The organism is Paracoccus alcaliphilus (genome assembly GCF_028553725.1).
Taxonomy (GTDB): domain Bacteria; phylum Pseudomonadota; class Alphaproteobacteria; order Rhodobacterales; family Rhodobacteraceae; genus Paracoccus; species Paracoccus alcaliphilus.
The window spans coordinates 115,344-173,014 of the sequence record NZ_CP067127.1; the positions used below are offsets into that span (position 1 = coordinate 115,344).

Annotated in this window: 37 protein-coding genes and 1 pseudogene (2 of these 38 cut by a window edge); 19 read left to right on the forward strand and 19 right to left on the reverse strand. The window is 65.8% G+C overall.

The window, feature by feature from the left end; all coding sequences use genetic code 11:
• Positions 1–23,239, reverse strand: the 5' portion of a protein-coding gene (locus tag JHW40_RS22730; RefSeq protein WP_272849155.1) for a non-ribosomal peptide synthase/polyketide synthase. It extends 1,625 nt beyond the left edge of the window; the window shows 23,239 of its 24,864 coding nt (coding positions 1–23,239); its start codon is at positions 23,237–23,239; the stop codon falls past the left edge of the window.
• A 27-nt stretch (positions 23,240–23,266) separates the two neighbouring features.
• A complete protein-coding gene (locus JHW40_RS22735) occupies positions 23,267–25,042 on the reverse strand; it encodes an ABC transporter ATP-binding protein (protein WP_170851721.1) in 1,776 nt (591 codons plus the stop codon).
• A gap of 236 nt (positions 25,043–25,278) precedes the next feature.
• Between JHW40_RS22735 and JHW40_RS22740 the strand changes: the two genes are divergently transcribed.
• From JHW40_RS22740 to JHW40_RS22750, 3 genes are all read left to right on the forward strand, one after another.
• Positions 25,279–25,947: a hypothetical protein gene (locus tag JHW40_RS22740; protein ID WP_090610394.1), complete on the forward strand. Its 669-nt coding sequence runs from the start codon at positions 25,279–25,281 to the stop codon at positions 25,945–25,947.
• A 116-nt stretch (positions 25,948–26,063) separates the two neighbouring features.
• A complete protein-coding gene (locus JHW40_RS22745) occupies positions 26,064–26,756 on the forward strand; it encodes an acyl-homoserine-lactone synthase (RefSeq protein ID WP_090610393.1) in 693 nt (230 codons plus the stop codon).
• A gap of 22 nt (positions 26,757–26,778) precedes the next feature.
• Positions 26,779–27,306 (forward strand): hypothetical protein, encoded by a 528-nt coding sequence (locus JHW40_RS22750; RefSeq protein WP_090610392.1) that lies wholly within the window; start codon positions 26,779–26,781, stop codon positions 27,304–27,306.
• Here JHW40_RS22750 and JHW40_RS22755 read toward each other — a convergent pair.
• From JHW40_RS22755 to JHW40_RS22765, 3 genes are all read right to left on the reverse strand, one after another.
• Positions 27,291–27,977 (reverse strand): helix-turn-helix transcriptional regulator, encoded by a 687-nt coding sequence (locus JHW40_RS22755; protein ID WP_090610391.1) that lies wholly within the window; start codon positions 27,975–27,977, stop codon positions 27,291–27,293. The two genes, JHW40_RS22750 and JHW40_RS22755, sit on opposite strands and share 16 nt — an antisense overlap.
• Before the next feature lie 185 nt (positions 27,978–28,162).
• Complete coding sequence (locus JHW40_RS22760) at positions 28,163–31,408, reverse strand: efflux RND transporter permease subunit (RefSeq protein WP_090610390.1); 3,246 nt, start codon at positions 31,406–31,408, stop codon at positions 28,163–28,165.
• Positions 31,408–32,637 carry an efflux RND transporter periplasmic adaptor subunit gene (locus JHW40_RS22765; RefSeq protein WP_090610389.1) on the reverse strand — a complete coding sequence of 410 codons (1,230 nt, stop codon included), beginning with the start codon at positions 32,635–32,637 and terminating at the stop codon, positions 31,408–31,410. Before JHW40_RS22765 ends, JHW40_RS22760 begins: the two co-directional genes overlap by 1 nt.
• A 581-nt stretch (positions 32,638–33,218) precedes the next feature.
• On the opposite strand from JHW40_RS22765, the gene JHW40_RS22770 reads away from it, so the two are divergent.
• On the forward strand, positions 33,219–33,755 hold the full coding sequence (locus JHW40_RS22770; RefSeq protein WP_244519099.1) for a hypothetical protein: 537 nt from the start codon (positions 33,219–33,221) through the stop codon (positions 33,753–33,755).
• Between the two features lie 14 nt (positions 33,756–33,769).
• Here the strand turns inward: JHW40_RS22770 and JHW40_RS22775 are convergent, their stop codons facing one another.
• Together JHW40_RS22775 and JHW40_RS22780 are read right to left on the reverse strand one after the other, a co-directional pair.
• A complete protein-coding gene (locus JHW40_RS22775; protein ID WP_090610387.1) occupies positions 33,770–34,870 on the reverse strand; it encodes a transporter substrate-binding domain-containing protein in 1,101 nt (366 codons plus the stop codon).
• A 30-nt stretch (positions 34,871–34,900) separates the two neighbouring features.
• Positions 34,901–35,155, reverse strand: a complete 255-nt coding sequence (locus JHW40_RS22780; RefSeq protein ID WP_139208099.1) for a hypothetical protein — start codon at positions 35,153–35,155, stop codon at positions 34,901–34,903.
• Here JHW40_RS22780 and JHW40_RS22785 point away from each other — a divergent pair.
• Positions 35,154–35,699, forward strand: coding sequence for a hypothetical protein (locus tag JHW40_RS22785; protein ID WP_139208098.1), 546 nt, complete (start codon positions 35,154–35,156; stop codon positions 35,697–35,699). The two genes, JHW40_RS22780 and JHW40_RS22785, sit on opposite strands and share 2 nt — an antisense overlap.
• A gap of 7 nt (positions 35,700–35,706) precedes the next feature.
• Here JHW40_RS22785 and JHW40_RS22790 read toward each other — a convergent pair whose 3' ends face one another.
• Entirely contained in the window at positions 35,707–36,099 is a 393-nt protein-coding gene (locus JHW40_RS22790) for a hypothetical protein (RefSeq protein ID WP_090610386.1), read from the reverse strand.
• Between the two features lie 75 nt (positions 36,100–36,174).
• Positions 36,175–36,885 carry a hypothetical protein gene (locus JHW40_RS22795; protein WP_170851720.1) on the reverse strand — a complete coding sequence of 237 codons (711 nt, stop codon included), beginning with the start codon at positions 36,883–36,885 and terminating at the stop codon, positions 36,175–36,177.
• A 408-nt stretch (positions 36,886–37,293) separates the two neighbouring features.
• On the opposite strand from JHW40_RS22795, the gene JHW40_RS22800 reads away from it, so the two are divergent.
• From JHW40_RS22800 to JHW40_RS22810, 3 genes are all read left to right on the forward strand, one after another.
• On the forward strand, positions 37,294–37,527 hold the full coding sequence (locus JHW40_RS22800; RefSeq protein ID WP_090610384.1) for a hypothetical protein: 234 nt from the start codon (positions 37,294–37,296) through the stop codon (positions 37,525–37,527).
• A 488-nt stretch (positions 37,528–38,015) separates the two neighbouring features.
• Complete coding sequence (locus JHW40_RS22805) at positions 38,016–38,495, forward strand: peptidase associated/transthyretin-like domain-containing protein (protein ID WP_090610415.1); 480 nt, start codon at positions 38,016–38,018, stop codon at positions 38,493–38,495.
• A 5-nt stretch (positions 38,496–38,500) separates the two neighbouring features.
• A complete protein-coding gene (locus JHW40_RS22810; RefSeq protein WP_090610383.1) occupies positions 38,501–39,121 on the forward strand; it encodes a ferric reductase-like transmembrane domain-containing protein in 621 nt (206 codons plus the stop codon).
• Between the two features lie 51 nt (positions 39,122–39,172).
• On the opposite strand, the gene JHW40_RS22815 is transcribed toward JHW40_RS22810, so the two are convergent.
• The 3 genes from JHW40_RS22815 to JHW40_RS22825 form a co-directional block, all read right to left on the reverse strand.
• Positions 39,173–39,565 carry a GFA family protein gene (locus tag JHW40_RS22815; RefSeq protein WP_090610382.1) on the reverse strand — a complete coding sequence of 131 codons (393 nt, stop codon included), beginning with the start codon at positions 39,563–39,565 and terminating at the stop codon, positions 39,173–39,175.
• 143 nt (positions 39,566–39,708) lie between these two features.
• Positions 39,709–40,374: a MarR family winged helix-turn-helix transcriptional regulator gene (locus JHW40_RS22820; protein WP_272849140.1), complete on the reverse strand. Its 666-nt coding sequence runs from the start codon at positions 40,372–40,374 to the stop codon at positions 39,709–39,711.
• Positions 40,375–40,503: 129 nt separating this feature from the next.
• The gene (locus tag JHW40_RS22825; protein WP_170851719.1) at positions 40,504–41,019 is read right to left on the reverse strand and encodes a nitrilase-related carbon-nitrogen hydrolase; all 516 of its coding nucleotides are present in this window, start codon (positions 41,017–41,019) and stop codon (positions 40,504–40,506) included.
• Here JHW40_RS22825 and JHW40_RS22830 point away from each other — a divergent pair.
• The gene (locus JHW40_RS22830; RefSeq protein WP_272849159.1) at positions 41,018–41,218 is read left to right on the forward strand and encodes a hypothetical protein; all 201 of its coding nucleotides are present in this window, start codon (positions 41,018–41,020) and stop codon (positions 41,216–41,218) included. The genes JHW40_RS22825 and JHW40_RS22830 overlap by 2 nt on opposite strands.
• A gap of 91 nt (positions 41,219–41,309) precedes the next feature.
• On the opposite strand, the pseudogene JHW40_RS22835 reads toward JHW40_RS22830, so the two are convergent.
• Both JHW40_RS22835 and JHW40_RS22840 read right to left on the reverse strand, forming a co-directional pair.
• Positions 41,310–41,411 (reverse strand): annotated as a pseudogene (locus tag JHW40_RS22835) (ATPase); the annotation flags it as partial.
• Between the two features lie 183 nt (positions 41,412–41,594).
• Positions 41,595–41,960: an ArsR/SmtB family transcription factor gene (locus JHW40_RS22840; RefSeq protein ID WP_090610380.1), complete on the reverse strand. Its 366-nt coding sequence runs from the start codon at positions 41,958–41,960 to the stop codon at positions 41,595–41,597.
• 47 nt (positions 41,961–42,007) lie between these two features.
• Between JHW40_RS22840 and JHW40_RS22845 the strand changes: the two genes are divergently transcribed.
• Positions 42,008–42,454, forward strand: coding sequence for an SRPBCC family protein (locus JHW40_RS22845; protein ID WP_090610379.1), 447 nt, complete (start codon positions 42,008–42,010; stop codon positions 42,452–42,454).
• A gap of 56 nt (positions 42,455–42,510) precedes the next feature.
• Here the strand turns inward: JHW40_RS22845 and JHW40_RS22850 are convergent, their stop codons facing one another.
• Both JHW40_RS22850 and JHW40_RS22855 read right to left on the reverse strand, forming a co-directional pair.
• Positions 42,511–43,404 carry an NAD(P)/FAD-dependent oxidoreductase gene (locus JHW40_RS22850; protein WP_090610378.1) on the reverse strand — a complete coding sequence of 298 codons (894 nt, stop codon included), beginning with the start codon at positions 43,402–43,404 and terminating at the stop codon, positions 42,511–42,513.
• Between the two features lie 3 nt (positions 43,405–43,407).
• On the reverse strand, positions 43,408–43,851 hold the full coding sequence (locus JHW40_RS22855) for an RrF2 family transcriptional regulator (RefSeq protein WP_090610377.1): 444 nt from the start codon (positions 43,849–43,851) through the stop codon (positions 43,408–43,410).
• Between the two features lie 213 nt (positions 43,852–44,064).
• Here JHW40_RS22855 and JHW40_RS22860 point away from each other — a divergent pair, with 213 nt between their 5' ends.
• Both JHW40_RS22860 and JHW40_RS22865 read left to right on the forward strand, forming a co-directional pair.
• Positions 44,065–44,733 carry a hypothetical protein gene (locus tag JHW40_RS22860; protein ID WP_090610376.1) on the forward strand — a complete coding sequence of 223 codons (669 nt, stop codon included), beginning with the start codon at positions 44,065–44,067 and terminating at the stop codon, positions 44,731–44,733.
• A gap of 150 nt (positions 44,734–44,883) precedes the next feature.
• Entirely contained in the window at positions 44,884–45,720 is an 837-nt protein-coding gene (locus JHW40_RS22865) for a hypothetical protein (protein WP_272849141.1), read from the forward strand.
• Positions 45,721–45,810: 90 nt separating this feature from the next.
• Here the strand turns inward: JHW40_RS22865 and JHW40_RS22870 are convergent, their stop codons facing one another.
• Positions 45,811–46,683, reverse strand: coding sequence for a GntR family transcriptional regulator (locus JHW40_RS22870; RefSeq protein ID WP_170851718.1), 873 nt, complete (start codon positions 46,681–46,683; stop codon positions 45,811–45,813).
• Between the two features lie 144 nt (positions 46,684–46,827).
• Here JHW40_RS22870 and JHW40_RS22875 point away from each other — a divergent pair, with 144 nt between their 5' ends.
• From JHW40_RS22875 to JHW40_RS22905, 7 genes are all read left to right on the forward strand, one after another.
• A complete protein-coding gene (locus JHW40_RS22875; protein ID WP_090610373.1) occupies positions 46,828–47,880 on the forward strand; it encodes an Ldh family oxidoreductase in 1,053 nt (350 codons plus the stop codon).
• A gap of 38 nt (positions 47,881–47,918) precedes the next feature.
• The gene (locus JHW40_RS22880) at positions 47,919–49,046 is read left to right on the forward strand and encodes an isocitrate/isopropylmalate dehydrogenase family protein (protein ID WP_090610372.1); all 1,128 of its coding nucleotides are present in this window, start codon (positions 47,919–47,921) and stop codon (positions 49,044–49,046) included.
• Between the two features lies 1 nt (position 49,047).
• On the forward strand, positions 49,048–49,761 hold the full coding sequence (locus tag JHW40_RS22885) for a transporter substrate-binding domain-containing protein (RefSeq protein ID WP_090610371.1): 714 nt from the start codon (positions 49,048–49,050) through the stop codon (positions 49,759–49,761).
• Between the two features lie 118 nt (positions 49,762–49,879).
• Positions 49,880–50,980 (forward strand): Bug family tripartite tricarboxylate transporter substrate binding protein, encoded by a 1,101-nt coding sequence (locus JHW40_RS22890; protein ID WP_090610370.1) that lies wholly within the window; start codon positions 49,880–49,882, stop codon positions 50,978–50,980.
• A 215-nt stretch (positions 50,981–51,195) separates the two neighbouring features.
• A complete protein-coding gene (locus tag JHW40_RS22895) occupies positions 51,196–53,193 on the forward strand; it encodes a tripartite tricarboxylate transporter permease (RefSeq protein WP_090610369.1) in 1,998 nt (665 codons plus the stop codon).
• Positions 53,194–53,269: 76 nt separating this feature from the next.
• Positions 53,270–54,355: a 4-oxalomesaconate tautomerase gene (locus JHW40_RS22900; protein ID WP_090610368.1), complete on the forward strand. Its 1,086-nt coding sequence runs from the start codon at positions 53,270–53,272 to the stop codon at positions 54,353–54,355.
• Positions 54,356–54,591: 236 nt separating this feature from the next.
• Entirely contained in the window at positions 54,592–55,707 is a 1,116-nt protein-coding gene (locus JHW40_RS22905) for an ATP-binding protein (protein WP_139208096.1), read from the forward strand.
• Positions 55,708–55,844: 137 nt separating this feature from the next.
• On the opposite strand, the gene tcuB is transcribed toward JHW40_RS22905, so the two are convergent.
• Complete coding sequence (tcuB, locus tag JHW40_RS22910; RefSeq protein WP_090610366.1) at positions 55,845–56,933, reverse strand: tricarballylate utilization 4Fe-4S protein TcuB; 1,089 nt, start codon at positions 56,931–56,933, stop codon at positions 55,845–55,847.
• Positions 56,923–57,671: the 3' portion of an FAD-dependent tricarballylate dehydrogenase TcuA gene (gene tcuA / locus JHW40_RS22915; protein WP_090610365.1), read on the reverse strand. The gene runs 649 nt beyond the window's last position; only the last 749 of its 1,398 coding nucleotides appear in the window; its start codon lies off the right edge, out of view; the stop codon is at positions 56,923–56,925. The genes tcuB and tcuA overlap by 11 nt, the downstream gene beginning before the upstream one ends.

Genomic DNA, 57,671 nt, shown 5'->3' on the forward strand with positions numbered 1-57,671 from the left:
TGAAGAAACCCTGATCCGCGCCGACATGCGGCAGCGACAGGACCGCGGCGAACAGGTCGCAGAACACCTGCTCGGTCCCGTTCGTGGCCTCGCGCAGCGGCGCGTCGCCGGTGACTTGCGGGGCGGGCAGGGCGCGGCGGTCCAGCTTGCCATTGGCACTCAGCGGCAGCGCGTCCAGCCGGACGATGGCGGCAGGCACCATATAGTCGGGCAGCTCAGTGGCCAGATGGCTGCGCAATCCGGCCTCGTCCAGACCGGGGCTGGTGACATAGGCCACCAGCTGCCGGTGCCCGGGCCGATCCTCGCGGGCGATCACGGCGACGCCCGAATGTCCGGCGCGGCGGATGGCGGTCTCGATCTCTCCGGGTTCGACGCGGAAACCGCGGATCTTCAGCTGATCGTCGGCGCGGCTGACGAATTCAAGCTGCCCATCGACCCGCCAGCGCACCCGGTCGCCGGTGCGATACATCCTTTGTCCGGGCACGGTCGGGCTGGCGATAAAGCGTTCCGCCGTCTGCGCCGCACGGCCCAGATAGCCAAGCGCGACCTGCGCCCCGGTCACATACAGCTCTCCGGGGACGCCGGACGGGACGGGTTGCAGCCACGGGTCCAGCACCAGCAGTTCCGCGCCCCCGACCGAATGGCCGATCGGCATGGTGGCGCGTTCGCTGCCATTGGTGACCGGCGTGTCGGACAGGTTGGCGGCGGTGATCTGGATCGTGGTTTCGGTGGGTCCGTAAAGGTTGACGACCTCGGCCCCCCAGACCGATGCCGCGCGCCGGGCCAGCGCCTCGGACAGCGGCTCGCCGCCCGAGAACAGCCAGCGCAGGCGTGGCCGTTCGGGCGCATCCAGCATCGGCGGCAGCATCGAGGGCACCACCTGCATCACCGTCACCCCCTTGCGGGCGGCGAAATCGGGGATGCGGTCCAGTTCCAGCCGCAGTGCGTCGGGCAGGATCACCATCGCGGCGCCGCAGATCAGTGGCAGCCAGATTTCCCATTCGGCAGCGTCGAAGTTCAGCGAGGTGCGGAACAGCACACGGTCCTGCGGGGTCAGCGGGAAGCTGTCGCGCATCCAGCCCATATGGCCGGCGACGGCGCGCTGCGGCACCACCACCCCTTTGGGCCGGCCGGTCGAGCCCGAGGTGAAGATCACATAGGCCGGGTCGTCCCCATGCACCGGGCGCAGGCGTTCGGCGGGATGCAGCGGCTCGGCGGACATGGCCTGACGCCGCATCAGCACCGGGCCGCGGTCGATCACCAGCTTCAGATGCGCGGCCTGTTCGGGCAGGCGGTCCTCGACCTCCATCGCGGTCAGCACCAGTCGCGGCGCGCCGTCCTCGATGATCGCGGCCAGCCGTTCGGCCGGGTAATCCGGGTCCAGCGGCAGATAGGCCGCGCCGGTCTTGACCACGGCCAGCAGCGCGACGATCAGTTCGGTCCCGCGCGGCAGCGCCAGCCCGACAAGATCGCCCGGCCCGATCCCCCGCCCGATCAGCAGGCGCGCAAGACGGTCGGAATGCTGCGCCAGCGCGCCAAAGCTCATTTCCGCGTCTTCGGTGACCAGAGCGGTCCGGGTCGCGTGATACGGCGCATCGGCCAGCAGATCCGGCAGCGTGCCCGGCAGCCCCTGGGGGGCGGGCAGCGGCAGGGGGGTTGCGGCATCCTGCAAGGACACGCGCATCACCTGCTGCTGCGCATCCCCGGCCACGGCATGCAGCATCCGGACAAGGCAATCCGCGATCATCCGCGCGGTTTCGGGCAAAAACAGGTCGCAGGCATATTCCAGCGTGCCGGTGATCCCGCCGGGCTGGCCCTTGTCGTCGTTTATCTCGGCCAGGTTGAAGTTCAGGTCGAATTTCGCGACATCAAGCTCCAGATCCAGCATTTCCGCCCCGACACCGCCCAGATCCAGCGCGGCCTCGCGGTTGTTCTGCAAGGACAGCATCACCTGGAACAGCGGATGATGCGACAACGAGCGTTCGGGGTTCAGCAGGGTCACCAGTTGCTCGAAGGGCAGGTCCTGATGCTCGTATGCTTCCAGTGCGCGGCTGCGGACCTGCGCCAGCAGATCGGCAAAGCGCGGATTGCCCGACAGGTCGTTGCGCAGCACCAACGTATTGACGAACAGGCCGATCTGATCGTCCAGCGCAGCCTCGGTCCGGCCCGCGACGGGGGTGCCGATGGCGATGTCGTCGCCCGCACCCAGCCGGGCCAGCGTGGCGGCCAGCGCCGCCTCCAGCACCATGAACAGCGTCGCGCCATGGGCCGAGGCAAGCTGCGCAAGCTGCCGGTGCAGGTCGGCGGGCAGGTCCAGCGGGCAATGCGCGCCGCGATGGCTGGCGATGGCGGGGCGTGGCAGATCGGCAGGCAGGTCCAGCCGCTGCGGCAGGTCCGCCAGCCGGTCGCGCCAATAGCCGATCTGGGCCGACATGGCGCTGGCCGGGTCCTCTTCGCTGCCCAGCCGGTCGCGCTGCCACAGCGTGAAGTCGGCATATTGGACCGGCAGCGGTGTCCAATCCGGCGCGTGTCCCGCAAGACGGGCGGCATAGGCGGTGGACAGATCCGCCGCCAGAGGCGCGACAGAGCCGCCATCCGCCGCGATGTGATGCAGCAGGAGCAGCAGGATATGCCGGTCGCCGGCCTCGGTGATCAGGGTCGCGCGCAGGGGCAGTTCGCGGCTCAGATCGAAGGGACGCGCGGATTCCAACCGCAGCGCGGCCAGTGACTGGTCCGCATCGTCCGTGCTGATCCGTGCCAGTTCCAGCCTTGCGGCGTCGGGCGGCAGGATCGACTGGCGGCCGGTATCCTCGGCCGGGAACAGCGTGCGCAGGCTTTCATGCCGTGTCACCAGATCGTTCAGCGCGGCCTCCAGCGCATCCTGATCCAATGCCCCGGTCAGGCGCAGGGCCAGCGGGATGTTATAGGTCGCGGAAGGACCCTCGAACTGTTGCAGAAACCACAGCCGCGCCTGAGCATAGGACAGCGGCAGGACCTCGGGCCGCGCTTGCGGCACCAGCGCCAGCGCATCCGCAGTGGCGGGCGCGACATCGCGGATGCGGCAGGCCAGCGCCTCGACGCTGGGGGTCTCAAACACCGCGCGGATCGGCAGAGAGACACCCATCCGGTCGCGGATCGCCGCCACCAGCCGCGTGGCCAGCAGCGAATGGCCGCCACGGTCGAAGAAGCTGTCGTCGATGCCGATGGACGGCAGGCCCAGCATTTCGGCAAACAACGCGGCCAGCGTTTCCTCGGTCGCATCGCGGGGCAAGCGTGTCGGCGTGGCGTCATGGTCCGGTGCGGGCAGCGCCTTGCGGTCCAGTTTCGCGCCATTGGCCGACATCGGCAGCGCATCCAGCCGGGTGAAGGATGCAGGCAGCATCCAGTCGGGCAGGGTTGCGGCCAGTTCCGCCCTCAGCGCCGCTGTGTCCAGTTCCGGTGTGGCGACATAGGCGGCCAGCTGGCGCAGGCCCGGCTGATCCTCGCGCAGGATCACCGCATTGGCGGGGTAGCCCGCGCGGGCGATGGCGGCCTCGATCTCGCCCGGTTCGATCCGGAAGCCACGGATCTTCACCTGAGTATCGGCGCGACCCAGATAGTCGATCTGCCCATCCTCGCGCCACTGCGCCAGATCGCCGGAACGATACATGCGCTGTCCGGGCCGGAACGGATCGGCGACAAAGCGTTCCGCCGTCAGATCGGGACGGTCCAGATAGCCACGCGCAACCCCGTCCCCGGCGATATACAGCTCTCCGGGGATACCCGCTGGTACGGGTTGCAGCGCATCGTCAAGGATATAGATCCGCGCATTCACATTGGGGCTGCCAAGCGGGGGCGCGACGGGGGCGCCGCCGGTCAGGACCGGGCTCATGGCGCAGCAGATGGTGATCTCGGTCGGGCCATAGGCATTGACCAGCCGGTGATTCTGCGACCAGGCGGCGGCGATATGGGGCGGGCAGGCCTCGCCGCCGACGATCACCGTTTCGGGCCAGCGCAACGCCGGGTCCAGCGTTGCCAGCACGCTTGGCGGGATCAGCGCATGGGTGATGCGGCCAGCGGTCAGCGCATGGGTCAGGTCGTCGCCCAGCACCCGGCCCGGCGGCGGCAGGACCAGCGTGGCACCGGCGGCAAAGGCCATCATCACCTCCATCACCGAGGCGTCGAAACTGATCGAGGCGAATTGCAGCACCCGGCTGTCGGCGGTGAGGCCAAAGCGTTCCACCTGTGCCACGGTCAGCGCGGGCAGCCCGGCATGGGGCACGACGACGCCCTTGGGCCGCCCGGTCGAGCCGGAGGTATAGATCACATATGCCGGGTGGCGCGGATCAAGCCCGATATCGGTGATGCGCGACGCGGGTGCGGCGGCGACGTCGCCACCGAAGCCCGCCGGATCGTCCAGAGCCAGCAGCCCGGCGCCCTGCGGCAGACGGTCCTGCAATCCGGTCAGGGTCAGCACCGCGCGCGGTTTCGCATCGGCTGCGATGAAGGCCAGCCGTTCGGCGGGCAGGTCGGGATCCAGCGGCAGGAACGCCGCGCCCGCCTTCATCACCCCCAGTATGGCCGCGATCATCCGGTCCGAGCGTGGCAGCATCAGCCCGACGCGATCCTCGGTCCCGATGCCGCGCGCGATCAGCGCATGGGCGATGCGGTTGGCCTGCTGGTCAAGCTGGCGATAGCTGACCGGCGCGCCATCCACGATCAGCGCGGCGGCGTCGCCACGTTCATCGGCGATCCGCTCGAACCAGTCGGGCACCGGGCGCACCGTCAGATCGCGCAGGTCCAGCCCGGCATCCGAGGTCAGCGCCGCAGCTTCGGCCGGATCGATCACCGGCAGGTCGGTCAGCCGCGCCTGCGGATCGCCGATCGCGGCCCGCAGCAACCGGTGGAAGCTGTCCAGCACCCGCCCGGCGCTGTCGGGGGTATAAAGATCCGCCGAATATTCCAGCGTGATCTCCATCCCGGCGGGGCGACCATCGGCGTCGTGTTCCTCGGCCACATGGAAGGCCAGATCGAATTTCGACGTTCCGGTATCGGCATCCATCGCCTGCAATGACAGACCCGGCAGCGTCAGGTCGGCGCGGGCGGTGTTCTGGACCTGCAACAGCACCTGAAACAGCGGATGGCGGGCCAGCGAACGGCTTGGGCTGAGATGTTCGACCAGTTCCTCGAAGGGCAGGTCCTGATGTTCCCAGGCGGCCAGATCGGTGCGGCGCGCGCGCTCCAGCAGGTCGGCAAAGCGGGGGTTGCCGCTGGCGTCCATCCTCAGGACCAGCGTGTTGACGAAGAAGCCGACCAGATCCTCCAGTGCCGGGTCAATGCGTCCCGCGACCGGGCTTCCCAGCGGGATGTCGTCGCCCGCCCCCAGACGCCGCAGCATCGCCGCCAGCGCGGTCTGCAAGACCATGAAGGGCGTGGCGCCGTGCTGTCGGGCAAGGTCCAGCAATGCCGCATGGGTGTCGGCTGGCAGCCGCAGAAGCAACTGCCCGCCGCCGCCGCTGGCCACGGCGGGACGTGGCGCGGCAAAGGGCAGGGCCAGCTCGTCGGGCAGGTCGGCCAGCGTTTCGCGCCAGAAGCCCAGCTGCCGGGACAGCTCGCTGTCGGGATCGTCGGATGTGCCGCACAGATCGGCCTGCCAGGTTGCATAATCGGCATATTGCACCGCCAGCGGTTGCCAGTCGGGCATCTGCCCGGCGCAGCGCGCGGCATAGGCCGCCGACAGGTCGCGCGCCAGCGGCGCCATCGAGGCCCCGTCACCCGCGATGTGATGCAGCACGATGACCAATGCGCCGCTGTCGGGGGCGGTGCGGATCAGGGTGACACGCAGCGGGCCTTCGGCCTGAAGGTCGAAGGCATGGGTGGCGGCCTCTGTCACGGCGCGATCCAGATGACCCGCGCCGGTTTCGATCAAATCCAGCACCGGCTGCATCTGCGCAGCGATATGCTGGCGGGGTTCGGCACCTGCGGGATATGTGGTGCGCAGGATCTCGTGCCGGGCGATGACATCGCCGATGGCAAGGCGCAGGGCGTCCTGATCCAGATACCCGCTGAACCGCAGCGCCACCGGGATGTTATAGGTCGAGCCGTGGCCGTCCAGCTGTTGCAGGAACCACAGTCGGCGCTGTGCGAAGGACATTGGCGGCATGCTGTCGCCACGCGGCAGGGCTTGCAACGGCGCGCGCGCGCTGGCGTTGCCCGGGGCCAGCCTGCGGGCCAGTTGCTCGACCGTGGGGGCTTCGAACAGCGCCCGGATCGGCAGGTCGGTCTGCAACTGGTTGCGGATGCGGCTGAACAGCCGGGTTGCCAGCAGCGAATGGCCGCCCAGATCGAAGAAATTGTCGTCGATCCCGACCGAGGGCAGGTCCAGCACCTCGGCGAACAGGCGGCAAAGAGTGGCTTCGTTCCGGGTGCGTGGCGGGCGGCCCTGGCCGCGCGACAGGTCGGGCGCCGGCAGGGCGCGGCGATCCAGCTTGCCATTGGGCGTCAACGGCAGCGCCTCCATCGCGATCACCGCCACCGGCACCATGTAATCCGGCAGCGTCTGGCCAAGCGTGTCGCGGAGCGCCTGCGGCTGGATCTCCGTGCCGGGCTCCGCCACGGCATAGGCGATCAGTTGCTTGCCCCGCGCCGGGTCGTCATGGGCGATCACCGCGACATCGTCGATGCCGGGCAGGCGGGCAATGGCGGTCTCGATCTCGCCGGGTTCGATGCGGAAGCCGCGGATCTTCACCTGGGTGTCGATCCGGCCCAGATAATCCAGCGAGCCATCGGCCAGCCAGCGCACCAGATCGCCGGTGCGATACATCATTTCCCCATCAGCGGCGGGCAGGAACCGCTCCTGCGTCATTTCGGGCAGGTCAAGATAGCCCTGCGCCACGCAGGCACCGGCCACATAAAGCTCTCCGGGGACACCGGCAGGCACGGGACGGCGCTGCGCATCCAGCACGAGGCAGCGGCAATTATCCACGGGCCGACCGATCGGCGGCAGATCGGGCCATTCGGCGGGATCGCCGCAGCCGGTCCAGCCGGTGCAGACATGGGTCTCGGTTGGGCCATAGTGATTGTGCAGGCGGCAATCGGGGTTGGCCGCGAACATCGCCCGCAGCGCAGGGGTCAGCCGCAACTGTTCGCCTGCGGTAATCACATCGCGCAGGTCGGGCAGGTCGGCGCCGCGCTGCTCCAGCGCCTCGGCCAGATGGCTGAGGGCCATGAAGGGCAGGAACACCCGTTCCAGCCGCAATTCGGCAATCCGGCGCGACAGCAGGTCGATATCGCGCACCTGATCCTGCGGCAGCAGGCACAGGCAGCCGCCCGAGGCCAGCGTGCTGAAGATTTCCTGAAACGCCACGTCAAAGCCAAGCGCCGCGAATTGCAGCACCCGCGCGCCCGGCCGCAAAGGCAGCGTGCGGCGTTGCCATTCCAGCAGGTTCACCAATGCGCGCTGATGCATCACCACGCCCTTGGGTCGCCCGGTAGATCCCGAGGTGAAGATCATGTAGCCCAGCCGATCGGGATCGTGCCGGTCCCGCCGGGGCCGGGTCGCAGATGCGCCGGACCATGCGGGGGCCGGATCGTCGGCCAGCAGCAGGCCGGTGCCCGTGGCCGGGTTCAACCTGCCTGCCTGCGGGGCATCCGCGATCAGGACCTTCGGGCGGGCATCTTCAAGCGCCTGATCCAGCCGGGTGGCGGGATAGGCCGGGTCCAGTGGAATATAGCCCGCCCCGGCCTTGAGGATGCCAAGGATCGCCGCGACCATGCGGATGCCGCGATGCGTGCAGATCGCCACCGCGTCGCCGGTGCCGACGCCCATGGATTGCAAGTGACGGGCGATGCGGTTGCCCTCGGCCTCCAGCCCGGCATAGCTGAGCGTGCCGTCCGGTCCTTCCAGCGCCGGGGCGTCCGGGGTGCGCTGTGCCTGATCCTCGAACAATGCGGCGATATCGGTGTCGTGCGATCCGGTTCGCGGACCGCGGCCAAGGTGCTGAAGCCGCGCGACCTCGTCGTCGGCCAGCAGCGGGATGTCCCCGATGGGACGCGCCGGATCGGCGATCACCGCCTGCAACAGCCGCTGAAAGCGCCCGACCAGCGCCTGCGCGGTGGCCTTGCTGAACAGGTCGGCGGCATATTCCAGCTCGCCCTCGATACCATCGCCGGGCATGTCCCACAGATGCAGGCTGAGGTCGAACCGTGCCACCGCAGCCGAGGCATCGCGCGCCGTCACCGTCAGGCCCGGCAGATCGACCGGCTGCGGGCGGCCCTGCTGCACGGCCAGCATGATCTGGAACAGCGGATGATGCGACAGCGAGCGTGCGGGATGCAGGTTTTCCACCAGTTGCTCGAACGGCAGTTGCTGATGCTCCCACGCGGCAAGGTCGCGGTCGCGCAACTGCGCCAGCAGATCGCGAAAGGCGGGATCGCCCGACGTATCCGCGCGCAGGACCAGAGTGTTGACGAACATCCCGACCAGCGGCTCAAGCGCGGCATCGTTGCGGCCCTCGACAGGGGTGCCGATCACGATATCCTCGCCCGCGCCAAGCCGCGTCAGCAACGCCGCCAGCGCGGCGTGAATGACCATGAACGGCGTCGCGCCCGAGCTTTGCGCCAGCTTCGACAGTCCGGCCTGCACCTGCGCGGGGATGTGGAACGGCACGGTTGCGCCGCGATGGCTGGCGACGGGCGGCCGCGGCATGTCGGTGGGCAGGCCATGAAGTTGCGGCAGATCCCGCAACGCCTCGCCCCACCATGCCATCTGCTGCGCCTGGCGGCTGTCGGGATCGGCGCCATCGCCCATCACCCGGTCCAGCCATTGCGCATAATCGGCATATTGCACGGTCAGCGGCGCCAGTTCCGGCGCATGACCATCCACGCGGGCGATATAGGCAGCGGACAGATCGCGCGCCAGCACAGCCATCGAGGCACCGTCGCCCGCGATATGATGCAACACCAGCAGCAGGCTGTGCCGGTCCTTGCCGCTGGTGAACAGCGTCACACGCAGCGGATGTTCAGCCGAAAGATCGAAATGGTGCAGCGCGGCGCTGGCCAGTTCGGCCTCCAGCGCGTCAGGCGTGGTGGCGACCATGGCGAATGCGGGGTCTGCATGTTCGTCGATCTGCTGGAACGGCTGGCCGTCCTCTTCGACAAAGCGGGTGCGCAGGGTCTCGTGCCGCGCGATCAGGTCGCCAAGCGCAAGGCGCAATGCGTCCCGGTCCAGCCTGCCCTGCAGGTCAAGCCGCATCGGGATGTTATAGCTGGCCGCCGCCTCGGCGCTGCCGTTGCGTTCCAGCCGTTGCAGGAACCACAGCCGGTTCTGCGCCGCCGACAGCGGGATGCGGGCGGGGCGGTCCTGCCGCACAAGCGCCGGCAGGGCGGGCCGCGACTGCCCCAATACCTGCGCCAGGGCGGCGGGCGTGGGATGCTGGAACAGCAGGCGCAGCGGCATCTCGGTCCGCAGCGCGGCGCGGATGCGGCTGGCAAGGCGGGTCGCCAGCAGCGAATGGCCGCCAAGCGCGAAGAAATCGTCATCCAGTCCGATCCGCTCGCGGTCCAGAACTTCGGCGAAGCTGGCGCAGATCGCGATTTCAGCCTGAGTCCGCGGCGCGCGATACGCGGCCAGAGCCGCCGTCAGATCGGGGCGCGGCAGCGCCTTGCGGTCGATCTTGCCATTCGGGGTCAGCGGGAAATCCGCCAGCGTGACGAATATGGCGGGGATCATATAGTCCGGCAACAGCGGGGCCAGCGCGGCGCGGATGGTGCCGCTGTCGTGATCCGTGCCGCAAAGCCATGCGACCAGAATGGGCGTGCCGCCTGCCCCCTCGGGCGCCATCACGACATTGCGGGAATAGCCTGCGGCGGAAAGGGCCGCCTCGATCTCGCCCAGCTCGACGCGGAACCCGCGGATCTTTACCTGATGATCCAGACGACCCAGATATTCCAGCATGTCGCCGCGACGGCGCACCAGATCGCCGGTGCGATACATACGCGCACCCGCCGCGAAGGGATCGGGCACGAACCGCTCGGCAGTCAGGTCGGGCCGATGCAGATAGCCCTGCGCCAGACCCTCGCCCGCGATGCACAGTTCCCCCGCCACGTTATCGGGAACAGGGCGCAGCCGGTCGTCCACGATGCGCAGTTGCGTGTTGTCGATGGCGCTGCCGATGCGGATCGGCTGGCCGGGCCGGACGCGGTCCATCAGCGACCAGATCGTGGTCTCGGTCGGGCCATACATGTTCCAGACCGCGCGGGCGGTCGTGGCCATCCAGTCGCCCAGATCCTGCGGCATGGCCTCGCCCCCGCACAGCAGGGTCAGCCCGCGGTCCGGCTGCCAGCCCGCATCGCGCAGCATCTGCCATGTCGCGGGGGTGGCCTGCATGATCGTGGGCCGCTGTTGATCCAGCGCCGCCGCCAGCGCCGCGCCGTCCGAGGTGACCCCGCGCGGCAGGATCGTCAGGCTGGCCCCGGCGATCAGCGGCAGGAACATTTCCAGCCCGGCGATGTCGAAGGTGATCGGCGTCACCGCCGCCAGCCGGTCCGAGGGCAGGATGCCGATCCGGTCTGCCATCGCATGCAGGAAGTTTTCCAGCGCGCCATGCGGGATCATCACGCCCTTGGGCCGCCCGGTCGAACCCGAGGTGAAGATCACATAGGCCGTATCCGTCGCCATCAGCGGGCGGCGGCGCTCTCTATCGGTGACGGGGCCGCCGTCATGTGCCGCCAGAGCCGTGGCAAGATCGGCCTGCGCCAATTGCCCGCAGCCCTTCGGCAGCGCGTCCTGTGCGGTCAGGTCACGCAGCAGCGCTTGCGTGCCCAACAGCAGCGAGGGCTGCGCCATGTCCAGCATATAGGCCAGCCGGTCGGCGGGGTGGTCGGGGTCCAGCGGCAGATAGGCCGCCCCCGCCGTCAACGTGCCCAGCAACGCCACCAGCATGTCGTTCGTCCGATCGGTGCCGATGGCGACGATATCGCCTGCGCCGATGCCCTGCGCCAGAAGCATGCGGGCAAAGCGGTTGGCGCGGGTCATCAGTCCGGCACGGTCGAGGCTGTGCTGCCGGTCCCTGACGGCCGGCGCGTCGGGCTGGCCTGCTGCCGCGATCAGCTCGGGCAGGCGCAGGTCGGGGTGACGGCGCGTGGCGGCCTTGTCGGCGCGGGTCAGGGCCTGCCGTTCGGTCTCGCTCAGCAAGACGATATCCGCCAGCGGCTGCGAAGGATCATCGCAGGCGGCGTGGAACAGGCGCTCCAGCCGCTCGGCCAGGGTGGCGATGCTGTGCCGGTCGAACAGATCGGTTGCGTATTCGATATCCAGTTCCAGCCCGCCTTCGCCCCCGGCACCGACCGGCGCGAAATCGAAGCTGAGGTCGAATCTTGCGTGGCTGCCCTGCAACCGCTGTTCGCGGATCGTGCAGCCGTGCAGGGTGCAATGCGGCTCGGCGGTGTTCTGCAACGCGACCAGCACCTGAAACAGCGGATGATGCGCCAATGAGCGGGTCGGATTCAGCGCCTCGACCAGTTCCTCGAAGGGCAGGTCCTGATGGTCGCTGGCGGCAAGACTGTTCTTGCGCAGCCGCTCGATCAGCATGTCCAGCGAGGGCGTGCCCGACAGATCGACACGGGTGACGACAGTATTGGTGAACAGCCCGACCAGGTTATCCAGCCCCGGTTCGGTCCGTCCGGCGACGGGCGCGCCAAGGACGATGTCCTGCCCCGCGCCCAGACGCGACAGCAGCGTGGCGACACCGGCCTGCAACAGCATGAACAGGGAGGCGTCCCTTGCCCCGGCCAGCGCCTGCATCTGCGCGGTCAAAGCGGCGGGCAGGGTGACCCGCAGCGTCTCGCCGCGATAGCTGGCGACGGGCGGGCGCGTCCGATCGGTTGGCAGTTCGATCTTTTCGGGGATATTTTCGAGGGTCTGCTTCCAGAACTGCAACTGCCTTGCATGGCGGGATTCGGGGTCGTTGCGGTCGCCCAGCAATGCGCGATGCCACAGCGTATAATCGCCATATTGCACCGGCAGCGCGGGCCAGTCGGGGGCGCGATCCGCCAGCCGCGCGGCATAGGCGGCGGACAGATCCGTGGCCAGCGGCGCCATCGAGGCCCCGTCACCCGCGATGTGATGGATCACCAGCAGCAGCACATGGTCCTGATCGCCCAGCCGGAACAGGGTCGCGGCCAGCGGCAGACCGTCGGCCAGATCCAGCACCTGCGCGGCGCCCTCGGCCAGCGCCGCATCCAGTTCGCCCTCGGTGACATCGCGCCGCCGCAATGTCAGCGCGGCATGGTCCAGCACCTCCTGCCGGGGGGTGTCAGCGGCGGGAAAGCGGGTGCGCAGGGCCTCGTGCCGGGCGATCACGTCGTTCAGCGCGGCCTGCAGGGCGTCGGCGTCCAGATCGCCCTCGATCCGCAGCGCCATCGGGATATTGTAGGTGGCCGAGGGCCCTTCCAGCTGGCTCAGGAACCACAGCCGCTGCTGCGCGAAGGACAGCGGCAGCTGGTCGGGGCGTGGTTGCGGGGTCAGCGCCGGGCGGGCGGGTTCCAACGCATCGTCGGCGGCGATGCGGGCGGCGAGGGTGGCGATGGCGGGGCAGTCGAAGATGGCGCGGATCGGCAGGTCGATGCCGAAGGCGGGACGGATGCGGCCGATCAGCCGCGTGGCCAGCAGGGAATCCCCGCCAAGCGCGAAGAAGCTGTCGTCGATGCCGACCTCGGTGGTGCCCAGCACCTCGGCGAAAAGGGCTGCCAGCGTGGCCTCGGTCCGGTTGCGCGGCGCGCGGCGGGGACCGGTGTGGGCTTCGGGTTCGGGCAGGGCGCGGCGGTCCAGCTTGCCGTTGGGGGTCAGCGGCAGGGCCTCCATCGCGACGAAGGCGGCGGGGACCATATAGTCGGGCAGCTCAGCGGCCAGCGTGCCGCGCAGCGCGTCGCGGTCGAGGTTTTCGGCCACGACATAGGCCACCAACTGCTTTTGTCCGGGGCGATCCTCACGCGCGATCACTGCCGATTGCGGATGGCCTGCGCGGGCGATGGCGGCCTCGATCTCGCCGGGCTCGATGCGGAAGCCGCGGATTTTCAGCTGCTGGTCGGCGCGGCCGATGAATTCGACCTGCCCATCCTCGCGCCACCGCGCCAGATCGCCCGAGCGATACATCCGCTGGCCGGGGCCGAAGGGATTGGCGACGAAGCGTTCCGCCGTCAGATCGGGCCGGTTCAGATAACCCTGCGCCAGACCGGAACCCGCGATATACAACTCGCCCACAACGCCAACAGGAACTGGGTGAAGGGAAGAGTCGAGGATGGCGATCTGGCCGTTGCGCAGCGGGTGGCCGATCACGACATCCTCACCCGTCACCTCGGCGAAGGTCGAGTCGATGGTGCCCTCGGTCGGGCCATAGGCGTTGAAGGCGGTGACGCCGGGCATCTGGACCGAACGCCATTGCGCGGGACTGACCGCCTCGCCGCCGAAGGCCACGATGCTGGGATATTTCTGGTCGCCCTCCAGCAGCCCGATCTCGCGCAGCTGCTCGAAATGGGTCGGGCCGACATCGATGGCGTCGATCTGCCGGTCGCGGCAATAGCTGACCATGCGGAAACCGTCGCGGCGGTCGTCGTCGGACAGCACATGCAATTCGTGCCCCGACACCATCCACAACAGACCGGCAAGCGAGGTGTCAAAGCTGAAGGGAGCGCTGACGGCCATGCGCAGACGGCGCCCCTTCGCCGCGCGCATAGGGTCATAGAAGGCGCCGCGATGCTGGGCCAGCAGGTTCGCGATATTGCCCTGGGCGATACGGACGCCCTTGGGCTGGCCGGTCGATCCCGAGGTGAAGATGATATAGGCCAGATCGTCCCTGGCCGCGACGGGCAGACCCTTGGCATGATCGGGCAGGGCGGCCAGTTGCGCCCGGGTGACATCCTTGTCCAGCAGGATCCAGCGGGCATCCAGCCCGTCCAGCCGGCGCGATGCCGCGGTGGTGCCAAGGATCAGCGTGCAATCGGCGCGTTGCGCCATGTCGCGCAGGCGTTCATCGGGCTGGTCCAGATCCAGCGTCACCCACGCCGCGCCGCTGCGGGCGATGGCCAGCATGGCGATCACGCCCTCGGCCCCGCGCGGCAGGGCGATGGCAACGGTTCGCCCCGGCGCGGCACCAAGCGCCACAAGATGCCGGGCAAGGCGGTTCACGCGACCCGACAGGGCGGTCCAATCCAGACACGCATCCTCGCAGACCAGCGCGATCTGATCGGGGGTTGCGGCGGCCTGTGCCGCGAAGGCCTCGATCAGCGAGGGCGCGGGGCGGTCGTCGCGCGGGCCGGGGATCAGCGATGCCTCGCCGTCTGCCAGCAGGCTCAGCCGGGCAAGACGCTGGTCGCTGTGCCGGGCCAGCAGTTCCAGCGCCGTGATGAAGCGGCGGCGCAACCGGTCGGCGCGGTCCTGCGCGATCACATCGGGGCGGGTGCTGAACTTGATCTCGAAGCACTCGCCCGGTGTCACGCCGATGCTGACCGGATAATGCGAGGTGTCACCGCCGCGATTGTCGTGAAACCGCGCCTCCAGCCCGGCCTGAGGGGCGTCACCCATGGGATAGTTCTCGAACACCACCAGCGTGTCGAACAGGCTGCCCTGACCCACCGCCTTCTGGATCTGCGCCAGCCCCAGATGGTCGTGATCCATCAGCGCGGCATGTTCGCGCTGGATGCGCCGCAGGGTTTCGGCCAGCGTCTCGGCCGGGCGCAGGGTCAGGCGCAGCGGAATGGTGTTGATAAACAATCCCACCATATGCTCGATCCCCGGCAGATCGGCGGAACGCCCCGAGGTGGTCGAGCCCAGAACCAGATCGTCGCGGCCCAGTTCGGTCCGCAGCACCATCGCCCATGCGGTCTGGATCAGCGTGTTCAACGTCAGGCCAAGATCGCGCGACAGGGCCTGCAATTCGTGGCTGAGGGTTTTCGACAGGTGATCCACATGCAATCGGGCGGGTGCCGAGGCTATCGCGCCACCGGCCAGCAGGGCGGGTTGCTCCAGCCCGTCGAAGGCGCCTTGCCACGCCTGTACGGCCATTCGTTCGTCGCGCGCATCAAGCCAGCGCAGATAGTCGCGCCATGCCGGTATCGCAGGCAGGGCCGCGTCATCGCCATCCGCGTGATAGAGCGCCAGAAGATCATGCAGAAACAGCGGGGTGGACCAGCCGTCCATGATGATATGGTGGTTGGTCAGGATCAGATGGTGGCGCTGTGCGGTCTCCTGCGCCAATGTGAAGCGCAGCAGCGGACCCTGATGCAGCGGCATGGGCTGCGCCATGTCCTGATCCTGCAAGGCTGCAAGGGCGGTTTCAGCAGGGCCGTCCAGCGCCACCTGCCGCCATGGCAGTTCGGGCGATGCCGGGATCGCCTGCACCGGCTGATCCAGCCCTTCATGCAGGAAGCTGGCGGTCTGGGCCGGGTGGCGGGCCAGCAATGCCGCGGTCGCGCGACGCAGCCGGTCGGGGTCCAGATCGCCTTTCAGCGTGAAGGTGATCTGCATCAGATAGATATCCTCGGCATCGCGGTCATAAAGCGCGTGGAACAGGAACCCCTGCTGCAAGGGCGACAGCGGCAGGATCTCGGCCAGCGGGGCACGGCTGGCTTCGATGGCGTCGATCTGGTGCTGGCGCAGCGCGCAGCCCGGCAGTTCCGAGGGGGTCAGCAGCCGCCCCGACGAGGCCGAGCAGACCTCTGCGATGCGGCGCAGGGCGGCCAGCCACAGTTCCGCCAGTTCGGCGATGTCATGCGAGCCGAACAATTCGCCCGCCCATGTCCAGTCGGCTTGCAGCCGGGGGGCCTCGCCCATGATCAGCGCGTTCAGTTCCAGCGCATGGGCCAGCGGCTGGCCAGGGGCGCCGCCCGACAGGGCCAGCCCTTCCGCTGCGATACGCCAGCCCGGCAGATCGCTGCGGGTATCGAACCGGCCAAGGAAGTTGAAGCCGATTTCGGGCGCGGCATGATCGGCCAGCGCCGCGCCCTCCGCCGTCAGATGACGCAGCAAGCCATAGCCGATGCCGTTGTCGGGGATCGCCGCCAGCGTTTCCTTGACCGATTTCAGCGCGGCCTCGACGGCGGGGGCGGGCAGCCGGGTCGGATCGCCGGGCAGACCGATATCCAGATGCAGCGGAAACAAGCTGGTGAACCAGCCAAGACTGCGCGACAGGTCGGCACCGGGCAGGATATCCTCTCGCCCGTGACCTTCGACGTTCAAGGTCAGGCCGGCATGGCCGTGCCAATGGGCGACGGCCAGCGCAAGGCCGGTCAGCAGCACATCGTTCATGCCCCCGCCGATGCGGCGGGTGGCATGGGTCATCAGCGCCTCGGTGGTGGCGGCATCCAGCGACACGTGCAGCAACGATTGCGTCCCGAAGCAGTCTATGGCCGGGTCAAGCGGGCGTTCTGTCAGCGGCTGTTGCCGTTGCCCGGCGATGTCGTGCCAAAGCGGCAACTGGTCCAGCCGGTCGCGCGCGGCGGCGGGCATGGCCAGCGCCCATTCGCGGAACGGTGTCGTCACAACGCCCAGTGCCGGGGTTCTGCCGTTCATGCGCGCGGCAAGCGCCTCGGCCAGATCAGGCAACAGGATGCGCCACGAGACACCATCGACGGCAAGGTGGTGGATGGTCAGCAGCAGACGCGCCTGATCCCCGGCCTTGAACAGCACCGCCTGCATCAGCCGGCCCTGTTCCGGGTCCAGCCGGGCGGCGGCTTCTGCGGCGGCGGTCTTCAGGCCGATATCCCATTCGCTGCCGGTCAGCGCGGCCACCCCGATCACCGTCAGGATATCTCCCTGCCGCGGGGTTTCGGGGATATGCAGGACGTTCTTGCCAGTGACGCGGGCGCCAAGGATCGGATGATGGGCCAGCAGGTCGTTCAACGCAGCGGACAGGGCGTCGGGATCGGTGCCCGGGATCTCCAGCAGCGCCGATTGCTGGAACCGCGACCAGTCGCCCCCCTGTGCGATCATGTCCAGCATGATCGGCGTCATCGGCAGATCGCCGGTCGCCGCAATGGCGGCGCGTGCGGTGGTTTCGGTCAGCGGCTGCGCGACCAGCGCCAGCGCCGCCACGGTCTGCTTTTGCACCACGTCGCGGGCGCTGAGGGTGATGCCTTCCTTTCTGGCGCGGGCGACCAGCTGGATCGACGAGATGGAATCGCCGCCAAGCGCGAAGAAGCTGTCGTCGATGCCGATCTCGGTGGTGCCCAGCACCTCGGCGAAAAGGGCGGCCAGCGTGGCCTCGGTCCGGTTGCGCGGCGCGCGGCGGGGTCCGGTGTGGGCTTCGGGTTCGGGCAGGGCGCGGCGGTCCAGCTTGCCGTTTGGCGTCAGCGGCAAGGCCTCCATCGCGACGAAGGCGGCGGGGACCATGTAATCGGGCAGCTCGGCGGCCAGCGCGCCGCGCAGCGCGTCGCGGTCGAGGTTTTCGGCCACGACATAGGCCACCAGCTGCTTCTGCCCGGGGCGGTCCTCACGCGCGATCACGGCGGATTGCGGATGGCCTGCGCGGGCGATGGCGGCCTCGATTTCGCCGGGCTCGATGCGGAAGCCGCGGATTTTCAGCTGCTGGTCGGCGCGGCCGATGAATTCGACCTGCCCATCCTCGCGCCACCGTGCCAGATCGCCCGAGCGATACATCCGCTGACCGGGGCTAAAGGGGTTGGCGACGAAGCGTTCCGCCGTCAGATCGGGCCGGTTCAGATAACCCTGCGCCAGACCAGAACCCGCGATATACAACTCGCCCACAACGCCAACCGGAACTGGGTGAAGGGAAGAGTCGAGGATCAGGAACTGGGCCCCTTTCAGCGGCCGCCCCAGCGTCACCTCTGCGCTGTCGGCCAGATGGGCCAGACTGGCATCGACGGTGAATTCGGTCGGTCCATAGACATTGCAGGCGCTGATGCCGGGCGTGTCGCGCAGGCGTTGCCACAGCGCCGGGGACATGCCTTCACCACCCAGCAGGATGACACGCGGGGCGGCGTCGCCTTCCAGCAGGCCGCAATTGCACAGAGCCTCGAAAAAGCCGGGGGTGCTGTCGATGAACTGGATTTTGCGGCGGTGCAGATGCGCCACCAGCGCCGGGCCGTCCTGACGGGTGTCGTCGTCGATCAGATCGACCTCGTGCCCGGCAACAAGGACCAGCAATTCCTCGAAGGCGGCATCGAATTGCAGCGGCGCGGTCAGGGCGGCGCGCATCGGGCCTTCGATCCCGGCATCGCGGGCCAGCATGTGGTAAAGCGGTTCCTGCCCCTGTGCCAGCATGGCGATCGAGGACTGCGGCACCACGACGCCCTTGGGCCGTCCGGTCGAACCCGAGGTGAAAATCACATAGGCCGCATCGTCGGGGCGGATCGGTCGGGGCAGTTCGGTCTGCGCCAGCGGGCAGGCGGCGATGTCCGGCTCGGCCTCCAGCGCGATGACGGGACAGGTGAAATCCAGCCCCTGGGCGGCCGCGCCGTGGGTCAGCGCCAGATCGGGGGCGAATTCCGCGACCATATCGGCCGCGCGGGTGGCAGAGGATGCCGCGTCGATGGTGACGAAGGCGGTGCCGGTGCGCAACGCCGCAAGGATCGCGACAATCGCCCGGTCCGAGCGGGTGACGGCCAGCGCGACCCTGCGGCCCGGCCCGGCACCCTGCGCCAGCATTGCGCGCGCCAGTCGGTTGACGCGCGCATCAAGCTGCGCCGCCGTCCATGCCTGATCGCGGAACCGCAGGGCGGGGGCGTCGGGTGCCTGTGCCGCGCGATCGGCGAAACGCTGTCCAAGCAGCCGGTGGTCGAAGTCCAGCGGACCGCCCTGGGCCAGCGCCAGAAGCTTATCCCGCCGGGATTGCGGCAGCAGCGCGGGACGCGTCACCGGCTGGGCGGGATCGTCCAGCATCGCCGCGATCATGCCGATAAAGGCATCGCGGATGCGGATCGCGGTCGTCTCGTCAAAGATGTCGTTGGCATATTCCAGCACGGCCTCCAGCCCGGCGGGCGTGCCGTCCGGGGCGGTGGCGTCGAACAGGTCGAGGCTCAGGTCGAATTTCGCCACCTCGGGCAGCAGGAACAGGTTCTTGCTGCATGCGCTGCCAAGCCGGGGCGTGATCCGGCCCAGAGGGGTCAGGGACAGCATCACCTGAAACAGCGGATGGGTGTGCGGTCGCCGGTGCAGATCAAGCCCGTCGATCACCAGATCGAAGGGCAGGTCGGCATGTTCGAAGGCCGCCAGATCGGTATCGCGCAGCCGGGTCAGCAGGGTGGTGAAATCGGGATGGCCTGAACAATCGGTCGGCAGGGCCAATGTGTTCACGAACATTCCGACGATATCGGTCAGCGCCGGGTCGTCGCGCCCGGCGACGGGCGTGCCGATGGCAAAGCGCGTCGATCCGCCAAGGCGGTGCAGGACAGCCGCCAGGGCGGTATGCAGCACCATGAACAGCGATGCGTCATGCGCCCGCGCCAGTTGCTCCAACCCCGCATGGGTGTCACCGTCCAGCCGGAAGGTCAGGCTGCGCCCGCGATAATCCGGTGCGCCGATGCGCGTCCGATCGGTTGGCAGCTCGATCTTTTCGGGGATGTTTTCGAGGGCCTGTTTCCAGAACTGCACCTGCCTTGCATGGCGGGATTCGGGGTCGTCGCGGTCGCCCAGCAATGCGCGATGCCACAGCGTATAATCGCCATATTGCACCGGCAGCGCGGGCCAGTCGGGGGCGCGATCCGCCAGCCGCGCGGCATAGGCGGCGGACAGATCCGTGGCCAGCGGCGCCATCGAGGCCCCGTCACCCGCGATGTGATGGATCACCAGCAGCAGCACATGGTCCTGATCGCCCAGCCGGAACAGGGTCGCGGCCAGCGGCAGACCGTCGGCCAGATCCAGCACCTGCGCGGCGCCCTCGGCCAGCGCCGCATCCAGTTCGCCCTCGGTGACATCGCGCCGCCGCAATGTCAGCGCGGCATGGTCCAGCACCTCCTGCCGGGGGGTGTCAGCGGCGGGAAAGCGGGTGCGCAGGGCCTCGTGCCGGGCGATCACGTCGTTCAGCGCGGCCTGCAGGGCGTCGGCGTCCAGATCGCCCTCGATCCGCAGCGCCATCGGGATGTTGTAGGTGGCCGAGGGCCCTTCCAGCTGGCTCAGGAACCACAGCCGCTGCTGCGCGAAGGACAGCGGCAGCTGGTCGGGGCGTGGTTGCGGGGTCAGCGCCGGGCGGGCGGGTTCCAACGCATCGTCGGCGGCGATGCGGGCGGCGAGGGTGGCGATGGCGGGGCAGTCGAAGATGGCGCGGATCGGCAGGTCGATGCCGAAGGCGGGACGGATGCGGCCGATCAGCCGCGTGGCCAGCAGGGAATCCCCGCCAAGCGCGAAGAAGCTGTCGTCGATGCCGACCTCGGTGGTGCCCAGCACCTCGGCGAAAAGGGCTGCCAGCGTGGCCTCGGTCCGGTTGCGCGGCGCGCGGCGGGGACCGGTGTGGGCTTCGGGTTCGGGCAGGGCGCGGCGGTCCAGCTTGCCGTTGGGGGTCAGCGGCAGGGCCTCCATCGCGACGAAGGCGGCGGGGACCATATAGTCGGGCAGTTCAGCGGCCAGAGCGCTGCGCAGCGCGTCGCGGTCGAGGTTTTCGGTCACGACATAGGCCACCAGCTGCTTCTGTCCGGGGCGGTCCTCTCGGGCGATGACGGCGGATTGCGGATGGCCTGCGCGGGCGATGGCGGCCTCGATCTCGCCGGGTTCGATGCGGAAGCCGCGAATTTTCAGCTGCTGGTCGGCGCGGCCGATGAACTCGACCTGCCCATCCTCGCGCCACCGCGCCAGATCGCCCGAGCGATACATTCGCTGGCCGGGGCTGAAGGGATTGGCGACGAAGCGTTCGGCGGTCAGATCGGGCCGGTTCAGGTAACCCTGCGCCAGACCCGAGCCCGCGATATACAACTCGCCCACAACACCAACGGGAACAGGCTGAAGGGACGCGTCGAGGATGTGGGCCTGCATATTGTCCAGCGGTCGCCCGATGGGCACGGCCCCTTCGGGCGAGGGGTCGATCTCGCAGGTCAGTGCGAAGGTGGTGGTTTCGGTCGGGCCATAGCCATTGACGATCCGCAGGTCGGGAAAGGATCGTTGCAGACGGCTGATCGCGGCAGGCGACAACACGTCCCCGCCCGCCCAAACCTGTTTCAGCCCGGCAAAGAAATCCGGCGTGGTACGGGTGAATTCGTTGAAGAGACCCGCCGTCAGCCAGGCGGAATCCACCCGATGTTGCTGGACGATACGGGTCATCTGCGCCGGATCCGTGGCTTCGCGCGGGCCGATGACGATGGTGCGCCCGGTCAGCAGCGGCATCCACAACTCGAAATTCGATGCGTCGAAGGCATGGGGCGAATGCAGCAGCACCCGCTGATGACCGCTGGCAAAACGGCGGTCGCGCGTGAAATCGGCAATGTCGCGGTGGCGGATCGCGACCCCCTTGGGCGTCCCGGTCGAGCCGGAGGTGAACATCACATAGGCCAGCGCATCCGGGTCGGGTCGTTGTGGATCAGGTGTCGCCGCAGGCAGGGTGTCGAGATCCAGCCGCAGCAGGTGGCGGGCGGCGATGTCGCGCCCGTTCATCGCAGCGTCGGCGATCAGATGCTTGGCCCCGGCGGTTTCGATGACTTCGGTCAGGCGCTGGTCGGGATGCAGTTCATGCAGCGGCACATAGTGCCCGCCGCATTTCAGCACCGCCAGCGAGGCCGCGATCACATCGGCCGAGCGGTGCAGCAGCAAGGCGACCGGCTGCCCCGCGGTCAGATCCTGCCTCTGCAAGGCCGCCGCGATGGCGTCCGAACGCGCGTCGATATCGGCAAAGCTGTGGCAGGTATCGCCGTCGATCACCGCGACCGCATCGGGTGTCCGTTCGGTGACGTCGGAGAAGAGTCCTGTGATCGTCGCGGGCGGCAGGTTGGTGAAGGTGTCGTTGAAACCCTCGATCCGTTGCGTCTCGGCGGCGGTCAGCAGGTTGATCGCGGCCAGCGGGCGTTCGGGCGCGGCCAGCGCGGCAGCGGCGAAGCCAAGGAAGCGGTCGAGATGGGCCTGCATCTGCGACGGCGTCGTGATCTCGGTATTGCCGTCGAAATTGACCGTAAAGACCGGGCTGCCGGGGATGCCGACGATGGTGATCGAGACATCCTGCACCGCCCCGTTCGACAGTGCCGTCAGCCGGGCCGGAATCCCGGCGAAATCGAAGTGATAGTCGAAGGGAACGATATTGATCCGCGGACCGAAGCCGCGCGCATCGCTTCCGGTCAGCTTCAGGATCTCGGCGCTGCGACAGCTCTGATGCTTGATGGCGTGGCGGATTCCGCTGCCGGTGGCGCGGGTCAGATCGGTCAGTGCGGTGTGGCTGTCCATATCCAGACGCAGCGGCACGACATTGGCCAGCATTCCCGGCGCATCGCGGGTGGCGCGGGCGCGGGCCGCCACCGGAAAGTCGAACAGCATCGAAGAACGCCCCGCGATGCGTTGCAGATAGGCGCCGGCCAGCGCCGTCAGGATCTGCGGCCAGCGGGCGCCGGCCGTCGTCTCGGCATCCAGCAATGCGCGGGCCAGATCGGCGGGCACGGGGGCGCTGGCGCGGTGATAGGCAGACGAGGTCCGATGCGGCGATCCGTCCAGCCCGGCAGGCTCTGGCGCATCGGCCAGGAATGCGCGCCATGCCTCCATGTCCCGCGCATGGCGGTCCGATGCGCGATAGCGTTCATCCTCGGACAGGATTGTCTGGACGCTGTCGGGCAGATCGTCGGCAAGGGCCGGCCCGCCGGTCAGTGCGGCATAATGCGCGGCCAGCCGGGTGTTCATCAACGAGCCGCTGAAGCCGTCCATGACCGCATGGTGATAGCGCTGGAACAGCACCGCGCCACCAGCCGCCAGCCGATACAGCACAAAGCTGTAGGGCGGTTCGGACACCAGATCATAGACATGGCGGCAGCGCCGCTGCATGTCGGTCTCGGCCTCTGCCATATCCGCGCAGTCGATGATGTCCAGCGCGCTGCCATGATCCTCGGTAAAGAACTGGCGCGGGCCATCGGGCGTGTCGATGATCCGCAGGCGCAGCGTGTCGAACTCGGCGACGCTGGCATCCAGCGCCCGGCGAAGCGCCCCGGTGTCGATGCTGCCCTGCAAATGCAGGTGGCCGCGCAGGTCCAGAAGGTCGTTGGTCGGATCAAGCTGCTGGGCGAACCAGATCTCTGCCTGAGGGGCCGAAAGCGGGCGCAGATGGCGGGTATTCATGGTCATCGGAAAAACTCCCGTATTCGGTCGGCGTCAGGCGGACAGCGGTGTCGGCAGGGCAGCGGCGGGCAGCGAGGCGGCGTGGCTCTGGCGTTCGACCAGCCGCGCATAGAATTCATGCGTCGCCACCAGATCGGCATGCGTGCCCGAGCCCGAGATCCGGCCGCTTTCGAGGAAATAGATCAGATCGGCATCGAAGACGGTGGACAGGCGATGCGCCACGACGATGTTGGTGCGGCCTGCGCGCAGACGGTCCAGCGAAGCCTTCACCTGCCGTTCGGTTTCTCCGTCCAGCGCCGAGGTGGCCTCGTCCAGGATCAGGATCTGCGGATCGCGCAGGAACATGCGGGCAATGGCGATGCGCTGGCGCTGGCCCCCCGACAGGTTGTTGCCCTGCTCGATCAGGTTCGTATCCAACCCGCGCGGCAGCGATTCGATAAAGCTCAGCGCATCGGCGCGGGCGGCGGCATCGCGGATCTGGTCGTCGGTGAATGTGCCGGTCAGCCCATAGGTGATGTTGTCGCGCACCGATCCTGGCATGACCGGCGCATTCTGCGGCACATAGCCGATCATGCGGCGCCAGTCCTGCAAGGGGATGCGCGTGACATCGGTGCCGTTCAGGGTGATCTGTCCCGAAACCGGCAGATAAAAGCGTTCGATCAGCGACAGGATGGTGCTTTTGCCGCTGCCGCTTGGCCCGACCAGCGCCGTGGTGGTGCCGGTGGCGAAAACCAGCGACAGATCCTTCAGAACCGGATGCTGCCGGGCGTCATCCGCCTGATAGGCGAAAGAGACATTCTCGAAGCGCAGTTCACCGGCGCGCGCGGGGGCGGGGTCGGCGGCGTCATATGCTTCCTCGGTCTCGTCCAGCAGGACGGCGATACGGGCGGACGCGCCCTTGGCACGCTGCAATTCGGCGATGAACATCGTCAGCTGCATCAGCGGCGAAATGACGTTCAGGATCGACAGGATGAAGGCGGTCAGGGTGCCCACGCTCATGGTGCCGACGGATACGCGGCTGGCGCCATAGATCAGGATGGTGACGATCGCCGCCGTCATCGCCAGCTGGATCACCGGCTCCAGCGTGGTGTTGATGGTCGAGCTGCGCATCCCCAGACGGCGCAGGTTTTCCAGCGCCTTGCCGATGCGGCGGCTTTCGCGCTGCTCGGCGGTGAAGGCCTTGACCAGTCGGATTTCGCTGAACACCTGGGTCAGCAGCCCGCTGAGCCGCGCGGCCTCGTCCTGGGTGCGGCGGCTGAGACCGTCCAGCAGCATCGACAGCGGCACCAGCACCGCGAAGGCCGCCAGCATCGCCCCCAGCAGGGTCATCGTCAGCGCGCTGTCCAGCGTATACAGAACCGCCGCCACGCCCAGCAGCATCATCGTGCCGGTGATCAGGTTGACCGCCTGTGTCGTGGTCAGCGCCGAGATGCTTTCACAGTCGCGCATGATCCGGCTGACCCTTTCGCCGCTGCCTTCGCGGTCGAAGGCGGGGATGGTCAGGCGCAGCATCTTGTCCGACAGGCGCTGGCGCAGATTGGCGACGATGTTGTGGCCGATCCGGGCCAGCAGCAGCGACGACAGCGCATTGAACAGCGTGGCCCCCAAAAGCGCGGCGATCAGGAAGGACATGGTTTCGCTGATCAGCCCGCCGCTGCCTGCCGTATCGACCACATTGCGCGTCAGCAGCGGAAAGATCAGCGAACAGGCGACGCCCGCCGCCGCGGCCAGGGTGGCGGCGATCAGGGCCGGGACCGAGGGTCGGCCTGCGCGGATCAGCCTCAACAGCGGCGAGAAACCGGATGCCATGTCATGTCCTCCATTCGGTCGGCGGGGTGCCGTTTTCCGAAGGTCAGCATGACGGCGATTCGGCGATCCGGCTAAACGCCCATTCCGCCTTGCATGTTCTGTCCCATACAGATGAGGGGGTTCGTTTCGGGGCGCCCGTCCGGCATTCAGGAAAACCTGCTTGTGATGCGCCAGAGATTGTTCTGATCGGGCAGATATGTCGCCATTCACCATCCCGGACGCCGGATACCCACGCCATGGATCACGCCCGAATTCTTGACAGGGAGGCCGAGGGCCTGCTGCTGATCGCGCCTTTGGCGTCTGCGTCACGGGCCCGCCCGCGACTGCGGGCACTCTATCGCGATCACCCGGCCATGATGCCCGAAGCGGGGCGGGATGCGTTCCTGACGGGGCGGGCGATGGTGACGCGCGGGATGCGCCTGCTGGGGATGACGCCGCAGGTGGTGGACGACGAAGGCGCGGTCTGGCCAAAGGGGCTGGCGGGCGCGGTCAGTCATGGCGGCGGGCAGGTCGGCGTCTGGTTGCGCCGCGGCGGTGCCGGATCGCTGGGGCTGGATCTGCGGGCGATCGGGGACGGGGCGCAGGGGCTGTCGCAGCACGAATTGCACCTGTTGTCGCAGCAACCCGGACTGGCGCGGATGCGACCCGAGGAACGCCAGGCGGGCGCGATTTCGGCCAAGCATGCGCTGGCCCGGGCGCTTGCGCCGCAGCTTGGGGCCGCCGTCAGCCCGGCGGCCTTGACGGTGCGGGCCTCGGCGCGGTCGGGCATCAGCCTGGGCCTTGCGGATGCGGCCTTGTCCGGGCCGGGAGTGGAGGGCGGTTTCCGGGTCGAGTTGCGGGTCATGCCGGGGCTGGTGCTGACCCGTGTCGCCGTCGGAAGGCCGGCGCGGTTGCGGCTGTGCTGACGGGTCCGGCCCGCGCAGATGTGGGGGACGATATGGGCGCGTGCAGGCGAGGCGCTGTCGGTCTGCGACGCATTGCCCGAGGCTTCCGGCAATCAGGAAGCAAGGAGCGCCTGCCCATGTTCACGATGATCCGGCCGCATGAAACCGCCGCCAATCCGCAACTGATGCGGGCCATCTTCCGGCTGCGCAAACGGGTCTTTCACGACCGGCTGAACTGGCGGGTCGAGGTTCGCGGCAACGAGGAACGCGACGTCTATGACGATCTGGAGGCCAGCTATCTGGTCTGGTGTTCCGAGGATCGCAGCAGGCTTTATGGCGTGGTGCGGCTGATGCCGACCGATGGGCCGACGCTGCTGCATGACGTGTTCTGGGCCACGCATGGCCGCAATGCCGACCTGATCGCGGATGACATCTGGGAAGGCACGCGGATGTGTCTGGACGATGAATTGCTGGCCCGCGACTTCCCCGACATGGATGCCGGACGGGGGTTCAGCCTGCTGCTGCTGGCCCTGTGCGAGGCGGCGCTGGCCTTCGGCATCCGTCGGCTGGTGTCGAATTTCGAGCCGATGATGAGCCGTGTCTATCGCCGCGCGGGCGTCAGGATGCAGATGCACGGCTCGGCCGATGGCTATGGCCGCCGCCCGGTCTGCTGCGCCTCTTTCGCGGTGTCGGATCAGGTGCGGCGCGACATGCGGCAGGCGCTTGGCGTCACCGCGCCGCTGCTTCGCCCGATGGCCCGTCTGGCGCCCTGTCCGATGCCGAACCCATTGCCGATCCCGGTGACGCGCGTTCCCGCGATGATGCATTGACCCCCTGATACGGGAACCGGAATTGGACAGCTTCGCCCTCTATTGCCTTGCCACAGAGATCCGCCCGGCCGAGACCCTGCGGGTTCTGGGGCTGATCGAGCGCAGGCTGATCGCCGACCCCGCCGATCCCGAGGCCCGGCTGTACAAGGGCGCGCTGCTGGCGCGTCTGGGGCTGGCGATGGACGATCCGGGTCAGGCGCGGCGGTTTCTGAATGCGGGGATCGGGATCATGCGCGCCATGCCGCCCGCCAAGGCGACGCGGGCACTGGCACATCTGCGGATGCTCTATGCCCGTGGCACGACGCAGGTGCTGCTGCCGGTGCCGCCGATGACGGCACCCGAGATGGATCGGGGTATTGCCCAGATCCTGAACCATCCCGGTTTTGGCCAGCTGCATGGATCGCGACGCGCGGTCGTGCTGGGGATGCAGGCGCATCTGCTGAAGCAGCGGGGGCAGGACCAGAGCGCGGCGCGGATCTGGAGCGCGGCGACCCTTATCGAGGGTCGGCTGCGGGGTTTTCCCGAGACGCCGCCTCAGATCATCCTGTAGCGCACGGCCTTGGCGACGGCCTGCGCCAGCGAAACACAGTTCAGCTTGACCCGCGCCAGCTTCAGATAGCTGCGCACGGTATGTTCCGACAGGTTCAGGATGATCGCGATCTCGCTGTAGGTCTTGCCCTGTGCAGTAAAGCGCAGACATTCATATTCGCGTGGCGCCAGCTGCGGCACGCCCATGGCATCCGCCGCCGCCTCGGCCAGCGCCTTCACATGCAGGTCCATATGCGCCTGCGTCAGCCCGTCCACATGCCGGGCGACATGATCCGCCCAGCCCTCGGACCGGACGCGGCTGATCGACAGCACGCTCTTGCGTCCATGCGAATCGACATGGACGAGGCTGTAGCCGACCGTGCCCAGTCCCGCCTGCACGAATTCCTCCATCGTCTTCTGCTGATCGCCGTCCAGCACCAGATCAGACCAGAAGAAGGCGTCGTCGCCTTTCTGCGCGCGTTGCAGGACCGGGTCGGCAACGGCCATGTTGTTCAGCAGATAGCGGCTGACCCAGCCCTCGGGATAGGTGGTGCGCACGAAGGGATTGTCCAGCCCGGTGGTGGGATTGGTCAGGATATGCAGGGTGACGTGATCCAGCTTGAGGATCTCGCGGATGGTATCGATGGCTTCTGCGGTGGAATCGGCAGTCAGCATGGAGCGGGTCAGCGTCATTTGCGTCCGGTGGTTGCGTCTTGGGCCGTGTCGGTTCGACTCGCGGCGAGGCTTACCTTAGGCAAGCTGTGTGACGCTTTCCTGTTCCAAATTCGGTTCAGCCGAAATTTGCCTGTTTTGTCCGCGAACTGCCCCCGCCCCTCGGCAGCAAACCGCCAAAAGTCAGGAAAGACCCCGCCCGGCCCCTATCTGGCCGAGCTTTTCTGAACCGACCTGTCAGGTAAAGGCAGATGGGCGGCGGGCCGGTCGCGGGTTGGCAGCAGCGACAGCCGCGCCGTCGCCACGGCGGCGGGCGGATCGGCGGGCTGCGGCTGCGCGGCGGCCGTGTGATCGGGCGGCGGGTCGGGCAGCAGGCGCGCCGCGTGCCGTCCCAGCGCATCCAGATAGGTCAGCATGACCGGCACCACCACCAGCGTCAGCAGCGTCGATGAGATCAGCCCGCCGATCACCGCATGGGCCATGGGTGCGTTCTGGCTGGTGCCCTGATGCAGGCTCAGCGCCATCGGCAGCATCCCCAGGATCATCGCCAGCGTGGTCATCACGATCGGGCGGAACCGGGTGCGGGCCGCGCCGACCAGCGCGTCGTAAAGGTTCGTGCCCTCACGCACCTGCTGATTGGCGTTGTCCACCAGCAGGATGGCGTTCTTGACCACCAGCCCCATGAGCATGATGAACCCAATCACCGACATCACGTTCAGGCTGGAGCCGCCCAGCCACAGCCCGACCATGACCCCGATCAGCGACAGCGGCAGCGACATCATGATTGCCAGCGGTTGCAGGATGCTGCCGAATTGCGAGGCCAGCACCAGATAGATGAACACCACCGCCAGCAACAGCGCGGACGCCGCCGAGGCCCCGGATTCCGCCATCTGCTCGGCATCGCCGCCAAGCGAGAAGCGATAGCCCTCGGGCAGCGGCATCTGCCCCGTCAGCTGCGCGATCTGCGCATAGACATCGCCGGGGGCGTCGGGCGACAGGTTGGCCTCGATGGTGACGCGGCGCGACAGTTGCTCGCGCAGGATCTCGACCGGGCCGCTGCGCTGCTCGATCCGGGCGACCTGATCCAGCCGGATGATCTGGCCGCTGTCGGCATCGACACCCACTGGCAGGTTACCCAGTGCGGCAACGCTGCTGCGCGCCGCCTGATCCAGCCGGATCACGACATCATGGCTTTGGCTGTCGGGGGCGGTCCATGTCGCGATGGTCTCGCCGGTCATCATCGGGGCCAGAACCGCGCCCAGATCGCGGGCCGAGATCCCCAGCTCGCTGGCGTGTTCGCGGTCCAGCTCGATGCCGATTTCCGGCTGTGCCTGCCGCATCGACGAGGTGATGTCCTCGACCCCCGCGATATCCGTCAGCCGCCCGGCGACCTGATCGCCGATCCGCCGCAGCACCTGACTGTCCTGCCCCAGAACGACGATCTGCACCGGCTTGCCCGCGCCGCCGCCCAGATCGCCCTCGGCGCTGACTTCGGTTTGCAGGCCCGGAAACCGCTGAAGCATGGGCCGCAGGCTGGCCGTGAATTCCATCGCCGAGGCATCGCGCTGCGCGTGCGGCACCAGCGTCACGCCGATATTGGCGGTGTTCTTCTGCCCCGCCCCGACCGCAGCCGCGCCGATACTGGCATAGGTCGAGGCGACCTCGGGCATCTGGCGCAGGCGCGTCTCGATCTGGTTCACCCGCGCGGCGGTATAGTCCAGCGAAGATCCCGGTGGGGTCTCGATGCTGACCGAGACACGACCGTTATCCTCGGCCGGCAGAAATTCGGCCCCGACCATCGGGATCAGGGCAAAGCTGGCGATGAACAGGCCGAAGGCGATCCCCAGCGTGGCCAGCCGGTGACGCAGCGACCAGCGCAGCACCGACAGATAACGCCCGGTCAGCCGGTCGAAGCCGTCATTCAGCCGCGCGACCATGCGCCCCACCGGTCCGCGCCGCGTATCGGAATGCGAGGCCGGAGCGTTCCACACGCTGGACAGCATCGGATCCAGCGTGAAGGCCACGAACAACGAGATCAGCACCGCGACCGAGACCGTCACCCCGAATTGCAAGAAGAAGCGGCCCAGAATGCCCTCCATGAAGGCCACGGGCAGAAAGACCGCGATAATCGCCAGCGTGGTCGCGGTAACGGCAAGGCCGATTTCGGCCGTGCCCTCCAGCGCGGCGCGGCGATGGCTTTTGCCGCTTTGCAGATGTCGGGTGATGTTCTCGCGCACGACGATGGCGTCGTCGATCAGGATGCCGACCGACAGCGACAGTGCCATCAGCGTCATGATATTCAGCGTAAAGCCCAGAAAATACAGCGCGATCATGGTGCCGATCATCGAGATCGGCAAGGCCAGCCCGGTGATCACGGTCGAGCGCCACGAGTTCAGGAACAAAAACACGATCACCACCGACAGGATCGCGCCCTCGACCAGCATGTTCTGCACGGCGGACACCGAATCCTCGACCGCGCTGGCCTCGCTGGCGATGACCTCGATGCGCACATCGTCGGGCAGGGTGTCCGTGCCAAGGGCCGCAGCCGCGCGGGTGATGCCACGGGCGACGGCGATGGTATTGGCGCCCTGCACCTTCATCACCTCGACCGCCAGCGCGGGTTTGCCGTCGCGGAAGGCAAGGCTTTCGGCCTCGGCCGGACCGATGCGGATATCGGCGATTTCGGACAGATGCACCGGCTGGCCACCCTGACGCCCGACGATCAGATCGCGGAAATCCCCGACTCGCGCCAGGGCGCTGCGGATCTGGATCGATTGCGACGTGGCGCCTTCGGTGATCGTGCCCGAGGGCAGGTCCGCCGCATTGGCCGCGATTGCCGCCCGGACCTCGGACAGCGGGATGCCTTGCGCGGACAGCCGTTCGGGGTCGATGGTCACATCGACCTGCGCCGGAACCCCGCCCACCAGCGAGACGCTGCCCACGCCGCCGACATTGCGCAGCCGGTCAAGGACGTGATCCTCGGCCAGCCGGGTCAGCTCTGACAACGACCGCCGATCCGAACTGACCGTCAGCGAGATGACGGGCGTGGCCGAAGGGTCGAATTTCAGGATCGTGGGCGTGTCGGCGGCATCGGGCAGGCTGGACTGGACCCCGGCCATCTTGTCGCGCACGTCGTTCATCGCCTCGGCCGAGGGCACGCCCAGATCGAACTGCATCAGCACCATCGCCTGTCCGACCTGCGCGGTGGACTGGATCACGTCGATGCCGCTGATCGTGGCCATCGTGTCCTCGATGGGTTTGATGACGTCGTTCTCGACCGCCTCGGGCGAGGCGCCGTCATAGGCCACGACGATGGCGACGGCGGGCACATCGATATCGGGCATCTGCTCGACCGGCAGGCGTTGCCACGAGAACAGGCCGAAAACCGTGATCGCCAGCATGACCATCACAGTCAGAACGGGATTGTTGACGCTGACGCGGGTCAGAAACATCAGTCCGGCTCCTCGATGCGGACTTCCATGCCGTCGCGCAGCTCTGCCAGTCGCCCGGATACGATGCGGTCTGACGCCTTGAGTCCCGCGACGACGGCAATCAGATCCCCGCCCGCCATGTCCGGGCCGGTTTCAACTGGTTGACGGATCAGGCGGCCATCGCTGATTTTCAGCACATGAGGGCCGCTGGCGTCTTCGCGCAGGGTGTCGCGCGGGATGGCAATGGCGCCGGGGATGCGGGCCATCTCGATTTCGCCGCTGGCAAACATGCCACCGCGCAGGACGCCGTCGGGGTTGCTTACCCTTACCGTCACCGTGCTGTTGCGGCTGCCTTCGCTGGCGATGGGGGCGATGCCCTCGATCCGGCCGGTGAATTCTTGATCCGGCAGGCCCTGCACGGTCAGGTGGACGTTCTGGCCGGGTTCCAACGACACGGTTCTGGCGACCGGCACATTCACCGTGGCCAGCATGCTGGACAGATCGACCAACTCGAACAGGACGGTGCCATTCGCGACGGTCTGACCCGGCTCGGCCTTGCGGGCGGCGATGATACCGTCGAAGGGAGCAAGGACGCGGGTATCGCGCAGGGCAATCTCGGCGGCGACTACGGCGGCCTGTTGCATCTGCAGATTGGCCGCCTGAACGTCGAGATTGCTGCGTGAGGTTTCAAGGTTGGCGGCGGCCGAGATGCCGCGATCGGCCAGCTGTTCGGACCTTTGCGCCTGTGTCTCGGCCAGAAGCGATTGGGCGCGGACAGCCGCCAGGGATGCCCGCTGCTGATGCAGCCCGGCCTCCAGACTATCGCTTTCGATCCGCAGCAGCAGATCGCCGCGCGACACCCGGTCACCCAGTCGCGCGGCGACGTCTTCCACCGTGCCTGCGGTACGGCCGGCGATCTCGACCTGAAGATGCGGGCGCAGGGTGCCGCTGATCGGCAGGGTCTGGCTGAGCGCCTGCGGTTCAACCGTGGTCACGTCCAGCGGGTGCAGCAGGATCCTCGTATCCGGGGCGCCAGCGATGGTTGCGGCGGGCGGCGCAGAAACCGGCGCAAAAACAACACCCGTAAGGGCCAGCGCCAGAACGGCAACGATTCCCCACGGCCAGATCCGCCGTTGCGGGCGGGCAGCCCCGGTCTCGCGCAGTAATTCGCGGGGGGTCTTGGCCCAGTCGGGTTTGCCATTCCGGCTTGCATGAAAGGCGTGTTGTTCGGCTGAAGGCTCGGGCGACATGCGGCGTGGTTCCGTTTCTGCGCAAAGGGCGATGCCCCGGCAGAATGCCCGCGATGGGTCCAAAACGGAAAACGCCAGATCTGTCCCGTACAGATGTGGGGGCAATTATTCCGGAATCTGCCGCCGCGTGAAAAGTGTAAAGGCAATCATCCAGTGGCCGCAGCGTATGGCACCGGGATGCCATCACCATTGCCTTTTCGGCCTCGGTCAGAAGCGGCAACGCGGCGCCTTCGGTTGGGTTCTGGGGTCTGCGACGGTCCCGCGCTTGCGCCAGCTGGCGACTGTCCCCGGTGATCCCATACTCCCGTCACAACCGCGCGAGCGAAGCTGGCGGGCGGTTCCTATTGCCTGGGCGGTCGTGGCCTCCCCGTGACAAACTTGTCCCATAATGCTTCCCTCCATTCCACCGAAAAGGAGCACACCGTCAAACCAGAGGATCGAGCAGCTGAACAGATTTCCGAGGTGGCTTGAATATTGCACGTCGGATTGGTCAGCCGGGAATATTGCGAGGTGACATGAACGAACTGCCACACGTCCCAACCAGTGGAGAAATTTTTACACATATTCGAATTATCGTGGGCATGGTCCTGGGGCTCAGCGTCAGTCGGTTGATAATCGGGCTGACCCGCTTCATTCAGCACCCCGGCAAGGAGAAGATCTACCCACCGCATTTCGGCTGGGTGCTGTTCCTGCTGCTGTTCATCATTCATTTCTGGTGGTTCGAATTCGCCCTTGCCCATCGTCCAAGCTGGTCATTCGCAATCTATTTTTTCCTCGTCTTTTATGCGGGGGTGTTCGCGGCCCTGTCGGCGGTCCTGTTCCCGGATCGCATGGACGAATATCAGGGGTTTGGCGATTACTTCCGCAAGCGCCGCCGGGGTTTTTATATTCTGCTGCTGGTGCTGCTGATCGTTGATGTCGTGGACACGCTGATCAAGGGCGGCGACTATTATGCAGCACATTACGGCTGGTATTATCCGGTCCGTCAGGCGGTGCTGATCGGCGGGACCATGTTGGCGCTGAGATGGCAGTCGGAACGCTATCAGGCGGGCTTTGCCGTCTTCGCATTGCTGTTTCAACTGATCTGGATCGTCAGTCTGTTCGAGGTGATCGGCTGATCATCGATCGCAGTTCAGATGCCGCTGCCGAAATATTCCAGCCTCAGGCTTTCCAGCGTGCCATCCTCCTGAAGGTCCAGGATTTCCAGGGTGACGGGCAAGGCCAGACTGCTTTCATGCGGAAAGGCAAAGCCGTATTTGTCCGGGTGGAACAGGTTGCCGACCACTGCCATACCCTCTTCGGAATGGGTATGCGCATAATGTTCAAGGATCGGCGCATCGCCGACCACCGCGTCCAGCCGCCCCTCGCCAAGCGCCGCAGCCGAAGCGCCGATATTGGGGAAGGAGCGCGTGGCGATGCCCATTTCCTGCATATACCTCTCGGCCACGCTGCCTGTGAAGACACCGACGGTTTTGCCGGGCAGGTCCGACAATTCGGAAACGCCCCGCGTCAGGGACACGGCAGTCATCACGCTGGTCACCGACGAGGTGATATAGGCAATGACCGCGACGCCGACGGCAAGCCAGATCGCCTGCCAGATGCGCCCGACCCAGCCGAACAGGTTCTTGCGCGCGATCCGGCCCGAGGTGACGATGGACATCACATGGTAGAAACTTTCCGCAACGCCGTCGCGCCAACGTCTGGGGTGATCCGGGTCAAAGCGGCGATCGAACAGTGTCAGGCCAATGGTGGCCAGCACGATGATCGACAGCAGCCAGGCATAGGCACGCAGGTGACCGGCATCCTGAAGCCCGTTCAGCACGCCCCGAAACCCGCCACCGCCCTGATCGGGGACCATGATCCTCAACCCGGCATCGTACCAGGGCTGGGTGAAAGCGATGGTCTCGGCGCGGTCGCGGGTGATGGTCAGGTTGGTAATGGCTGCATCGACCTCGCCGCTGGCGGTGGCCCGGACCAAGGCGCCGAAAGTCGGATATTCGGTATAGTGAAACGTCAGACCCAGCTGTTCGGCGACGGTTTCCCACAATTCGATAGCCATGCCGGAATGGGCACCGTTGCCGCGGTCCTCGACGAAGGGCGGGCTGACATAGACGCCGACCGTCAACTCTGTCTGCGGCGCATCCTGAGCGGCGACGCGTGTCGCGCCCAAGGCCACAAACAGCACCAGAATCAGCGTGGCGGCCACTGAAAGTCGTTCGGTTGCGCGTTTCATCCTGTTCCCCCGCCGATCTTCCGGCGGTCGTTACGCGTCCGGATCATCCACATCGCATCCGATGCCGTGACAGCCGATGTAATTGCCGTGGGTGTCGAAATTCGGCTCGCCCTGGCTGTCGAATTGCGGACGGGGATCAATCTGGTCGCCACTGTCGGGATTGTCGACCAGACAGCCCTCGCCATGACATCCGTCATAACCGCTTGAATCGTCGCAAGCGGCGGTTCCCAGCATCAGAAGCCCTGCAAACAGTGCCGCCGGCAGCCTTAACCTCGATTGGTTCATGGTCTTTCCTTTTTGCCATGTCGTCGGTGCAACTGCGATCAGCCGCCGCACGGATCCGCAAGCAAAGCAGCCCGAAAAAGGACGTGGCTCACGGTTTCAATTCGGTTTCGATCTCCTCTTCAATCAGCGCGCAGTGCAGCGCGACGGGCATGGCCTGAATGACATCGTCCAGTGGGCCGTCGATAAAATCGCAACTGATGAGATTGAGATCGCCGCTGAGTCGAGCGGTGAAAACATTGACATTGACCCCAATGTCGCCATCGGACCATTACAACCGCTTCTCGTCAACCCCTCCGCCCGTCATCTGGACGGTGCCCGGCTTTGCCGGCACCTGCACATCCTCGCTGCCAAGGTTGATGCGACTGAACGGCGCCCTGCATCACGAAACGCAATCCAGATGCGTTCGGATCCCTGCGGATCGCCATGCTGCAATGCCTGCGTGTCAGCTTCCTTGCAGCATCAGCGCTCGTATCCATCGTCATCGCATGGACAAGGACGTCAGGCCCCGGCAACGCCACAAACCGGTCGAAAATCGCCAGCCTGATGTCCCGTTACACCTTGAGTGCGGTGGCGCAGTCGGTCGCAACTGTGCGGTCCGTGGTGGTTTGGCCGGGCATCATCGCCCATCCGCCCGCTTCCACGAATGTCCGCATCTGGGTGTTGCCGGTGATCGCGCCCAGTTCGGCGCGTCTGGCCTCGGCGTCAGGGGCAAGGTTGAACCGATCCACGCATATGGCGGTCGCCAGTTCCGAATAGGACGTCTTGCCCGAAGCTTCGGCCGCACTGCGCGAGGACGCGCCCGTCACCCAGCCTCCCCAGCCGAATCCGACAACCATCGTCGCGATGATCGAGACGATACAGGCCCAGAACAGCGCGGTTTTGGTGGGGCGATAGGCTTCCCATCGCTGGCCGATCGAGGGTTTTGTGCTGTGTTGAATGGTCATGGTATTCTCCCTGAGAGTTTGTTGTTGATTGTATCTTCCGGCCGAAGGGCCGGCCTGCATCAGTCCATCGGAAAGCTAGGCACCGGGCAGAACATCTGTCGCAACCCGGGTCTGACCCCGTGCGGCGATGCGGGTTGCGGCGGTTGCTGCCGCCTTGAGGGCATCCGCTTCCCGCGGGTAATTTCCGTGGACATATCCGTCCACCTGCAGCTCCCACGTTTCGCCCTGTTGGTGGATCTGGAACAGGGTCGGGTTGAAGAACACGACCGGCGCTGTTTCGGTGGGCTGTCCGGGCGGCTCTCTGGACGCAGGATTGGCCATTGCCCCGGCCCGTGCGGCGTCGAACCGGTTCTGGCTGCCGATCAGGACGATCGCCCGGATGAACTCGGCGGCGAAATCGGCTGTATCGGCAAATTCCCGTTCGTGACGAACCAGTTTCAGAGGTTCGATGAAAACGTCTTGCAGACGCTCCATGAAGCGCGGCTCGGTTTCGGCCATATGCGCGATCAGCGTCTGCAGGATCCGCTCATGCGCCAGTACGCGGCGTTCAAGGCTGGATTCGTCGGAGTTTCGCGAAACTGGTGGCATGTCTGGCGGTGGGCTGACGTTCTGCACCGGCATGCCTTCGTTTTCGGCTCTTTCGATCTCGGCACCGTTCGTCGCAGGTGACGGCACCGCCGGTGCAGCGCCGAACGCAGTTCTGTGTCGCGATGTCATCGGAAACCCTTTCCGGGCTGCAGCCGTAATGGCTGGTGACCACGGTATTTTACAGCGGTCCCCTGTCATATGGGGTTGAGGCAGGCTGTTTATAATGGGCGATAATTATTATTGTGCCGAAAATACGGCCCGAAACAACATGACCTAAGGTAATTTACCCTTGTATCCGGGAATACAGGCCTTATCTTATATATCGTTCGCCCTTGGAGCATTTGTTCCCTCGGCCTTTTACTTTTCCACTGATGATTCTTCGCCGGGCTGCATGATCTGCGGCGATGTTGTCTGGAAAATGGCAAATATGATGTGCTTGCGCATATCTCGCCGTCGATCACATGGGTTCAAGGCAGTCGAACGACAGTCCGGCAATCACCAGCGATATCAAGGTGGTCGCGCTTTCGTGCCCGATCTTGCGTTGGCATGTGCCTGTTATTCATCTTCCGGCCCTTCATGGCTGGATGTCATCCCGGAGGGTTGAAAATGATCGCCAATAATGTCCGGCAAGGATTCTTCAAAGTCCCTGCCGCTGTGCCGCAGACGCCGCTTGATCGTACCACGCTGGCTGCGCGGCAGCTTATTTCCGACGCCCTGAAGCTGCGCGATGCAAATATTTCGCGCCTGCGGGCAATGCGACTGGCCAAAATGGCGGATGACGAGGCCGCGATTTCGACGTCCGTGCCAGAAAAAAAGAAACGCCGCGCCTCGAAAAAATGACGAAGGCGCCCGCAAAGCCTTGAAATACATTCTGCGAGGCGGCGCATGCCCTCGTCAGAGGATTTTCCGACGACACATGATAATGCCCGTCCCGCGTTTCCTGATCTTGCCGCAACATCTGCTCTGCTTCCGCCCGCAATGCCGGACTCGAGGCCCTTCGCGGGCGTCGGCGGTCCGGATCTGCGCGGCTCCTGCCTTCGATAACGGAACCGTCGCGGTCAAGTGTTTTCGCGCATGTCGAATGTCCCGCTTAACCGCGGCCTTGTCCTTTGAACCGTTGATCCGCCTACCGTCATCGGGCGGATGGGGACCCGGGCCTGTCGATGGCCGGTTCATACCGTCACGGGGTCGTGAGTAGAGTTTATCGCGTCCTCAATACTCGGCGGGGCAGAGCCGGCGGAAACGTGGTATGATTCAGCCACAGCCCTGTCGGTGAGTTGTCTTCGGCAGCGCAGCCGCGCCCCCGGATGGCGACGGGAGAAAACCATATGACTGACATCCTGACCAACCGCCGTACTCTTCTGATTGCTGCCAGTGCCGCCGTGGTGTCCGGCCTGTCCGTTCCCGCCCGCGCGCAAGGGCTTGCCCCGACGCCCTCGATGCGCGGCGGGGCCAACAACTACCTTCCGGGGGCGCCGATCGTGGACCGGATCGGCGGTGGTGGCTTCTGGATGACGGGATCGGTGCGGCGTGCGGGCGACGGTGCCCCGCTGGCCGGACAACGCATCCAGATCTGGGCGCACACGACCGAGGGGCATGAACGCGACCCGCACAGCCACGGTGCCACGCTGACGGACGCGAATGGAATGTTCCGGCTGGAAATGCCGCAGATCGTCCCTGCTTTCGGACAGCCACACGGCCACCTCGCCTATGATGGCGGCGATTTCGAAACCGTCTTTCTTCGTCCGGTCATGCCGAGTGCACGCGAGACCGGCCTCCGCGCGGATTTCGTGCTTGTGCCGGTCTGATCGGGATGAGCAGCGGATGGGCCGATCGGGCCCGCGGGATCCTTGTCTGGGCTGGCCTGACGACAGCGGTTGCCGTGCCGGTCACCGCCGCGGCGGTGAGTCCGCTGCTGGCATGGCGCGAGCCGATCTATATCCTGGCCGGGTTCGCCGGGGTGATCGCGCTGGCGCTTCTGCTCATTCAACCCTTGTTGGCGGGCGGGTACCTGCCGGGAATGCCCGCCCTGAAAGGCCGGCAGGTTCACCGGCTTGTCGGGGGCGTTCTGGTCGCGGCAGTGATCCTGCATGTCGCGGGCCTTTGGGTCACCAGTCCGCCTGACGTGATCGACGCCCTTCTGTTCAGATCGCCGACGCCGTTCTCGTTCTGGGGTGTGGTTGCCATGTGGGCTGTCTTTGCCTCGGCGCTTGTGGCGGCGTTCCGTCGGCGCTTTCATCTGCATGCCTGGCGTATCACCCACACGGTTCTGGCGGTGGTTATCGTCGTCGGAAGCATCGTTCATGCGCTGCTGATCGAAGGGACGATGGAAACGGTATCGAAGGCGGTCCTTTGCGGGCTGGTCTTCGCCGCGACCGTGAGGGCGATTGCCGGCCTGCGGGGCTGGACGATCCGGGCGCGCCGGGATTCGTAAGGGTTTCACCGGATGCCGAACCTCGATGATCGCATTGGGCTGACGCGCAACCTATTCCTCAAAGCGATCCGCATTGTCGCGATCACGCTCGTATCGTCTTGCCAGCGGAAATGACGGCAACCACGACTCGCGCCGGATGGTCCAAAGTTCATAGGTCGGCAGCAGCAGGTCCGGAGAATCCAGAGAACCGAGGTTCACTTCGATTTCATCGCCGCTGCGCCCGAAAACCGTTGATCCGCAATCGGGGCAGAAGAACCGTCCGGCGTAGTCACGTGCTTCGCCCTCGATCGTCACCGCATCCCGGGGGAATATTGCCGAGGCATGGAACAGGGCGCCATGATGCTTGCGGCAGTCGAGACAGTGACAGATGCCGACCCGGTAGGGACGCCCCGACACCTTGATGCGGATGTTGCCGCACAGACAACCGCCGGTGATCCGGTCCATGATCCCCCTCCGCCAGTAAAAAGCCTACTCTGCCGATTTTGTCAGTGACCACGCGCTGCGGCAAGACCGCCCTCGTTATCGGTGCCGGGCGGCGGCGATGGAATATGCCAAAACGGCATTCTCTGACAGGCAGGGGCCCGCCGTCAGCGGTGGGCCTTGTGCCGGATATCCAGCATGATCGAAATTCCGCGTGCCGCGTCCGCCTCGGTTACATCGGCGAAAAGCTCATCGATCCATTCAAGGTGATGCGTCGCCATCTCGCGCATCAGTTGCGCGCCGGTCCGGGTGATGCGAACCCGAAAGGCGCGCCGGTCGGTCTTCATCGTCTCACGCTCGACCAGCCCGTCGGCGACGAGGCGGTCCACGATTCCGGTGACATTGCCGTTCGACACCATCAGTTGCTGCGACAACTCCGTCATGCGCAGCCCATCCGGTGCGGCCAGCAGGACGGCCAGCACGTCGAAGCGCGGCAGGGTCATGTCATAACCCGTACGCAGTCGCTCGCGCAGGTCGCTTTCTACATAACGCACCGCCTTCAGCATTTGCTGCCATAGCCGCAATCTGGTGCGCGCTGTCTCGAAGCCATGCGCCGCGTCGGAAAAGGCAATATGCTCTGCGTCCATGTCGATGCCTTCCACTCGTCCTTCACATACTTCATGCCTGAAACTTCGCGAGAATACAAAGCTGCTGTGAAGAGTTTTGCCGCACGGAAAGCAGGCAGCAAACAGCCGGCCGACATCCTCGTCCGAGACGACCTGACGGGCACATATTGTTTTCAGGTTGAACGAAGATCGCGTGCCGTCACCCAACCCTCACCGTCGGGTCAACAAAAGCCAACCCGTGCCTTGACCCCGGGCGAATCTGGTCCACCTGAAATCTCGGGAAAACCAAGCTGGTCGAGGCCATTCGCTGCGCCCTCGGGCGTAAGAATTATCTTCTCATGGGCTCGGAAGCGCGATCTTCAAGCGATCCGCCAGATACGGAAGCCGCGCCTGTGCTGCCCTTACGAGCGTGACATCAATTTCGGCGGTCAGGACTGCCGGAGCGGCGCCTGCCCGGATCAGTTCGCGGCCGTCCGGGCTTGACACAAAGCTTTCACCCAGAAAGCTCATGCCACTCTCCGTGCCGGAATGGTTGGCATAGGCGAGGAAGATGCCGTTCTCGAAGCCCCGTGTTGGAACCATGGTGCGGCCAACCCAGCCCCATTGGCTTCCAAGGGCTGTGGGAACAAGCAGAAGTTCCGCGCCAAGCTCGGCGGCATGGCGAGCGGTTTCGGGGAATTCGATGTCGAAGCAGATCAATGTGGCGATCCTCAGGCCACGATAAGTGAACACTGTGCAGCCCGCCCCGGGGTGGAAGTGATCGGCCTCGAAACCCGGCGGCAGGATCAGCTTGCGATGGGTGCCGAGGCATTCGCCATCCGGACCGATACATTGTGCGGCATTATAGATCATGCCGTCGCAACGTTCGGGGCCCGCTTCGGGCACGTCACTGGCAGCGATTGCCGTGCTGAACATGGACGACGCAGGAGACGTGGCCCCGGCAGCCGCCATGGGCATGATGATCTTCTATACCAACATTGCCGCGCGCTTGTTGCATATGCTGCTGTCCCGCAGGTTGACGCGCAAAACCCAGGCTTGGCGGCAACGCTGATCCGCGCCGCCCCATGCCTTCTCCCGGTAATGATCGCCATTCTGAGAGAAGAACGCATGCGATCACCAACCATGACTGCCATGGCGGCGGCGCGACCACCGGTCTGGGCAAACGGCAAATAGCCGAGTTCATCCAGGATCAGGAAGTCGAGCCGGCACAGCAGATCCGCGGTGCGCCCCTGTCGATCGGGGCGGCCTTCGCCGGCGTAGAGCCGGACAAACCCGGCCTGGATATAGATCGGCTCGCGCCATGCCAGCAGCGGGCTCGCCGCCGCGGCGGTGATCGGCCCATCCGCCCGATGACGGTGAGGTGTCAGGTAGCGAGCCCGGCCCGCCTTGTGCCGCACAGCCGCCAGCAAAAGCGGCTTGGCGGATGGTCAGCGTTGTGGGATCTTCCTGCCATTCGCTGCATCAGGTTGCGCCTCTTCCACGACGTCCCGCAACTGGCCGAGCACGTTGACCGCGTGCGCAGCATAGGGTCCGATCCAGCGCTGTTGCAGATCATGGATCGGCAGGGCATCCAGATGGTTCCAGCGCTCGCGCCCGCGTCGCTCCACCGCGATCAGACCTGCTTTCTCCAGCACCCCCAGATGCATCATGACCGTGCAGCGATCAATATCCGCCAGCGCCTCGCACAGCGCGCCGGTCGTGCGCGGTCCATCCACCAGCAGATCCAGCAGCTGTCGCCGCATACGATGGCCGAGCGCCTTGAAAATCAGGTCGAATTTTTCTTCGGTTGACATGTTATGATTTTATAACATGATTGGAGGAATGCAAGGAGGATTCCCCGATGGAACTGAAATTCACCGTGGCCGGGCGCATGGCAAAGCCGGTCGATGACGTGTTCGAAGCGGTAGTTGATCCCGATCGCCTGTCGCGTTTCTTTACGACAGGCGGTGCTAAGGGCAGGCTGGAAGCCGGCGCCGAGGTGACATGGGATTTCCATGACTTTCCCGGCGCCTTCCCGGTTCTGGTACAGGAGGTCATCCCGAACGAGAAGATCGTCCTGCAATGGGAAGCATCCACGGACCCCAGCACCTGGACCACCATCACCATGACGTTTCAGCCTCTTGAGGGCGGGCGAACGCTGGTCCGCATCAGTGAATATGGCTGGCCCGAGACCGAGGCCGGGCTGAAAGCCAGTTTCGGCAATTGCGAGGGCTGGACCGGGATGCTCTGCGCCATGAAGGCCTGGCTGGAACACGGGATCAACCTGCGGGACGGCTTTTACAAATAACGCCGCCGCGGAAAGAAACTGCCGGATGGTGGCGTGACCCGGCCGGGCTGCACCGCTCATTCCGGCCAGACAAGCGAGCGATGCAACTGCGCCCCGGCCCAGGCGCCATCCCCCACCGCCAGTGAAACCGAATGCGGCGCCCGCGCGGCATCGCCGCAGGCGAAGATGCCGGGAAGGCTGGTTTCCTTCGTGTCGCTGGTCATCAACTGACGGCCCATCGGCGTCTCGGCAAGCTGGCAACCGGTGGCCTCGGCCAGCGGGCTGGTCGGCTCGGTGCGGGTCGCGGTGAAAAGACCGGCAAAGGGCAGCACCCGACCGTCGCGCAGTTCCACATCCGCCCCGCCCGTGATCCGCGCGACGGGCGTTTCCTCGATGGTCACGCCGCGCTTGCGCAGGTCGTCGCACTGCTCGGCGTCCAGCGTCACGGCGCGATTGGTCAGGAAGGTGACCTCGCCCCATTCCGGCAGCAGCTGCGCCTGATGCACCGACATCGGGCCGGTGGCGATGACCCCGATCCGGCCCTGATCGAGCTCGTAACCGTGGCAATAGGGGCAATGGAACACTGTCCGGCCCCATCGCTCGGTGATACCGGCGATACCGGCGATGTCGGGCAACTGGTCCGTAACGCCGGTGGCCAGCAGGATGCGGCGACCGGAAAAAGCCTCGCCGCTGTCCAGAATGACGCGGAATTCGTCCCGCTGGCCCGCGATGCCGCTGGCGGTTCCCTCGACCCAGCGCATGCTCGGATAGGTCAGCAACTGTTGTCGCGCCCCGGCCCAGATCCGCGCCGGATCAATCCCGTCCTGCCCCAGAAACCCGTGCGAATGGCGGGCGAAACGGTTGCGCCGCTGCCCGGCATCGATCACCAGCACCTTGCGGCGCGCACGCACCAGTTGCAGGGCGGCGGCCATCCCGGCATAGCTGCCCCCGATCACGATCACATCCTGCATATCCTACTCCTGTGCGGCCCGCCTCTGCGCATGACGGCGGGCGAAATCCTGCGCCAGATCGGCCAGTGTCACATCGGCGAAGCGTTCCAGCAGCAGCGCCTCGGCCTCGGCAAAGGCGCCTTCCAGCGCGGCATTGACCGATTGCTCGACCAGACATTCCGGGGTCTCGTTGCGGTTGCCGATGGCGAAGATCGCGGGCTCGCCCAAAGCCTCGTGAAGCCTGCGCAGACTGACCGCCCCCAGATCGGCCGAGATGCGCCACCCGCCCGAGTGACCGCGTTCGGCCGTCACCAGCCCCGCATCGCGCAACAGCCCCATGGTGCGGCGCACCACCACCGGATTGGTGCCCAGGCATTGCCCAAGCGTCTCGGAGGTCATCGGGCCATCATGCTCTGCCATATGCAGCAGGGCGTGGAGGACCGAGGAAAGGCGGCAGTCTCGTCTCATGTAACAACATATGTTATGATTCGGGCCAGGTGTCAAGATCCGACGTAGGATCATGTCCTGAAAATACGCTGGCGCAGCGCCGCCGCCTTGGTCATGCCCTCGGACCAGATCACAGCGCAACTCTCGGCGGATGACGCAAATGGGATCGGTCACGAGGAACCTCATTGCGGCCCGACGGGTTGTAGGCCCGATAAGCATGAAGGAGGTAACATCATGCTGAAGCGCAGTTTCACGACCGTCCTTGTGGGCAGTCAGGCCTTGGGTCTTGGTGTCCTTCTGGGCAGCTCGGCACTGGCCCAGTCCGGCGAAGTGGTCGAAGGCAATACCACTGTGGTCGAGACACCACTGGACAACACGGCCGTCGTTCCGGGAATGGCGGCAGAGCCCGGCACCCCGGTTGGTGCCGTGTCGAGGCCGGATTATCCACTGCTTGAGCAGCTCGACAATGACGAGGCGGTTGCGCAATCCCTGATTTCTCAGGGCTTCACCGATATCCATATCCTGCGCGAAGGCGCCATCATGACGGTGCACGCCGAACGCGAGGGCCAGCCGACAGAGCTGGTTTACAGCATCGCCAATGGCAGCCTGATTTCGGTTGACGGCGTGAAGCTGCGCGCCGAGCCGGACACGACCAGCAATGGCGAAACGGCCGCAGCGGCATCCGACGACGCGCCCGATGGTAACGATGGAAGCAATGACGGATCGGATGAAGATTCCGGCAGCGATCCCGGGTCGGACGATGGTTCGGATGACGGCGATTCCAATGACGGGTCAGATGATGGTTCGGACAGCTCTGACGGGGCCGATGGCTCTGATGGCGGGGATGGCGGCTCTGATGGCGATGGTTCCGATGGCGGAGACGGTGGCGAAAGCAACGGCTGATCCCGCCTGCCCGCATGAACCGGATGGGCATTTGCATCCGGTTCATGCAAGCCGCCGCCAGGCATGCCGCGCAAGCTGTTGCGCGGATGCCCTTCCTGTGCCCGCCATCGCCCGGATTCCATCCCTCCCTTCGCCCGCTTGAGGTTTGCCATGTCATTCCGCCTCAAACGCCTGCTCTGCTGCGCCTTCATCGCATCATCAGCCCTAGCCCCTGTGGCATTCGCTGATGATGCCTCCTGCGACATCGACATCGGCAACACGCATATCGATGGACCCTGCGTATTCACACCGCGCAAGGATGGCAGCTTCGGTGTGACCATGCAGGACGGCACCAGTTTCGCCGGGGCACGCGAGCTTTCGCTGGACATCGTCGGCAAACGGGCCGGCACGCTCAGCGACAGCAACGGCCGCAATCTGGGCCTGGCCAACCGATCATCCACCGACGCTGCCTGCTGGATCGCAGATGAAGCGAGCGTCTGCGTCCGCGCCCTCGAAGATCCCCGATCCGGGCAGAAGAACGCCATATCGGCCGCACCCTTCGGCGATCTGCCCCGCGTCGTCACCGGCCGCTGCCATATGGACAGTTGCTGGTGGGTGCGTATCGAAGAGATCGAGGAAATCGGCACGGGTTCCGATGACATCCCCGGACGCCGTCTTCTTGTAAAGCTGAGCCACGCTTCGTCCGAAATGGCGGTCGAGGATTATGACAACGTTCCGGCGCCCGATGCCGATATCTGGGGCGATCCGGTTCATGACCAGTATTTCTGCTCGATGATCCGACCGGCTGTTCTGACCGACGACCAAGGTTGGACGGTGCTTCCCCTGCCTTCGGTTTTCGGTGCAACCGAAGGAGCGACGAACATCTATCTCGATCTGTGCCACGGTCATGCCGAACGTGATCCATACGAGGCGGTGAAGGAACTGGGCTATGACGTTGCCCATGAGGATCAAAGTTTCCGCACCTTCGCCGATCTGATCACGCCATGATCGCGGAATTGCAGCAATGCAGAGGGCCTGGCCTTTGTAGTGAATGAGATTGCGGGGGCATGCGTGATGGAAAGCGGGCGCCCTTGACGTTCAGCGCGCCTTATCCAGCAGGCCCAGAGCCGCCATGCTGGAGGTGACATTCGCCAGATGGCGTTCCATCAATTCGGCTGCGGTTTCGGGCTGACCGGCCTCTATCGCGTCAAGGATCGCCAGATGTTCGCGGGACTGGACATAATAGCGCGCCCGGTCCTGCATTGATTGATAGGTCAGCAGCCGTCGTACCCGGTTTACCCTGACCAGCGTCTGTACAAGGAAAGGGTTGCCACTGCCCGATATCAGGGTTTCGTGGAATTGCGTGGCGCGGGCGTAAAGCGCATCGGGCGCGAGCCGGTCTATACCACCAGCCAGCAGGTCGTTTTCGACCCGCCGCAGCCGGGCGATAGCCGCCCGATCAAGCTGATAGCCGGGCAGGCGCAGGCTGGCCGGCTCCAGAATCATCCGCAGTTGATAGGTCTGGGCCAGCGCTCCGGGTTGGGTCAGCTCGGGAATGAAATTCCAGCCATAGCCCGCGCGCTTTTCGGCGATGCCCTCATGCGCCAGCCGGGCCATCAGGTCGGTGGTCTGCCGCCGGGTCAGGCCAAGCCGTTCGCGCAGTTCCTGCTCGGACACCTGCGGGCCGATGGCGCCTTTCACCAGCAGGGCGGCAAGGGCGAGATAGGCCTTATGGACCGGATCATGCACGGCCGCAGGTTGCGCGGGGTCCGCCGTCCCGGCCACGAAATAGCCGCGATTGGGCTGATGTGTCACCCTTCCGGCGGCGAGCAGTGCCTTCAGCGCCTGCTCGACCGGCCAGCGTGAAACACCCAGCCGCGCGGCCAGTTCGGTCGTGCGCAGATGGGCGCCATCCGGAAGCTGCATGGAATCGATCTGCGCCGCGATTTCTTCGGCCAGGCGTGGCCCCATTCGGCTGCGTTTGCTTGAAGTTGTCACGTCGGGCGGACTCCGGGTGCTGTTCCGGTTGCCTTGTAACACGGGCATTGCGAGATTGGTATTGCATTTACAGATTTATAAATGCAGAAATGATCGGCAACAGAGGAGGGGTGCGGGATGACGCGCAAAGACGGGGTGTTCACCGAGGCGCAGCTTGCAGAACTGGTGGCAGCGATTTTCCGGGGCCACGATGTGCCGCCACAGGATGCACGACGTGTGGCCGAATGCCTGGTGCTGGCGGATCTGCGCGGCGTTTCCTCGCATGGTGTGTCGCGCGTGCCGATCTATGCCGAGAGGTTGCGGCGCGGGCTGGTGAAGGCGCGGCCCGACATGCGTCTTGAGCAGGTGCTGACCGTGGCCGCGCGGCTGGACGCCGATGACGCGCTGGGGTTCGTGGCGGCGACGAAGGCGATGGATTGCGCGACCGCAATGGCGCGCGAACATGGGATGGGAATGACCTTCGTGCGCCGCTCGACCCATTTCGGGATGGCCGCGAATTACCTGTTGCAGGCGACCGATGCCGGGCTGGCCGCGTTCGTCTTTACCAATGCTTCGCGGGCGATGCCGATCTGGGGCGGGCGAGAGCCCTTCCTTGGCACCAGCCCCTTCGCCTTTGCCGCGCCCTGCGGCGATCAGCCGGTCGTGCTGGACATGGCGCTGTCGGTGGTGGCGCGGGGCAAGGTGCGCCGGGCCGCCGCACGGGGCGAGGCGATCCCCGAAGGATGGGCGCTGGATGCCGAGGGCAATCCCACCACCGATGCGCGCAAGGGTTATGAGGGCGTGGTGCTGCCACTGGCCGGGGCCAAGGGCTCGGGGCTTGCGCTGATGATGGAAATCGTCGCGGGTGTGATGTCGGGCGCGGCTTTCGGCGGGGCGGTGGGCAACCAATACAATGATTTCGATGCGCCGCAGGATGTGGGCCATTGCTTCATCGCCTTTCGGCCCGACCTGTTCGACGGGCCCGAGGAATACCGGACGCGGATGGAGGCCTTGCGCCACCGTGCCAAGGACCAGCCCCGTGCCGCCGGCGTGGCCGAGATCCTGTTGCCCGGCGAGATCGAGGCACGGACGACCCAGGCCCGCCGCCGCGACGGCATCCGCATCGACCCCGAGGATCTGGCCGCCCTGCGCGCCGAAGCCGAACGGGTCGGCGCAGCCTTCCCGGCCTGAAATCCGAACGCCCTTTGCCCGATAACCGGAGACTGCCCATGCAAGACACGCCCCGTTCCGCCCCAAGGCTGCTGATCCTTGATGGCGACGGCATCAGCCCCGAGATCGTCGGCGCCACGATCAGGGTTCTGGACACCATCGACAGCCGCCTTGGCCTTGGGCTGGACATCCAGCGGGCCGAGGTCGGGCTGTGCCCTCTGGCCGCGCAGGGCACGACCTTTCCGGATGGACTGCTGGAACAGGCCCGCGCGGCGGACGGGATCATTCTGGGGCCGGTCTCGCATAATGATTACCCGCCGGTGGCAGAGGGCGGGATCAACCCTTCCGGCCATCTGCGCCGGCATCTGGACCTGTTCGCCAATATCCGCCCGGCGCGTTCGCATCCCGATTTCCCGGCGCGCTGCGGTGTGCCGGTCGATCTGGTGATCGTGCGCGAGAATACCGAAGGCTTTTACGCCGACCGCACCATGTTTGCGGGCACGGGCGAATATATGCCGACCGAGGATGTCGCCATCGCCATGCGCAAGGTCACTCGTCACGGCTCGACGCGGATCGCCGAAGCCGGGTTCCGGCTGGCGCGGCAGCGCGGCGGCAGGCTGACCGTGGTGCACAAGGGCAATGTGCTGCGGCTCAGCGATGGGTTGTTTCTGCAATGCACCCGCGAGGTGGCGAAGAATTTCCCCGATGTCGCGTTCGAGGAGGTGCTGGTCGATGCGATGGCCGCGTTGCTGGTGCGCGATGCCAGCGCCTTTGACACCATCGTCACCACCAATATGTTTGGCGACATTCTGTCGGATCAGGCCACCGAGATCGCGGGCAGTATCGGGCTGGCGGCCTCGTTGAATGCCGGAACCGATCATGCGATGGCGCAGGCGCAGCACGGCTCGGCGCCCTCGATCGCGGGGCAGGACCGGGCAAATCCCTGCTCGTTGATCAACTCGACCGCCATGCTGCTGCGATGGCTGGGCGAACGCCGCGCCGATCCCCGGCTGGAACAGGCCGCGCGGATGATCGAGACGGCGGTGGACCGGGTGATCGCGGTTCCCGAATGGCGCACCGGCGATATGGGCGGCCCGCTTGGCACCGGCGCATTCACCGCGCGGCTGGTCGAAACGCTTGAACGGCTGGATCCCGACGGGCTGGCCCGAACCGGAACGGAGGACTGACATGGAGCGGATCAACGCATTGCTGGCGCCGACCGGCACGCTGCGAGTGGTGATCAACATGGGCAATGCCATCCTGACCCGCACGGCGTATGACGGACAGCCAGCGGGGATTTCCGTGGATCTGGCCGGCGAATTCGCGCAAAGCCGGGGCCTGCCGCTTGAGCTTGTGACGGTGCCGAACGCCGCCGCCTCGGTCGAGGCAATCGGGGCGGGCAGGGCCGATCTGGGCTTTTTCGCCATCGACCCCGCGCGGGCCGCACTGGTGCGTTTCACGGACCCTTGGGTGCTGATCGAGGGCTGGTATCTGGTGCCCGAGGCATCGCCCATCGTCTCGGTCGATCAGGTGGACCGGCCCGGCCATCGGATCGCCGTTGCCAAAGGCAGCGCCTATGACCTGTTCCTCAGCCGCACGATCTCGCAGGCCAGTCTTCAACGCACGAAAACCTCGCAAGAGGTGGTGGATTTCTGTCTTTCCAATGGGTTCGAGGTTGCCGCCGGTATCCGCCAGCAGCTTGAGGCCGATCAGGCGCGGCATCCGGGACTGCGGCTTCTGCCCGGCCGCTTCATGGTGATCCGGCAGGCGCTGGGGGTTCCGGCCGGGCGCGATCCGGCCGTTTCCGCCACCGTGAACGACTTTCTGGCCGGGGCGCGTGACAGTGGTCTGGTGGCGCGCCTGATCGCCGAAAACCGGGCCGAGGGCGCCACTGTGGCCTGAGCCAGATTCAGGATTCGGGCCGGGATTTACGATTCTGACAGCTTTTTGACAGCTTTGTGTGTTCTAACTGGTACGAGATGCGGTTTCGGCCGCACCACGCAATGGGAGGAAAATATAAATGACGTCTCTGCTCCGCCAGGTGCGGACCGCGGTCGCTTCGGTCGCAGTCGCTGCCAGCTTCGCTTTCGCCGCCCCAGCAATGGCCCAGGAGGTCGATTTTTCCGGCAAGAACATCGAATGGACGATTCCATTCTCGGAAGGTGGCGGCTCGGATGTCTGGGCGCGGTTTTTGGCGCCCTATCTGTCGCGCCATCTGCCCGGCAATCCCAGCGTGATCATCCGCAACGTCCCCGGCGGCGGCTCGATCACCGGGACGAACGAATTCGCAGCCCGCGCCCGCCCGAACGGGTTGCAGCTTGTGGGCACCTCGGGTTCGACCCAGTTCCCCTATCTGCTGGGCGATCCCCGCGTACGCTATGACTACGAGGTTTTCGAGCCGGTGCTGGTCTCGCCGACCGGCGGCGTGGTCTATATTCCCGCCAGCTTCGGGGTCGAGAATGCGTCCGAACTGGGCCAGCTGGCCGATCGCGAACTGGTCTATGCCAGCCAGGGCGCGACCTCGCTCGATCTGGTGCCGATGCTGGCATTCGAGGTGATGGGGCTGAACGTCCGCCATGTCTTCGGCATGACCGGGCGAGGCGACGGCCGTCTGGCCTTCGAACGCGGCGAGGCGACCATCGACTATCAGACCTCGTCGGCCTATCTGACCAACGTGCAGCCGCTGGTGGATAACGGCACGGTCGTGCCGCTGTTCTCGTGGGGTGTTCTGGACGCCCAGGGCAACGTGCAGCGCGATCCCTCGTTCCCCGACATTCCGCATTTCGTCGAAGCCTATGAAATGATGCATGGCGATGCCCCCTCGGGTCTGGCCTTCGACGCCTACATGGCCTTCTTCGGCTCGGGCTTTGCGGCGCAGAAGCCGGCCATGCTGCCCGCCGGGACGCCGCCCGAGATCGTCCAGGCCTATCGCGAGGCCTTCGCCGCCGCCGTCGCCGACCCGGAACTGGTCGCCAGTGCCGGCGAAATCCTGGGCGACTATGAGCAGGCGGTCGGTGACGATGTGGCCGGTCTTTATCGCGTGGCGACCACCATCGACCCGGAAGCCCGCGAATGGGTGCAGAACTATCTGCGCGAAAATCATAACGTCACGCTTAACTGAACCAGAAATGCGCCGTGCCCTTCGTGGGGCGCGGCGCCCGCCTTTTCCTGCCGTTCGTTCAGGATACGCCGGTCCACCCTGCCGTTTCGCGCAGGACGCCCTCGGTTCGGAACATTCCGGATATCATCAAGCAAGCGGCGGGTCGCGACTGCGCCTATCGAGCGCGGAACAATCGTGACACGCTGTTCATGTCAGTAAGATCCAGGGTGTGATCCATGATCATAGACGCAATATTCTCGGCACTCGACACGGTGCTGACACTACAACACTTCAAGTACCTGCTGGTCGGAGTCCTGGTCGGCCTGGTGGTCGGCATCCTGCCGGGGCTGGGCGGAATCGTGGGCATGTCGCTTCTGCTGCCCTTCGTTTACGGCATGGAGCCAAGCTCGGCCATGGCCATGCTGATCGGCATCCTGCCGGTTCTGGCAATCGCGGATACCTTTGCATCGGTGCTGATGGGGATTCCGGGTTCATCGGCCTCGCAGGCGACCATTCTTGACGGCTTTCCGCTGGCCAAGAAGGGTCAGGCGGCGCGGGCGCTCAGCGCGGCCTTCACGGCGTCGCTTTTCGGCGGTCTGTTCGGCGCATTGGTGCTGACGGTTGCCGTGCTTCTGGCGCGACCGCTGATCCTGTCCTTCGGCGCGGCCGAGTTGTTCATGCTGACGATATTCGGCCTGTCGATGGTCGGCGTCCTGTCCGGGCAGAGCCTTGCCAAGGGCCTTGCGGCCTGCGCCGCCGGGCTTGCGCTTGGCGCGGTCGGCGCGGCCCCGGCAACGGGCGAATACCGGATGGAGTTCGGCTCGCTCTACCTGATGAACGGCCTGCCGCTGGTGATCGTCGGCCTGGCGCTGTTCGCCATCCCCGAGATCGGCGACCTGCTGCGCAAGAACAGCTCGATCGCCAGCGGCGCCACCGGCCTCGGCCAAGGCTGGGCTCAGGGGATCAGGGATACCTGGGTATATCGCTGGCTGACGCTGCGTCTGGCGGGTCTGGGCGCGATTCTGGGCATGATCCCGGGCCTTGGCGGATCGGTCGTGGACTGGATCGCCTATGGCCATGTCATCCAGACCTCGAAGGACCGCAGCCAGTTCGGCAAGGGCGACATCCGCGGCGTGATCGCGGTGGAATCGACCACCTCGTCGAAAGAGGGCGGCGGCCTTGTCCCGACCCTGCTGTTCGGGATTCCGGGCTCGGGCTCGATGGCGATCTTCCTGGCGGGCATGGTGCTGATCGGGCTGCAACCCGGACCGGCGATGGTCAGCACCAACCTCGACGTGACCTATACGATCGTCTGGTCGCTGGCGGTCGCCAACGTGATGGGGACCGCGCTTTGCATCGTGCTTGCGCCGTCGGTCGCCCGGATCACCACGATCCGCTATCCCCTGATCGCGCCCTTCATGATCATGGTGATCTCGTTCGCCGCCTTCCAGCCGAACCGCTCGCTCTATGACCTGGTGACGCTGCTGGTGCTGGGGGTCGTCGGCATCCTGCTGCGCCGCTTCGGCTGGCCGCGCCCGGCCTTTCTGATCGGCTTCGTGCTGTCCACGCAGGGCGAACGCTATCTGTATCAGGCGCTGCAATTCTCGGGCTGGAGCTTTTTCACCCGTCCGATCGTCCTGATCATCGCGGGAATCATCATCCTGTCGGTCTGGCTCAGCATCCGCTCGACCAAGGGCGAGGGCGGCAAGATCCAGACCGAGGGCAGCGGCACCGTTTCCGACGACCACCCGATCTGGCCGCAATACGCCTTCACCCTGGGGCTGGTGGCGCTTTTCGCCTTCGCCATCTACGATACCATCGGCCTGACGACGCTTGGCAAGATCTTCCCGATGGGCATCGCTATCGCGGGGCTTGTCGCCTGCGCCTTCGTGCTGGTGCCGCAGCTTCGGGGCAACCGTCAGAGCGGCGCCGTTTTCGACGCCGAAGAGCAGAACCGCCAGGACGAGGACGGGCCGGTTTCGCTGCTGGGCTATATAGGCTGGCTTGCGGCCTTCGTCGCGACGATCGCGCTGGTGGGCTATTTCCTTGCGGTGCTGATCCTTTTCTTCGCCTTCCTGCGCATCGTCGCCAGGGCGGGCTGGCTTCAGATCGCGCTGCTTACGGCCGCTGCCGCAGGGATCCTGATGGCATTGGTCGGGGCGCTCAATATGGTGATGCCCGAGGGCCTGTTGCAGCGGCACTTCTACGACTATCTGTTCTGGCCGCTGATCTGACACGGGCCGGTCACCAAAATCATTGCCCGCGCCTAATCGCGCGGGCAATTTCTGTCAAACCGGAGGAGAAACATTCATGGCAAGGCAATATGCCATCCCCTGCATCCTGATGCGTGGCGGCACGTCCAAGGGCCCTTATTTCCGCACAACCGACCTGCCCGCCGATCCCGGGGCGCGCGACCGCGTGTTGCTGGCCGTGATGGGTTCGCCCGATGCGCGGCAGATCGACGGGATCGGGGGCGCCGATACGCTGACCTCGAAAGTGGCGATGGTGCAGCCTTCCTCGCGCGAGGGGGTGGATGTGGATTACCTGTTCGCGCAGGTTTCGGTCACCGAAGCCGTGGTCGATACCGCACCATCCTGCGGCAATATCCTTGCAGGTGTCGGCCCCTTTGCCATCGAACGCGGCATGGTCCCGGCGACGGGAACCGAGACGCGGGTCATCATCTATAACGTCAATACCGACAGCCGGATCGAGGCGCTGGTGACGACGGATGGCGATGGCGTCGATTACGACGGCGACACCGCCATCGCGGGCGTACCCGGCACCGCCGCCGCCGTGCGGCTGAACTTCATGGATATCGTGGGGTCCAAGACCAGCGGGCTGCTGCCAAGCGGCCATATCCGCGAAGAGATCGACGGTGTCGAGGTGACGCTGATCGACGTGGCCGTGCCGATGATGATCCTGCGCGCCGCCGATCTGGGCAAGACCGGCTATGAGACTCCGGCCGAGCTGGACGCCGACCGCGACTTCTTCGCCCGGCTGGAGGCGATGCGGCTCGAGGCCGGTCGCCGCATGGGGCTGGGCGACGTGACCGGCAAGGTGATCCCGAAGGTGGCGATCCTTGCCGCGCCGAAGGATGGTGGCCATATCGCCGCGCGCTATTTCGTGCCGCACAAGGCTCATGCCGCCTTTGCCGTGACCGGCGCGCTGTGCGTCTCGACCGTGGCGATGCTGGAGGGATCGGTCTCGGACGGGCTGGCGATCCGGCCCGAGGGCGAGGACCGCGAAATCCTGATCGAGCATCCCTCGGGCCAGATCGACGTGGCGCTGCGCACCTCGGGGCAGGGGGCAGGGTTGCAGGTGCTGAGTGCAGGCGCGATCCGCACCGCCCGCAAATTGTTCACCGGAGAGGTGTTTGTTCCCGCCGACACGATCTGAACGCTGGGTAACCGCAAATGGAAAGGGGTGCCGAGGCACCCAGCCCCTATGGTAAATGTTGATATTGGCTGGAACCGCCCCATGTGGGCGGCTCCACCGTGCTGAAAAACCCTGTCCTATCGGCCTCGATACGGTATCTTCTCTGGATCCTGCGTTCTTGCGGAACAGGGAAACTTGCCCTAACTTATCTGATATAGGAATAACTTACTCCTCGTTAAGATAAGTTGGAGTAACCGATGACCGATCTTCTCGTGTCCCGCCCGGATATGGCCGACACCATAGCAGCAATGCTCAGCCCGGATCCACTGGTCGGATCCCTCTCGGGGCTGTTTCTGGCGGCACCGCGCCGGACCGGGAAAAGCACGTTCCTCCGCACCGACCTTACGCCGTTGCTGAAGTCCAAGGGCAAGACCGTCCTCTATGTCGACCTATGGGCGGACCGGACTCGCGATCCTGGGGCGCTGATCTTCGACTGCATCCGCGCCGGACTCGAGGAACACTCCAGTTCGATCCGCAGGTTCCAGAAATCCATGCCGGTGGACAGAATCGGTATTCTCGGCTTTTCGATCAGCTTCAAGTCTGCCGAGGAGTTCACCGGCACCCCTTCGGATGCCCTGCAGCTCCTCGCTGCGGCTACTGGGCGGGATGTCGTGCTGATCGTGGATGAAGCCCAGCAGTCGCTCGAAAGCGAGGATGGCATCTCTGCGATGTTCGCGCTCAAGGCTGCGCGCGACGCGGTCAACCAAAAGCCGGGCGCCGACCAGCCGAAGCTCTACCTCGTCATGACTGGATCGCATCGCGACAAGCTTGCGGCCCTTGTCTATGATCAGAAGTCGCCCTTCTTCGGGGCGCAGGTGCGGGACTTTCCGCCTCTCGGGAAGGAATATTCCAAGGCTGTTGCAGACCGCGTCAACACCCATCTGTCCGAGGGCAATCGCCTCTCGGTAGATGAATTGGACCAGGCTTTCCAGAGGCTCGGCCGCAAGCCCGAGATGCTGATCGAGTGTCTCCGCGATCTGGTTCTGGAACCGGTCGAGGCGCCCATTGCCCTCGAGGCGATCGTAGAGCGCAGGAAAGCGCAGATGGAAGCAGCACGCAGGTCCGAAATTGCGGCGCTTTCAAATCTGCAGCAAGCTATCCTGCGGCGTATCGCCCGAGAGCGCACGGATTTTGCACCATTCACGGCTGAAACGCGACACGCTCTAGCCGAAGTAAACGGCGGGCGGATGCCCTCGCTCGGCGCGATCCAGAAGGCACTCGACGTTCTTCGGGAGAAGGGCTTCATCTGGCGCCCAGGCTATGGGGCCTATGCCCTGGAAAATGCCGAGATCGTCGGGGCCCTCGACCTTTAGGGCGGGGCACAGGAACTATCATCGTAAGCTCGTCCATTCCATTGCTCGCAGGGCTGAGAACGCAAAGTTCCAAACCGTATCAACATTTACCGTAGGGGCTAGGCCGTGGCACCCCTTTTCCTGTTCATGCGGGTCGGTCAGGTTCTGTTCTTGCCTGCCTCGGCCACCAGCGCGGTAAAGCGGAAAAAGCCGTGCACCATCTTGGAAAACGGCATCAGCAGAAACAGCGTCAGCACCGAGGCCAGATGCAGCGCCAGCAGCGGGCCGACCAGCGCAGATCCGGTCGCGGCGTAAAGCGCCAGACCCGACGCGGCCACCACGCCCAGCAGCAGGATGAAGGCCATCTCGCCGCCCCAGACCCGTTTAGCGCCCAGTTCCGGGTCGGCCTTCAGCTTCATCAGCGCCAGCCCGATCGTTCCGATCACCATCATGATCCCGCCCGGAACGCCCAGCAGTTTCGGCGGCGCCCAGAACGGATAGGGCGCGGGCCATGAAAAGACGTAATGCATGATCGTGCCGGCGCTGGTGGCGGCAAAGCACAGCAGGAAGCCCCACATGACCAGCTGGTGATGGATGCGGCGCTTCTGGCTGAAGCGGTCGCCGTTCTCGAAATTGCAGCCGTCGCCATGCCCGCCGTTGAGGTTCTTCATCCGCCCCGCCATGTCGCCCGCCTTCAGCAGGTCCGCGAACCGAATGCGCCCGCTGCCGGTCTCGCGCCAATAGTCGCGCAGGGACAGCCCGATCAGCACCAGCGGCGCGATGAAGGCGGGCAGGAAGATCGCCACCATCGCGTTATGGGCCAGATGGGCATAGAAACCGTCGCCGCTTTCGGGGCGGAACGCAGCCAGCACCCAGAAGAACACCGCCAGCGAGGCGACCAGCAGCCCGGCCATGGCCACACCCTTTTCCTGAAAGGCGCGGGCCAGCGCCTGCGGACGGGCCAGCCGTTCCCAGCTTTCGGTGCGCACCTCGGCCAGAGCGGCGGGGATGTTCAGCGCGAATTCATGCGGCGGGATGTATTGGCAGGCGTAATAGCAGCCCCGGCAGTTGTGACACAGATTGGCCAGATGGGTCAGGTCGCCATCGGCGAATGCCTTCTGACGGGTCATCGCCGGAAAGACCGAGCAGAACCCCTCGCAGTAACGGCAGGCGTTGCAGATCTCGATCTGACGGCGGGCCTCTTCGGTTGCGGTCAGCGGCTGGGTGGGGGCGAAATCAAGCGACATGGGCGGCGGCCTCCTTGCCTGCGATGCGTCCGAAGACGGTTCCGATGGTCATGCCGAAACCGGCCAGATAGCCTTGGCCCAGGATTGAACCGGCCATGATCTCGCCCGCGGCCCACAGATTGCGGATTGGGCCTTCGGGGGACTGGACCTGCGCCTGATCGGACACCTTCAATCCCAGATAGGTGAAGGTCACGCCGGGCCGCAGCTGATAGCCATAGAAGGGCGGCGTATCCAATGGTCGCGCCCAGTTGGTCTTGTTGATCTGCAATCCCTCGGTCGCCATCCCGTCCAGTTCGGTCGGGTGAAAGGTGCCGGGGCGGCAGGCGGCGTTGAATTCGGCCACGGTCGCCGCCACCCGTTCGGGGTCCAGCCCCATCTTCTGCGCCAGTTCGGGAATGCTGTCGGCCTTGATCGGCGGAAAGACCGAGGGCATGAACAGGTCGATGGACTTCGCGTCGATCAGCGCAAAGCCGACCTGATCGGGCTGGGCCGCGACCAGTCGCCCCCAGATCGCATAGCGCTTGGGCCAGACATCCTCGCCCTCGTTATAGAAACGCTCGCCATCCTTGTTCACCACGATGGAAAACGGCACGCAGTCCAGCCGGGTGACGATGCCGCCGTCATATTTAGGCGCGCGCCCGTCGATGGCGACCGCGTGGCATTGCGTCGGGTCGCCCACGCTGTCGGCGCCCTGATCCAGCATGTCGCGCAGCACCACGCCGCGATTATAGGGCGTGC

Bases quoted from the DNA above. Each gene is read 5' to 3' on its own strand.
- JHW40_RS22735 (WP_170851721.1), bottom strand. From the start codon at position 25,042: ATGGCATCCGGTTTCTCGCCGCTGTTGAGGCTGATCCGCGCAGGCCGA.
- JHW40_RS22740 (WP_090610394.1), top strand. From the start codon at position 25,279: ATGGATCACGCCCGAATTCTTGACAGGGAGGCCGAGGGCCTGCTGCTG.
- JHW40_RS22745 (WP_090610393.1), top strand. From the start codon at position 26,064: ATGTTCACGATGATCCGGCCGCATGAAACCGCCGCCAATCCGCAACTG.
- JHW40_RS22755 (WP_090610391.1), bottom strand. From the start codon at position 27,977: ATGACGCTGACCCGCTCCATGCTGACTGCCGATTCCACCGCAGAAGCC.
- JHW40_RS22760 (WP_090610390.1), bottom strand. From the start codon at position 31,408: ATGTTTCTGACCCGCGTCAGCGTCAACAATCCCGTTCTGACTGTGATG.
- JHW40_RS22765 (WP_090610389.1), bottom strand. From the start codon at position 32,637: ATGTCGCCCGAGCCTTCAGCCGAACAACACGCCTTTCATGCAAGCCGG.
- JHW40_RS22770 (WP_244519099.1), top strand. From the start codon at position 33,219: ATGGTCCTGGGGCTCAGCGTCAGTCGGTTGATAATCGGGCTGACCCGC.
- JHW40_RS22775 (WP_090610387.1), bottom strand. From the start codon at position 34,870: ATGAAACGCGCAACCGAACGACTTTCAGTGGCCGCCACGCTGATTCTG.
- JHW40_RS22785 (WP_139208098.1), top strand. From the start codon at position 35,154: ATGGTCTTTCCTTTTTGCCATGTCGTCGGTGCAACTGCGATCAGCCGC.
- JHW40_RS22780 (WP_139208099.1), bottom strand. From the start codon at position 35,155: ATGAACCAATCGAGGTTAAGGCTGCCGGCGGCACTGTTTGCAGGGCTT.
- JHW40_RS22790 (WP_090610386.1), bottom strand. From the start codon at position 36,099: ATGACCATTCAACACAGCACAAAACCCTCGATCGGCCAGCGATGGGAA.
- JHW40_RS22795 (WP_170851720.1), bottom strand. From the start codon at position 36,885: ATGACAGGGGACCGCTGTAAAATACCGTGGTCACCAGCCATTACGGCT.
- JHW40_RS22800 (WP_090610384.1), top strand. From the start codon at position 37,294: ATGATCGCCAATAATGTCCGGCAAGGATTCTTCAAAGTCCCTGCCGCT.
- JHW40_RS22805 (WP_090610415.1), top strand. From the start codon at position 38,016: ATGACTGACATCCTGACCAACCGCCGTACTCTTCTGATTGCTGCCAGT.
- JHW40_RS22810 (WP_090610383.1), top strand. From the start codon at position 38,501: ATGAGCAGCGGATGGGCCGATCGGGCCCGCGGGATCCTTGTCTGGGCT.
- JHW40_RS22815 (WP_090610382.1), bottom strand. From the start codon at position 39,565: ATGGACCGGATCACCGGCGGTTGTCTGTGCGGCAACATCCGCATCAAG.
- JHW40_RS22830 (WP_272849159.1), top strand. From the start codon at position 41,018: ATGCCGTCGCAACGTTCGGGGCCCGCTTCGGGCACGTCACTGGCAGCG.
- JHW40_RS22825 (WP_170851719.1), bottom strand. From the start codon at position 41,019: ATGATCTATAATGCCGCACAATGTATCGGTCCGGATGGCGAATGCCTC.
- JHW40_RS22840 (WP_090610380.1), bottom strand. From the start codon at position 41,960: ATGTCAACCGAAGAAAAATTCGACCTGATTTTCAAGGCGCTCGGCCAT.
- JHW40_RS22845 (WP_090610379.1), top strand. From the start codon at position 42,008: ATGGAACTGAAATTCACCGTGGCCGGGCGCATGGCAAAGCCGGTCGAT.
- JHW40_RS22850 (WP_090610378.1), bottom strand. From the start codon at position 43,404: ATGCAGGATGTGATCGTGATCGGGGGCAGCTATGCCGGGATGGCCGCC.
- JHW40_RS22855 (WP_090610377.1), bottom strand. From the start codon at position 43,851: ATGAGACGAGACTGCCGCCTTTCCTCGGTCCTCCACGCCCTGCTGCAT.
- JHW40_RS22860 (WP_090610376.1), top strand. From the start codon at position 44,065: ATGCTGAAGCGCAGTTTCACGACCGTCCTTGTGGGCAGTCAGGCCTTG.
- JHW40_RS22865 (WP_272849141.1), top strand. From the start codon at position 44,884: ATGTCATTCCGCCTCAAACGCCTGCTCTGCTGCGCCTTCATCGCATCA.
- JHW40_RS22870 (WP_170851718.1), bottom strand. From the start codon at position 46,683: ATGGGGCCACGCCTGGCCGAAGAAATCGCGGCGCAGATCGATTCCATG.
- JHW40_RS22875 (WP_090610373.1), top strand. From the start codon at position 46,828: ATGACGCGCAAAGACGGGGTGTTCACCGAGGCGCAGCTTGCAGAACTG.
- JHW40_RS22880 (WP_090610372.1), top strand. From the start codon at position 47,919: ATGCAAGACACGCCCCGTTCCGCCCCAAGGCTGCTGATCCTTGATGGC.
- JHW40_RS22885 (WP_090610371.1), top strand. From the start codon at position 49,048: ATGGAGCGGATCAACGCATTGCTGGCGCCGACCGGCACGCTGCGAGTG.
- JHW40_RS22890 (WP_090610370.1), top strand. From the start codon at position 49,880: ATGACGTCTCTGCTCCGCCAGGTGCGGACCGCGGTCGCTTCGGTCGCA.
- JHW40_RS22895 (WP_090610369.1), top strand. From the start codon at position 51,196: ATGATCATAGACGCAATATTCTCGGCACTCGACACGGTGCTGACACTA.
- JHW40_RS22900 (WP_090610368.1), top strand. From the start codon at position 53,270: ATGGCAAGGCAATATGCCATCCCCTGCATCCTGATGCGTGGCGGCACG.
- JHW40_RS22905 (WP_139208096.1), top strand. From the start codon at position 54,592: ATGACCGATCTTCTCGTGTCCCGCCCGGATATGGCCGACACCATAGCA.
- tcuB (WP_090610366.1), bottom strand. From the start codon at position 56,933: ATGTCGCTTGATTTCGCCCCCACCCAGCCGCTGACCGCAACCGAAGAG.